62 protein-coding genes and 1 riboswitch (1 of these 63 cut by a window edge) are annotated in these 49,203 nt (G+C 74.9%); of the genes, 27 read left to right on the top strand and 35 right to left on the bottom strand.

Features of this window, described 5'->3' with window-relative positions:
• Together DQ240_RS17745 and DQ240_RS17750 are read left to right on the top strand one after the other, a co-directional pair.
• Positions 1-144, top strand: the 3' end of a protein-coding gene (locus tag DQ240_RS17745) for an aldehyde dehydrogenase (protein WP_158548777.1). 1,317 nt of this gene lie to the left of the window's left edge; the window shows 144 of its 1,461 coding nt (coding positions 1,318-1,461); its start codon lies beyond the left edge, outside the window; its stop codon occupies positions 142-144.
• 68 nt (positions 145-212) lie between these two features.
• Entirely contained in the window at positions 213-2,396 is a 2,184-nt protein-coding gene (locus DQ240_RS17750) for a cytochrome P450 (protein WP_113840953.1), read from the top strand.
• 77 nt (positions 2,397-2,473) lie between these two features.
• Here the strand turns inward: DQ240_RS17750 and DQ240_RS17755 are convergent, their stop codons facing one another.
• Both DQ240_RS17755 and DQ240_RS17760 read right to left on the bottom strand, forming a co-directional pair.
• A complete protein-coding gene (locus DQ240_RS17755) occupies positions 2,474-3,352 on the bottom strand; it encodes a DUF559 domain-containing protein (RefSeq protein ID WP_113840954.1) in 879 nt (292 codons plus the stop codon).
• Positions 3,353-3,487: 135 nt separating this feature from the next.
• Positions 3,488-4,597 (bottom strand): acetamidase/formamidase family protein, encoded by a 1,110-nt coding sequence (locus tag DQ240_RS17760; RefSeq protein ID WP_113841010.1) that lies wholly within the window; start codon positions 4,595-4,597, stop codon positions 3,488-3,490.
• 167 nt (positions 4,598-4,764) lie between these two features.
• Between DQ240_RS17760 and DQ240_RS17765 the strand changes: the two genes are divergently transcribed.
• The 8 genes from DQ240_RS17765 to DQ240_RS17790 all read left to right on the top strand — a co-directional run bounded on the left by DQ240_RS17765 (position 4,765) and on the right by DQ240_RS17790 (position 9,527).
• On the top strand, positions 4,765-5,697 hold the full coding sequence (locus tag DQ240_RS17765; protein ID WP_199589381.1) for a metal ABC transporter solute-binding protein, Zn/Mn family: 933 nt from the start codon (positions 4,765-4,767) through the stop codon (positions 5,695-5,697).
• Positions 5,694-6,482, top strand: a complete 789-nt coding sequence (locus DQ240_RS17770) for a metal ABC transporter ATP-binding protein (RefSeq protein WP_113840956.1) — start codon at positions 5,694-5,696, stop codon at positions 6,480-6,482. The genes DQ240_RS17765 and DQ240_RS17770 overlap by 4 nt, the downstream gene beginning before the upstream one ends.
• Positions 6,479-7,396: a metal ABC transporter permease gene (locus tag DQ240_RS17775; RefSeq protein WP_113840957.1), complete on the top strand. Its 918-nt coding sequence runs from the start codon at positions 6,479-6,481 to the stop codon at positions 7,394-7,396. The genes DQ240_RS17770 and DQ240_RS17775 overlap by 4 nt, the downstream gene beginning before the upstream one ends.
• 79 nt (positions 7,397-7,475) lie before the next feature.
• On the top strand, positions 7,476-7,616 hold the full coding sequence (locus tag DQ240_RS23375) for a hypothetical protein (RefSeq protein ID WP_158548779.1): 141 nt from the start codon (positions 7,476-7,478) through the stop codon (positions 7,614-7,616).
• 154 nt (positions 7,617-7,770) lie between these two features.
• Positions 7,771-8,409 (top strand): TetR/AcrR family transcriptional regulator, encoded by a 639-nt coding sequence (locus DQ240_RS17780; protein WP_113840958.1) that lies wholly within the window; start codon positions 7,771-7,773, stop codon positions 8,407-8,409.
• 54 nt (positions 8,410-8,463) lie between these two features.
• Positions 8,464-8,889 carry a hypothetical protein gene (locus tag DQ240_RS17785; RefSeq protein WP_113840959.1) on the top strand — a complete coding sequence of 142 codons (426 nt, stop codon included), beginning with the start codon at positions 8,464-8,466 and terminating at the stop codon, positions 8,887-8,889.
• 43 nt (positions 8,890-8,932) lie between these two features.
• Positions 8,933-9,103: a hypothetical protein gene (locus tag DQ240_RS23710; protein ID WP_199589382.1), complete on the top strand. Its 171-nt coding sequence runs from the start codon at positions 8,933-8,935 to the stop codon at positions 9,101-9,103.
• 46 nt (positions 9,104-9,149) lie between these two features.
• Positions 9,150-9,527, top strand: coding sequence for a LapA family protein (locus tag DQ240_RS17790; RefSeq protein WP_233498804.1), 378 nt, complete (start codon positions 9,150-9,152; stop codon positions 9,525-9,527).
• 21 nt (positions 9,528-9,548) lie between these two features.
• On the opposite strand, the gene DQ240_RS17795 is transcribed toward DQ240_RS17790, so the two are convergent.
• The gene (locus DQ240_RS17795; RefSeq protein WP_113840961.1) at positions 9,549-9,923 is read right to left on the bottom strand and encodes a hypothetical protein; all 375 of its coding nucleotides are present in this window, start codon (positions 9,921-9,923) and stop codon (positions 9,549-9,551) included.
• Positions 9,924-10,126: 203 nt separating this feature from the next.
• Between DQ240_RS17795 and DQ240_RS17800 the strand changes: the two genes are divergently transcribed.
• The 3 genes from DQ240_RS17800 (at position 10,127) to DQ240_RS17810 (ending at position 12,500) form a co-directional block, all read left to right on the top strand.
• Positions 10,127-11,971 (top strand): acyl-CoA dehydrogenase, encoded by a 1,845-nt coding sequence (locus tag DQ240_RS17800; RefSeq protein ID WP_113840962.1) that lies wholly within the window; start codon positions 10,127-10,129, stop codon positions 11,969-11,971.
• A 93-nt stretch (positions 11,972-12,064) separates the two neighbouring features.
• Positions 12,065-12,280, top strand: coding sequence for a hypothetical protein (locus DQ240_RS17805; protein ID WP_113840963.1), 216 nt, complete (start codon positions 12,065-12,067; stop codon positions 12,278-12,280).
• Positions 12,281-12,311: 31 nt separating this feature from the next.
• Positions 12,312-12,500, top strand: coding sequence for a hypothetical protein (locus DQ240_RS17810; protein WP_113840964.1), 189 nt, complete (start codon positions 12,312-12,314; stop codon positions 12,498-12,500).
• On the opposite strand, the gene DQ240_RS17815 is transcribed toward DQ240_RS17810, so the two are convergent.
• The 4 genes from DQ240_RS17815 to DQ240_RS17830 are packed head-to-tail and all read right to left on the bottom strand — an operon-like array spanning position 12,497 to position 16,139.
• Entirely contained in the window at positions 12,497-13,102 is a 606-nt protein-coding gene (locus tag DQ240_RS17815; protein WP_113840965.1) for a response regulator transcription factor, read from the bottom strand. The genes DQ240_RS17810 and DQ240_RS17815 overlap by 4 nt on opposite strands.
• A complete protein-coding gene (locus DQ240_RS17820) occupies positions 13,099-14,301 on the bottom strand; it encodes a sensor histidine kinase (RefSeq protein ID WP_147262021.1) in 1,203 nt (400 codons plus the stop codon). Before DQ240_RS17820 ends, DQ240_RS17815 begins: the two co-directional genes overlap by 4 nt.
• A 41-nt stretch (positions 14,302-14,342) precedes the next feature.
• On the bottom strand, positions 14,343-15,167 hold the full coding sequence (locus tag DQ240_RS17825; protein WP_113840967.1) for an ABC transporter permease: 825 nt from the start codon (positions 15,165-15,167) through the stop codon (positions 14,343-14,345).
• A 27-nt stretch (positions 15,168-15,194) separates the two neighbouring features.
• Entirely contained in the window at positions 15,195-16,139 is a 945-nt protein-coding gene (locus DQ240_RS17830) for an ABC transporter ATP-binding protein (RefSeq protein WP_233498805.1), read from the bottom strand.
• Positions 16,140-16,323: 184 nt separating this feature from the next.
• Here DQ240_RS17830 and DQ240_RS17835 point away from each other — a divergent pair, with 184 nt between their 5' ends.
• The gene (locus DQ240_RS17835) at positions 16,324-17,262 is read left to right on the top strand and encodes a 3-methyladenine DNA glycosylase (protein ID WP_113840968.1); all 939 of its coding nucleotides are present in this window, start codon (positions 16,324-16,326) and stop codon (positions 17,260-17,262) included.
• A complete protein-coding gene (locus tag DQ240_RS17840) occupies positions 17,259-18,101 on the top strand; it encodes a tyrosine-protein phosphatase (protein ID WP_113840969.1) in 843 nt (280 codons plus the stop codon). Before DQ240_RS17835 ends, DQ240_RS17840 begins: the two co-directional genes overlap by 4 nt.
• On the opposite strand, the gene DQ240_RS17845 is transcribed toward DQ240_RS17840, so the two are convergent.
• Positions 18,102-19,526 (bottom strand): sensor domain-containing diguanylate cyclase, encoded by a 1,425-nt coding sequence (locus DQ240_RS17845; RefSeq protein WP_113840970.1) that lies wholly within the window; start codon positions 19,524-19,526, stop codon positions 18,102-18,104.
• Between the two features lie 184 nt (positions 19,527-19,710).
• Here DQ240_RS17845 and DQ240_RS17850 point away from each other — a divergent pair, with 184 nt between their 5' ends.
• Positions 19,711-20,169, top strand: a complete 459-nt coding sequence (locus DQ240_RS17850) for a DUF4396 domain-containing protein (RefSeq protein WP_113840971.1) — start codon at positions 19,711-19,713, stop codon at positions 20,167-20,169.
• A gap of 72 nt (positions 20,170-20,241) precedes the next feature.
• On the opposite strand, the gene DQ240_RS24295 is transcribed toward DQ240_RS17850, so the two are convergent.
• The 6 genes from DQ240_RS24295 to pdhA form a co-directional block, all read right to left on the bottom strand.
• On the bottom strand, positions 20,242-20,373 hold the full coding sequence (locus DQ240_RS24295; protein ID WP_255410913.1) for a hypothetical protein: 132 nt from the start codon (positions 20,371-20,373) through the stop codon (positions 20,242-20,244).
• 192 nt (positions 20,374-20,565) lie between these two features.
• On the bottom strand, positions 20,566-21,033 hold the full coding sequence (locus DQ240_RS17855; protein WP_113840972.1) for an SRPBCC family protein: 468 nt from the start codon (positions 21,031-21,033) through the stop codon (positions 20,566-20,568).
• A gap of 78 nt (positions 21,034-21,111) precedes the next feature.
• Positions 21,112-22,284, bottom strand: coding sequence for an AGE family epimerase/isomerase (locus DQ240_RS17860; protein WP_113840973.1), 1,173 nt, complete (start codon positions 22,282-22,284; stop codon positions 21,112-21,114).
• A 4-nt stretch (positions 22,285-22,288) separates the two neighbouring features.
• On the bottom strand, positions 22,289-23,614 hold the full coding sequence (locus tag DQ240_RS17865) for a dihydrolipoamide acetyltransferase family protein (protein ID WP_113840974.1): 1,326 nt from the start codon (positions 23,612-23,614) through the stop codon (positions 22,289-22,291).
• A gap of 1 nt (position 23,615) precedes the next feature.
• On the bottom strand, positions 23,616-24,596 hold the full coding sequence (locus DQ240_RS17870; RefSeq protein ID WP_113840975.1) for an alpha-ketoacid dehydrogenase subunit beta: 981 nt from the start codon (positions 24,594-24,596) through the stop codon (positions 23,616-23,618).
• Positions 24,593-25,669 (bottom strand): pyruvate dehydrogenase (acetyl-transferring) E1 component subunit alpha, encoded by a 1,077-nt coding sequence (pdhA, locus tag DQ240_RS17875; protein ID WP_113840976.1) that lies wholly within the window; start codon positions 25,667-25,669, stop codon positions 24,593-24,595. The genes DQ240_RS17870 and pdhA overlap by 4 nt, the downstream gene beginning before the upstream one ends.
• A 219-nt stretch (positions 25,670-25,888) precedes the next feature.
• On the opposite strand from pdhA, the gene DQ240_RS17880 reads away from it, so the two are divergent.
• Together DQ240_RS17880 and DQ240_RS17885 are read left to right on the top strand one after the other, a co-directional pair.
• Positions 25,889-26,386: an Lrp/AsnC family transcriptional regulator gene (locus tag DQ240_RS17880; protein ID WP_113840977.1), complete on the top strand. Its 498-nt coding sequence runs from the start codon at positions 25,889-25,891 to the stop codon at positions 26,384-26,386.
• A gap of 128 nt (positions 26,387-26,514) precedes the next feature.
• A complete protein-coding gene (locus DQ240_RS17885; RefSeq protein ID WP_113840978.1) occupies positions 26,515-27,591 on the top strand; it encodes a M42 family metallopeptidase in 1,077 nt (358 codons plus the stop codon).
• 6 nt (positions 27,592-27,597) lie between these two features.
• On the opposite strand, the gene DQ240_RS17890 is transcribed toward DQ240_RS17885, so the two are convergent.
• The gene (locus DQ240_RS17890) at positions 27,598-27,849 is read right to left on the bottom strand and encodes a DUF3253 domain-containing protein (RefSeq protein ID WP_113840979.1); all 252 of its coding nucleotides are present in this window, start codon (positions 27,847-27,849) and stop codon (positions 27,598-27,600) included.
• 75 nt (positions 27,850-27,924) lie between these two features.
• On the opposite strand from DQ240_RS17890, the gene DQ240_RS17895 reads away from it, so the two are divergent.
• Complete coding sequence (locus DQ240_RS17895; protein WP_113840980.1) at positions 27,925-28,443, top strand: hypothetical protein; 519 nt, start codon at positions 27,925-27,927, stop codon at positions 28,441-28,443.
• Here the strand turns inward: DQ240_RS17895 and DQ240_RS17900 are convergent.
• Both DQ240_RS17900 and DQ240_RS17905 read right to left on the bottom strand, forming a co-directional pair.
• Positions 28,440-29,762, bottom strand: coding sequence for a serine hydrolase (locus DQ240_RS17900; RefSeq protein ID WP_113840981.1), 1,323 nt, complete (start codon positions 29,760-29,762; stop codon positions 28,440-28,442). The two genes, DQ240_RS17895 and DQ240_RS17900, sit on opposite strands and share 4 nt — an antisense overlap.
• A 38-nt stretch (positions 29,763-29,800) precedes the next feature.
• Positions 29,801-30,118 (bottom strand): DUF3817 domain-containing protein, encoded by a 318-nt coding sequence (locus tag DQ240_RS17905; RefSeq protein WP_113840982.1) that lies wholly within the window; start codon positions 30,116-30,118, stop codon positions 29,801-29,803.
• Positions 30,119-30,181: 63 nt separating this feature from the next.
• On the opposite strand from DQ240_RS17905, the gene DQ240_RS17910 reads away from it, so the two are divergent.
• Positions 30,182-30,742 carry a hypothetical protein gene (locus tag DQ240_RS17910; protein WP_147262022.1) on the top strand — a complete coding sequence of 187 codons (561 nt, stop codon included), beginning with the start codon at positions 30,182-30,184 and terminating at the stop codon, positions 30,740-30,742.
• Here the strand turns inward: DQ240_RS17910 and DQ240_RS17915 are convergent.
• The gene (locus DQ240_RS17915; protein WP_113840984.1) at positions 30,712-31,800 is read right to left on the bottom strand and encodes a C40 family peptidase; all 1,089 of its coding nucleotides are present in this window, start codon (positions 31,798-31,800) and stop codon (positions 30,712-30,714) included. The two genes, DQ240_RS17910 and DQ240_RS17915, sit on opposite strands and share 31 nt — an antisense overlap.
• 15 nt (positions 31,801-31,815) lie before the next feature.
• A riboswitch (cyclic di-AMP (ydaO/yuaA leader) is annotated at positions 31,816-31,961 on the bottom strand.
• Positions 31,962-32,260: 299 nt separating this feature from the next.
• Between DQ240_RS17915 and DQ240_RS17920 the strand changes: the two genes are divergently transcribed.
• The 3 genes from DQ240_RS17920 (at position 32,261) to DQ240_RS17930 (ending at position 34,376) form a co-directional block, all read left to right on the top strand.
• Positions 32,261-32,455 carry a hypothetical protein gene (locus DQ240_RS17920; protein ID WP_113840985.1) on the top strand — a complete coding sequence of 65 codons (195 nt, stop codon included), beginning with the start codon at positions 32,261-32,263 and terminating at the stop codon, positions 32,453-32,455.
• Between the two features lie 83 nt (positions 32,456-32,538).
• Positions 32,539-33,336, top strand: a complete 798-nt coding sequence (locus tag DQ240_RS17925) for a YhjD/YihY/BrkB family envelope integrity protein (RefSeq protein WP_113840986.1) — start codon at positions 32,539-32,541, stop codon at positions 33,334-33,336.
• A gap of 29 nt (positions 33,337-33,365) precedes the next feature.
• The gene (locus DQ240_RS17930; RefSeq protein WP_113840987.1) at positions 33,366-34,376 is read left to right on the top strand and encodes a zinc-binding dehydrogenase; all 1,011 of its coding nucleotides are present in this window, start codon (positions 33,366-33,368) and stop codon (positions 34,374-34,376) included.
• A 40-nt stretch (positions 34,377-34,416) separates the two neighbouring features.
• Here the strand turns inward: DQ240_RS17930 and DQ240_RS17935 are convergent, their stop codons facing one another.
• From DQ240_RS17935 to DQ240_RS17955, 6 genes are all read right to left on the bottom strand, one after another.
• The gene (locus DQ240_RS17935) at positions 34,417-35,091 is read right to left on the bottom strand and encodes an acVLRF1 family peptidyl-tRNA hydrolase (RefSeq protein ID WP_113840988.1); all 675 of its coding nucleotides are present in this window, start codon (positions 35,089-35,091) and stop codon (positions 34,417-34,419) included.
• A complete protein-coding gene (locus tag DQ240_RS23380; RefSeq protein ID WP_158548781.1) occupies positions 35,088-35,237 on the bottom strand; it encodes a hypothetical protein in 150 nt (49 codons plus the stop codon). Before DQ240_RS23380 ends, DQ240_RS17935 begins: the two co-directional genes overlap by 4 nt.
• A 93-nt stretch (positions 35,238-35,330) precedes the next feature.
• On the bottom strand, positions 35,331-35,744 hold the full coding sequence (locus tag DQ240_RS17940; protein ID WP_113840989.1) for a rhodanese-like domain-containing protein: 414 nt from the start codon (positions 35,742-35,744) through the stop codon (positions 35,331-35,333).
• Positions 35,741-36,955: an MFS transporter gene (locus tag DQ240_RS17945; RefSeq protein WP_233498806.1), complete on the bottom strand. Its 1,215-nt coding sequence runs from the start codon at positions 36,953-36,955 to the stop codon at positions 35,741-35,743. Before DQ240_RS17945 ends, DQ240_RS17940 begins: the two co-directional genes overlap by 4 nt.
• Before the next feature lie 115 nt (positions 36,956-37,070).
• A complete protein-coding gene (locus DQ240_RS17950; RefSeq protein WP_113840991.1) occupies positions 37,071-37,574 on the bottom strand; it encodes an SRPBCC domain-containing protein in 504 nt (167 codons plus the stop codon).
• Positions 37,571-37,900, bottom strand: a complete 330-nt coding sequence (locus DQ240_RS17955) for a helix-turn-helix transcriptional regulator (RefSeq protein ID WP_113840992.1) — start codon at positions 37,898-37,900, stop codon at positions 37,571-37,573. Before DQ240_RS17955 ends, DQ240_RS17950 begins: the two co-directional genes overlap by 4 nt.
• Positions 37,901-37,972: 72 nt before the next feature.
• On the opposite strand from DQ240_RS17955, the gene DQ240_RS17960 reads away from it, so the two are divergent.
• Positions 37,973-38,245, top strand: a complete 273-nt coding sequence (locus tag DQ240_RS17960) for a hypothetical protein (RefSeq protein ID WP_233498807.1) — start codon at positions 37,973-37,975, stop codon at positions 38,243-38,245.
• 94 nt (positions 38,246-38,339) lie between these two features.
• Positions 38,340-38,582: an acyl carrier protein gene (locus tag DQ240_RS17965; RefSeq protein WP_113840993.1), complete on the top strand. Its 243-nt coding sequence runs from the start codon at positions 38,340-38,342 to the stop codon at positions 38,580-38,582.
• Between the two features lies 1 nt (position 38,583).
• Here DQ240_RS17965 and DQ240_RS17970 read toward each other — a convergent pair whose 3' ends face one another.
• Together DQ240_RS17970 and DQ240_RS17975 are read right to left on the bottom strand one after the other, a co-directional pair.
• Positions 38,584-39,276 carry a DsbA family oxidoreductase gene (locus DQ240_RS17970; RefSeq protein WP_113840994.1) on the bottom strand — a complete coding sequence of 231 codons (693 nt, stop codon included), beginning with the start codon at positions 39,274-39,276 and terminating at the stop codon, positions 38,584-38,586.
• Between the two features lie 28 nt (positions 39,277-39,304).
• Entirely contained in the window at positions 39,305-40,306 is a 1,002-nt protein-coding gene (locus DQ240_RS17975) for a cation diffusion facilitator family transporter (RefSeq protein ID WP_199589383.1), read from the bottom strand.
• 73 nt (positions 40,307-40,379) lie between these two features.
• On the opposite strand from DQ240_RS17975, the gene DQ240_RS17980 reads away from it, so the two are divergent.
• Positions 40,380-40,766, top strand: coding sequence for a GntR family transcriptional regulator (locus DQ240_RS17980; protein ID WP_113840996.1), 387 nt, complete (start codon positions 40,380-40,382; stop codon positions 40,764-40,766).
• Positions 40,767-40,805: 39 nt separating this feature from the next.
• Here the strand turns inward: DQ240_RS17980 and DQ240_RS17985 are convergent, their stop codons facing one another.
• Positions 40,806-41,183, bottom strand: a complete 378-nt coding sequence (locus DQ240_RS17985) for an FKBP-type peptidyl-prolyl cis-trans isomerase (RefSeq protein ID WP_113840997.1) — start codon at positions 41,181-41,183, stop codon at positions 40,806-40,808.
• A complete protein-coding gene (locus DQ240_RS17990) occupies positions 41,171-41,389 on the bottom strand; it encodes a hypothetical protein (RefSeq protein ID WP_147262023.1) in 219 nt (72 codons plus the stop codon). Before DQ240_RS17990 ends, DQ240_RS17985 begins: the two co-directional genes overlap by 13 nt.
• A 187-nt stretch (positions 41,390-41,576) precedes the next feature.
• On the opposite strand from DQ240_RS17990, the gene DQ240_RS17995 reads away from it, so the two are divergent.
• Complete coding sequence (locus tag DQ240_RS17995; RefSeq protein WP_113840999.1) at positions 41,577-43,295, top strand: alpha-glucosidase; 1,719 nt, start codon at positions 41,577-41,579, stop codon at positions 43,293-43,295.
• Between the two features lie 11 nt (positions 43,296-43,306).
• Here DQ240_RS17995 and DQ240_RS18000 read toward each other — a convergent pair whose 3' ends face one another.
• The 7 genes from DQ240_RS18000 to DQ240_RS18030 form a co-directional block, all read right to left on the bottom strand.
• Complete coding sequence (locus DQ240_RS18000) at positions 43,307-44,488, bottom strand: glycosyltransferase family 1 protein (protein ID WP_199589384.1); 1,182 nt, start codon at positions 44,486-44,488, stop codon at positions 43,307-43,309.
• A gap of 69 nt (positions 44,489-44,557) precedes the next feature.
• The gene (locus DQ240_RS18005) at positions 44,558-44,779 is read right to left on the bottom strand and encodes a ferredoxin (protein ID WP_113841000.1); all 222 of its coding nucleotides are present in this window, start codon (positions 44,777-44,779) and stop codon (positions 44,558-44,560) included.
• Positions 44,780-44,799: 20 nt separating this feature from the next.
• Positions 44,800-46,098, bottom strand: coding sequence for an NADH-ubiquinone oxidoreductase-F iron-sulfur binding region domain-containing protein (locus DQ240_RS18010; RefSeq protein ID WP_113841001.1), 1,299 nt, complete (start codon positions 46,096-46,098; stop codon positions 44,800-44,802).
• A gap of 96 nt (positions 46,099-46,194) precedes the next feature.
• The gene (locus tag DQ240_RS18015) at positions 46,195-46,536 is read right to left on the bottom strand and encodes a Rieske 2Fe-2S domain-containing protein (protein ID WP_199589385.1); all 342 of its coding nucleotides are present in this window, start codon (positions 46,534-46,536) and stop codon (positions 46,195-46,197) included.
• Positions 46,537-46,604: 68 nt separating this feature from the next.
• Positions 46,605-47,756 (bottom strand): amidohydrolase family protein, encoded by a 1,152-nt coding sequence (locus DQ240_RS18020; RefSeq protein ID WP_113841003.1) that lies wholly within the window; start codon positions 47,754-47,756, stop codon positions 46,605-46,607.
• Positions 47,757-47,803: 47 nt separating this feature from the next.
• Positions 47,804-48,931: an amidohydrolase family protein gene (locus DQ240_RS18025; RefSeq protein WP_199589386.1), complete on the bottom strand. Its 1,128-nt coding sequence runs from the start codon at positions 48,929-48,931 to the stop codon at positions 47,804-47,806.
• A 146-nt stretch (positions 48,932-49,077) separates the two neighbouring features.
• The coding region (locus DQ240_RS18030; protein WP_147262024.1) for an integrase core domain-containing protein at positions 49,078-49,203 on the bottom strand (126 nt) is incomplete at its 5' end.

Below are 49,203 nucleotides of genomic sequence, written 5' to 3' on the forward strand. Positions count from 1 at the left end.
TTCCACGACGCCGGCGTCATCGGCTTCCCGTTCAACATGCAGAAGGACAGCGGCTTCAGCCGCGGCGGCGGCTACGCCGCGATGCGCGAGTACACGCAGGAGAAGGCCGTGGCCATCCGCCTGCTCCCCCCGCGCGCCGTCTAGTCTCGCTCTCCCCGGTGGCGCGGCCGGGCAACACCGCGCGTTCGCCTCGAGCCCCTCCGGAGCACGAGTTGACCCTCCCGCTGTTCGACCACCACTCCGCCGAGGCCAACGCCGACCCGGTGGCCTACTACCGCCGGTTCCGCGAGCAGCAGCCGGTCGGCTGGACCGAGGCCCACGACGGCTTCTTCTTCACCACCCGGCACGCCGACGTGGTCCGCATCGCCCGTGACGACGCCACCTTCTCCTCGGAGCGGGCGCCGGCCGGCAACCGCGGCATCTCCTTCGTCATCCCCTTCGGGCCGGGCCTGGAGCAGTACCCGATCGAGCTCGACCCGCCCCGGGCCACCCCGTACCGGGAGCTGATCAACCCGCTGCTGACGTTCGACGCGGTGGAGAAGCTGAAGCCGATGATCGCCCGGCACACCACCGCGGCCATCGACGCGTTCGTCGAGACCGGGTCGGTGGACTTCGTCCGCGACCTGACCAATCCGGTGCCGGCCGCGGTCACCCTCGACTGGCTGGGCTTCCCGACCGACGACTGGAAGAAGCTCGCCGGCCCGGTGCACGACATCTTCGCCAGCGTCCCCGGCACCGACCGGGCGATGCGCGGCGTCGAGGGGCTGATGTACCTGGAGAGCCGCATCCGCGAGCTCATCGCCGCCCGGCGCGCCGAGCCGCGCGAGGACGCCGTCTCCGCGCTGGTGCACGCGGTCCACCCCGAGGGCCGGCCATTCACCGAGCAGGAGCTCGTGTCGGTGATGTACCTGCTGGTCGCCGGCGGGGTGGACACCACGACGTCGCTCACCGGCTCCACGCTCGTGTGGCTGTCGGAGCACCCCGAGGAGCGGCAGCGGCTGATCGACGACCCGGACCTGCTCGACGTCGCCGTCGAGGAGTTCCTGCGGGTCTTCGCGCCGTCGCAGTCGATGGCCCGGACGCTGCTGTCCGACACCGAGGTCGGCGGCGTGGCGATGCACGCCGGGCAGCGGGTGCTCATCCCCTGGGTGGCGGCCAACCACGATCCGGAGGTGTTCCCCGACCCCGAGACCGTGGTGCTCGACCGCAACCCGCAGCGGCACCTCTCCTTCGGCATCGGCACCCACCGCTGCGCCGGCGCGCACCTGGCCCGGGCGATGTTCGGCGAGATGATGCGCCAGGTCCTGACCCGGCTGCCCGACTACCGTGTGCTGGGCGAGGCGCTGGTCCCCTACCCGACCCGGGGCAACCAGACCGGCTGGGACGCCATCCCCGCGCTGTTCACCCCCGGTCCGCGGCTGGGCTCGGCCGCGGTGGCGCCGGCGATCGTCACCCGCGAGCTCGAGGTCACCGAGGTGCGACCCGTCGCCACCGACGTCGTCGCGGTGACGTTCGCCGACCCGACCGGCGCCCAGCTGCCCGCCTGGACCCCGGGCGCGCACCTGGAGGTGCGGCTGCCCTCGGGCCGGCTGCGGCAGTACTCCCTGTGCGGGGACCCCGGGGCCGACACCTGGACCGTCGCCGTCCTGCGCGAGCCGGCCGGGCGCGGCGGCTCGGTCGAGCTGCACGAGCTGGCGCGCAGCGGTGCGCGGCTGACCGTGCGCGGCCCGCGCAACCACTTCCCGCTGGTCGACGCCCCGGACCACCTGCTGGTCGCCGGCGGCATCGGCATCACGCCGATCCTGGCCATGACCCGGGCGCTGGTCGCGCGGGGAGCGCCGGTCCGGGTGCTCTACGGCGGGCGGACGGCGGCGTCGATGGCGTTCGCCGACGAGCTGGTGGCACTGGCCGGCGACGGCGTGCAGTTGCTGCCGCAGGACGAGCGCGGCGTCCCGGACCTCGCGGCCGCCCTGGCCACCATCGGGCCCGAGACCGCGGTCTACTGCTGCGGGCCGGCGCCGATGATCGCCGCGATGGAGGCCGCCTGCGCCGCGGCCGGGGTGTCCGACCGGCTGCACGTCGAGCGGTTCACCGCGCCGGCCGAGGAGGTCGCCGTCGACACCTCGCACGACGTGGCCTTCGACGTGCGCCTGGCCCGGACCGGGACGACGGTCACCGTGCCGGCGGACAAGCGGATCGTCGAGGTGCTGCGCGACGTCGTCCCGCTGTCGTCGGACTGCGAGCAGGGCTACTGCGGAGCGTGCGAGACGCGGGTGCTGGCCGGCGAGCCCGAGCACCGCGACTCCGTGCTCACCGACGAGGAGCGCACCGCCGGCCGCTCGATGATGATCTGCGTCGGCCGGGCCAGGACGCCGTCCCTGACCCTCGACCTCTAGCCCCCCGCTCGACGAGATCTGCACAGTCGTCACCATCAGCGCCTGATGCCGACGAGTGTGCAGATCTCGTCGCACCCTCAGCCGACCACCACCGACCCGATCTGGGCCACCACATCCGCCGGCCGGCCCAGGACGTCGGCGGAGGAGTAGCGCAGCACGGTCCAGTCGGTCAGGACGATGCCGTTCTGCCGGCGGAGGTCCCGGACGAAGACATCGCGCTCGCGGTGCACCTCGCCGTCGAACTCGACGACGACGCGGTGCTCGGGCCAGGCCATGTCCACCTCTGCCAGCAGCCGTCCAGCGCCGTCGACGATGCGGTACTGCAGCACCGGCGCGGGCAGTCCGGCCTCGTGCAGCAGCCACCTCAGCACCGACTCCATGGGCGAGCCCGCACGCCGGTCGCCGAGGGGCAGCACGTCCCGCGCCCGCTTCGCGCCCCGCCCGTGGGGACGCCGGTCCAGCGCCGCGGCGAGCTCCTCGGCGGAGCAGAACCGCCGCAGGACCTGATCGGTCACGGCGAGGAGGGGCGGCGGCTCGAGCACCGCGGCCAGGTCGCGCCAGGTGCGCGCCGGCGTCGTGACCGGCAGGCCCCTGGTCTCCGTGAGGTCCGCGGGGACGTGCGCCGTCCGGTGGATGCAACGGTCCCGCCGGCCACGCACGGCGCTCCCCGGGCCGACGGTGAGGTGCACGCGTGCATCCCGAGGCTGGAGCGGGATCTCGAGTCCCCAGAGCTCAGCCGCGGTCCGGTGGCTCGCGACCGCGTCGCCCGGTGCGGTCAAGAGGACGGCGGCGACCCGGGCGTCGACGTCGTCCGCCAACGCCCGGGGCAGGTAGGTGTCACGGGACAGCCGGCGCAGTCCCGGGTGGCGGAGCGCTCGCTCCCCGAACCCCTCGGCGAGGACGGCGGAGCGGGTCGTGGGTCCGTGGATGCGGAGGCGCGGCGGGCGGCTGGGCACCGCGACAGGGTGCCGGGAGGGGTTGATCCGCCGCTGCCGCCGTCCACAGCCCTCGACGAGATCTGCACAGTGGGCGGCATCAGCGCCTGATGCCGACGAGTGTGCAGATCTCGTCGAGGGGAGGGCCGGGTTCCGTCAGAGGAAGATGTCGCGGCGGATGCCGCAGTGGGCGCCCAGCGTGCCGTCGACGACCTGGGTGATCCCCATGTCCATCGCCACCGAGCACAGCGAGTACGCGTCGTCCGCGGAGAGCCCGACCCGCCACCGCAGCAGCGTGATCATCTCCTCGACGGCCATCCGCGCGGCCTCGTCGAGGTCGGCACCGAAGCCGTGGGTGTACCAGTGGGTGTCGGTCTCCAGCATCGGGGCGCGCAGCTCCAGGTCGTCGACGGCGGCCAGCCGGACGGTCGCGTTCGCCGACGCCTCGATGGCGGTGCCGCAGATCTCGCCGTCGCCCTGCGCGAAGTGCGGGTCCCCCCAGTAGACGCCGGCCCCCTCCCGGAACACCGGGTAGAAGACGGTGGCCCCCGGTCCGAAGCGCCAGTTGTCCACGTTCCCGCCGAAGACCCCCGGCGGGATGCTGGAGAGGACGTCGTCGCCGCCGGGCAGCACGCCCATCAGGCCGAAGTGCGGGCGGACCGGCACCCGGACCGGGCGGCTGAACGGCTCCTCGACCCGCGCCGAGGCCGGTGTCCGCCACCCCGGGACGTCGTAGAGGGGGCGCGAGGTGAAGTCGTAGGCGAACAGCGGCTGCGCGACGGTCGGGAAGTCGGTGGCCGGGGTGCCGTCGGAGTGGTCGAGCTCGTAGACGGTGATCCGCTCCTTGCCGTACGTGTCGTACAGCAGTCCCCAGTTGGCGGCGCAGTTCGAGCCGTAGGGCACCCGCGGCGCCATGGTCTCGATGCGGACGGCGACGGCTCCTCCCGGACGCGCACCGGCGACGGCCACCGGCCCGGTGAGCACGTGCACCCCCGGACCCCGCTCGCTCTCCGGGATCGCCGCCCAGATGGCGTCGAGACCGGCGTCGATCATCAGCTCGGGGGCGTCCCCGGCGTGGTGGCTCACCGCCTCGACGGCCAGCGCCGCGCCCGACGGCACCTCGAGGACGGGCTCGGCGGCGGGGTCGATCGCCCCCCAGCGCACGGTGCCGGGTGTCGCCGGGAGGGTGCGCTGCGAGGGCGCCGGGGCGGCGAAGGTGCGCTCGGCCTGGGGGGAGAGCGCCAGGAGGGAGGTGGCGGTCGTCATGCTGGCCATCGCACCGCCGCCGCGTTTCGCCGCCGTTTCCCCCGGGTGACATGTCGTATCGCATGGCGGGACGTCATATGCACGGTGCGGGACAGCGGTGACGCTGCGTCCGCTCCTGCGCCATGCGCCATACTGTTGTGGAACCGATAACCATTCTCGGGAGAACCGTGCCGCACCGCCTCCGCACCACCGCCGCCCTCGCGGTCCTCGCCGGCACGGCCGCCCTGGCCGGCTGCTCGGACGCGGACGGCGGACCGGTCACGGAGGCCGGCGACCCGGCGAACTGCCCCGGCGAGGTGGTCGACGTCGTGGTCTCGGTGGCCCAGTGGGGCGCCGTCGTCGACCAGCTCGGGGGCGACTGCGCGAACGTCACCACCGTGCTCGGCTCCGGCGCGAGCGACCCGCACGACCACGAGGCGAGCACGGGCGACATCGCCGCGTTCGAGGACGCGGACCTGGTCGTCTACAACGGCGCCGGCTACGACGGGTGGGCCGCCGACGCCACCGACGGCGTCTCCCCCCGGCCCGTCGTGCTCGAGGTCGCCGAGGTGGCCGGCGCCGCGACCGGGGACGACCCGCACCTCTGGTACGAGCCCGAGGTGCTCCCCCGGTTCGCCGACGCGGTGACCCGGGAGCTGACCGAGCTCTCCCCCGACGCCGCCCCCTACCTCCAGCAGCAGCGCCAGCTGTTCACCACCGAGCTCCAGTCCTACGTCGCGGCACTGGCCCGGCTGCGCGAGCTGGCTCCCGGCCGCACGTACGCCGCGACCGAGCCGGTCTTCGACCGCACCGCCCGCGCGGTCGGCCTCGCCGACGCCACCCCGGCCGGCTACCGCGACGCCGTCGGCAACGAGGGAGAGCCGGCACCGGGGGACCTCGCGGAGTTCGTCACCGCTCTCGCCGACGGCGGCATCGACGTCCTCGTCTACAACACCCAGACCGCCGGCAGCCTCCCCGAGCAGCTGCGCACGGCGGCGGAGGACTCCGGCGTCCCGGTCGTCGAGGTCACGGAATCGGCGCCGGACGACGACGGTTCCTTCGTCGAGTGGCAGGTGGACCAGCTGGAGCGACTCTCCGACGCGCTCACGGAGAACCCGTGAGCCCGACGCCGACCCCGGCGCTCGTCCTCGACGACGTGAGCGTCGTCCGGGCGGGACGGACCGTCTGGTCACAGGGGACGCTCGCCGTCCCCGCCGGTGCGGTCGTGGGCGTGATCGGCCCCAACGGCGCCGGGAAGACGACGCTGTTCCAGGTGGCCCTCGGCCTGCTGCCCGTCGCGGCCGGCCGGGTCGAGGTGCTCGGCGCGCAGCCGCGCCGCGGGGACCGGCGGATCGGCTACGTGCCGCAGAACTACACCGCCGCGCTGGGCGACGCGATCCGGTGCCGTGACCTCGTCACGCTGGGGCTCACCGGGCACCGCTTCGGGCTGCGCCGCACCAGCGACGCCGACCGCGCCCGCGTCGACGAGGCGCTGCGCCGCGTGGGCGCGCTCGAGTACGCCGACCGCCGCATGTCGCAGCTGTCCGGCGGCCAGCAGCAGCGGGTGGCCATCGCCCAGGCGATCGTCGACGACGCCGAGCTGCTCCTGCTCGACGAGCCGCTGGCCAACCTCGACCTGCGCAACCAGCAGGAGATCGTCACCCTCCTCGGCGAGCTCCGCCGGGAACGCAGCGTGACGATCATGGTGGTCGCCCACGACCTGAACCCGCTCCTGCCGGTGCTCACCGACGCCGTCTACCTGCTCGACGGGCACCCGCACCACGACCCGATCGGCGAGGTCGTCCAGGAGGACCTGCTCACCCACCTCTACGGGACGACGGTGCGCGTGGTCCGCACCGCGCAGGGCGACCTGTTCACCCGCGCCACCGGACCGGACCCGGCATGAGCGCCGTCGCCGCCTCCGTGCAGTTCCAGTCCGACTGGTGGCAGGTGCTGCAGACCGACTTCATGCGCAACGCGCTGCTCGGTGGCTCGCTGGTGGCCATCGCCGCCGGCCTGCTCGGCTACTTCGTCGTCGTCCGCAGCAACGCCTTCGCCGCGCACGCGCTGGCGCACATCGGCTTCCCCGGCGCCACGGGCGCCCTGCTGGTCGGGGCGCCGGTCACCCTGGGGCTGGCCGTGTTCTGCGTCGGCGGCGGCCTGCTGATCGGCCTGCTCGGCCGTCGGGTCGCCGACCGGGAGATCGCCACCGGCACGGTGCTCGCCTTCGCCACCGGTCTCGGCGTGCTGTTCGCGTCGCTGGCCAGCGCGAACGCCAGCACGACGACGTCGGTGCTGTTCGGCAACCTGCTCGCGGTGTCCGACGACGAGCTCGTGGTGTTCGCGCTGTTCACCCTCGCCGTCGCGGTCGTGCTCGCCCTCATCGGCCGGCCGCTGGTGTTCGCCTCGGTCGACCCCGCGGTGGCCGAGGCGCGCGGCGTGCCGGTGCGCGCCCTCGGCGTCGCCTTCGTCGTCCTGCTGGCGCTCACCATCACGATGGCCGTGCAGGTGGTCGGCACGCTGCTGCTCTTCGGCCTGGTCGTCACGCCGGCGGCCGCCGCGCTCCGCCTGACCGCCCGCCCAGGACGCGTGGCCGCGATCGCCGTGGCCATCGCCCTGCTCTCGGTGTGGGTGGGCCTGGTGCTGGCGGCGATGGTGGACCTCCCGCCGAGCTTCTTCGTCGTCACGGTGTCCGTGCTGGTCTGGGTCGCCGTCCTGGTGGTCGTCCGGGCCCGGGGGCGGGCTCCGGCCGCCGCCGGCAGCGGCTGCGCCCACACCGCCGAGGGCGTGCCGACGGCGGGTCGCGCCAGCGTTCTGTGAGCGAAGTCTCACCGCTTCGGCTTCATGTCCTCCGCGTGGGTCTGTTTCCCGCACGTGTCGGGAGGGGACCCTGTGTCCTATGGAGGACACGCAGAGCGACGCCCGGATGACGACCGAGACCGCCGTCGAGCAGCTGGTCGACGAGGCCCAGGGACAGCAGTCCTCGGCCGGCCCCGTCTCCCGGATGCTCGCCAACCCGCGCCGGGTACGCCGGGCCTGAGCCCGTCAGCCGCGGCGCCGGGACCACAGTCGTCCCACCCATCTCCCGCGCCTCGGCCCACCCGCACGCCCCTCGTCACCCAGAGCAACCATCTGGGGTTGCGGACCGGCGTGCCGCGAACTGCTCCGTCACGTGCCGGTGCACGATCCAGAACGTGACCGCAGCCGCTCTCTCCCTCGCCACCGACCACGACCACGGCGCCGACGGGGTCCCCGTCCGCCGCAGCCGTGCCGAGCGGCAGGCCATCGTGCTGGACACCGCCGAGCGGCTGTTCGCCGCGCGCAGCTCGCGCAGCGTGGGCATGGACGAGCTGGTCCGCGAGACCGGCCTGGGCAAGATGACCGTCTACCGGCTCTTCAAGAGCAAGGACGAGCTCGTCGGCGCCTACCTGGCCCGCAAGGCCGCGACCGTGCTCGCCTCGATCGACGCCGACCTGATGCGGCTCGAGGGCGACCCCCGCGCCGCGCTGCTGGCCGTCGTCGACATCGTCGAGCGCGACGTCACCCGCGCCGGCTTCCGCGGCTGCCCCTTCACCAACGTGAGCAGCGAGTACGACGACCCGACGCACCCGGCCCGCAGCGCCGCGGCCGACTACAAGTTCGAGCTGCACGCCCGCCTGGAGCGCCTCGCCGACCAGCTCCTCCCCGGCGCCGGCGAGGACCTCGCCGCCCAGGTGCACCTGGTCATCGACGGCATGTACCTCTCCGGTGGGCTGCTGGGCCCCGACGGCCCCGCGTCGCACGGCCGCCAGCTCGCCGAGCGCCTCGTGGACTCCGCGACCGCCACCGTCTGACCCCGCCCTCGGGCTGGACGAGCGAACGCGCCGGTCAGCCCGCAGGATGCAGGGGTGAGCGAAGACCGCAGCCGCCCCGACCTCGACGACACCACCGTCGAGGGCCTGGGCAAGCTGTCCGAGGCCCTGGAGACCATCGAGCAGGCCCGCGGCCAGCTGTACGGGTTCCACCAGCACTCCGGCAAGGCCGACCTGCTGCTGCAGGACGCCGTGGAGCTGTTCCGGAAGGCCGGCCACACCGAGCTGGCCGACGACCTGGACCGCGACCTCGTCGGCCGCAACGTCATCGCCGACCGCTGGACCTTCCAGATCGTCGAGGACTACGACGCCACCTACTGGTCGACGTTCCGCGCCTTCGACGAGCGCGCCCGCAACGAGCTGTCGAACGGCGACCGGCACGTCTACGAGGCGCGGATGAAGCAGCGCGAGCGGACCCAGGGCCACCCCCACCACGAGGCCGGGCCGTCGCTCAGCGACTGACCGCTCCCGTTTCCCGCCGGACCTCCGAGGGCACCGTCCGGGCATGACCATGCCTGATGGGGACAACGCCGGTTCCGACCGGGAGGCGAAGCCGCTCGGTGCCGAGAAGGCGCCCGGCGAGGACCGGGAGTCGCTCGGCGCCACCGAGGGCCCGGCAGACGGCATCGCCGGTCCCGCCTGGCCGCCGGCCGGCACGGAGCCCGACGCGCACTGACCCCGGCAGCCGTTTGGCCGGCCGTCCGGCGGGCAGACCTGACGGCGTGACCACTCCTGCCTCCCCCGCCGACCCCTATCCGGGCACCACCCCCGGGGTGCCGCGCGCCCCGGGAACGGCGGCACCGGGGGGTCTGACGACCGGCGGGACGACGGCGCCGCCGACCGGCCCCACCGGCGGACCGGTCCGCGAGCGGCACACCGGCAAGACCATCGGGCGGACCGTCGCCCTCGCCCTGCTGCTGTTCGTGACCGTCGTCCTGGTGCTGTTCGTCGTGTTCAACACCCAGAGCGTCGACATCAGCCTGGTCTTCGCCGACGTCAACGCCCCGCTGGTCCTGGCGCTGCTCATCGCCGCCGGCCTCGGCGCGCTGGTGTCCGGCCTCGCCGCCGCCGTCCTGCGGGCCCGCCGCCGCAACCGGTGACGCCGGGACGGACCCGGGAACTCAGCCGAGGGCGAGGACCAGGCACACCACGGTGAGGGCGACGGCGACCGGCGTCATGACCAGGCGCTCGGGCCGGCTGCGCGAGACGGCGTTCATGAGGACGCCGAGGGCGAAGTAGCCCGTCAGGACCCGGATCGAGACGTCCACGAACCCCTCGGGCAGGACGTCGGTGGCCGTCGCGGCGTCCAGGAGCACGAGCGCGACGACCGCGTAGCCGACGATCGAGACCACGCTCCCGACGCGGAACGCCGTCGGGAGGACGACGTGCTGCCCGCCCCACGCGAGCCGCCCCCAGGGTGCACCGGCGACGAGGGCGACCTGGAACACCGCGAGGAAGCCCAGCAGCAGGACCCCGAGGGCAGCGACCGTGACCACGCGCGGACGGTAGCCGGGGCGACCAGGCCGGTGGACGCGGCGTCCCGCGCGTGACGCGCACCTCCTCCCTTCGGGGCAGCACGCCCCCTCCGAGCGTGTCGGACCGCACCTCGCTTGCCGTTGTTACCGACGGGTAATAGCGTTTGTTACTGGCGGGTACGAATCCGACCAGTCACGGCATGGAGCACGGGAGCCACACGCGCATGAGCCACTACACCGCGAACCTGCGGGACCTCGAGTTCAACCTCTTCGAGTTCCTCGACACCAAGGACCGGTTCGGCACCGGACCGTTCGCCCAGATGGACGCGGAGACCGCGCGCGGCGTGCTCGCCGAGATCCGGCGGCTGGCGGAGGGCCCGATCGCGGAGTCCTTCACCGACGCCGACCGGAACCCGCCGGTGTTCGACCCGGCGACGCACTCCGTCGTCCTGCCCGAGGGCTTCAAGAAGTCGGTGCAGGCGCTCAACGAGGGTGAGTGGTTCCGCCTCGACCTGCCCGAGGAGCTCGGCGGCTTCGGCGCGCCCGTGGCCCTGCGCTGGGCCGCCTTCGAGATGATCCTCGGCGCCAACCCCGCCGTCTTCATGTACGGCTCGGGCCCGACGTTCGGCACCGTCCTCTGGGAGCTCGGCACGCCGGAGCAGCGCGAGCTCGCGCAGCTGATGATCGACCGCCAGTGGGGCGCCACCATGGTGCTCACCGAGCCCGACGCCGGTTCCGACGTCGGCGCCGGCCGCACCAAGGCCGTGCAGCAGCCCGACGGCTCCTGGCACATCGAGGGCGTGAAGCGGTTCATCACCTCGGCCGAGCACGACCTGTCCGACAACATCATCCACCTGGTCCTGGCCCGCCCCGAGGGCGCGAAGCCGGGCACCAAGGGCCTGTCGCTGTTCGTCGTCCCCAAGTTCCACGTGGACGTCGAGACCGGCGAGCTGGGCGAGCGCAACGGCGTCTACGTCACCAACGTCGAGAAGAAGATGGGCCTCAAGGTCTCCACGACCTGCGAGGTCACCTTCGGCGACGGCCCGGTGCCGGCCAAGGGCTGGCTGGTCGGCGACGTGCACGACGGCATCGCCCAGATGTTCAAGATCATCGAGTACGCCCGCATGTTCGTCGGCACCAAGGCGATCGCCACCCTGTCGGCCGGCTACCAGGTCGCGCTCGACTACGCGAAGAACCGGGTGCAGGGCGCGGACATGGCCGCCACCGCCAAGGACGCCCCGCGGGTCACCATCACCCACCACCCGGACGTCCGCCGCTCGCTGATGCTGCAGAAGTCCTACACCGAGGGCATGCGCGCGCTGTACCTGTACGCGGCCAGCTTCCGCGACCAGGTCATGGAGGCCCAGGCCGCCGGCCAGGCCGACTCCGAGGAGGCGAAGCTCGCCGCCCGCCTCAACGACCTGCTCCTGCCGGTCGTGAAGGGCTTCGGCTCCGAGCGGGCCACCCAGCTGCTGACCGCGGAGTCGCTGCAGACCCTGGGCGGCTCGGGCTTCCTGCAGGACTACCCGATCGAGCAGTACATCCGGGACTCGAAGATCGACACCCTCTACGAGGGCACCACGGCCATCCAGGGCCAGGACTTCTTCTTCCGGAAGATCGTCAAGGACGGCGGCGTCGCGCTGACGTGGCTGGCGAGCCAGATCCAGGCCACGATCGACGCCGAGGTCGGCAACGGCCGGCTCAAGGAGGAGCGGGCCCACCTGGCCGCCGCCCTGGGCGAGGTCCAGGCGATGCTCACCGCGATGTTCGGCCACCTGACCGCGGCCCAGGAGGACATGGCCAACGTCTACAAGATCGGTCAGAACACCTCCCGCCTGCTGCTGGCCGTCGGCGATCTGATCACCGCGTGGCTGCTGGTCCGCCAGTCCGAGGTGGCGCTGGCCGCCCTGGGCGGCGAGGTCAGCGAGCGCGACCGGCACTTCTACGAGGGCAAGCTGGCCGCCACCCGCTTCTTCACCTCCCAGGTGCTGCCGCGCCTGGCCGGTGAGCGGGCGATCGTCGAGGCGACCGACAACGCGCTCATGGAGGTCGACGAGGCGGCCTTCTGAGCCGTTCCAGCAGGTGAGCGACGGCCGCCTCCCCCTCGCGGGGAGGCGGCCGTCGCCGTGTGTGGGGCCGGTCGAGACGGGCATGCACTCCCCATGACCGACCCCCAGGGCAGCGACCGCATCCAGCAGGACGTCGGAACGGCGTCGGCCACCGGTGACGACGGCGACACCGGGGCCTCCTTCGAGGACGTGCCCCTCACCCGCGAGGACGCCCTCGAGCGCGACGCCGCGCACGGTGACGACCTCCCGGCCCGCGCCGTCGGTGACGTCGCCCTCTCCGAGCGTGCCGATCCGCCCGGCGGGGCATGAGCCAGCCAGCAGCGACCGGAGGAGACGACACATGAGCGAGTCCCAGAGCACCGGCTACGGCGAGTCGCCGGACACCGCCGACAGCAACGAGAACCTGATCGACGGCCGGACCGGCGACAACGCCAGCGACCGCGGCGAGCAGGACACCGCCACGCTCACCACGGACGACGAGGCGCAGCGCGACACCTCGGTCGTCCGCGGCGGCAACGACGCCAGCTAGATCCACCCGTGCCGGCGCGCGGCCTCCACGGCCGCGTGCCGGTTCGCCGCGCCCAGCTTCGCCGCGGCCGCGGACAGGTGGTTGCGGACCGTCCCCGGCGACAGGTGGATGCGCGCGGCGATCTCCTCGACGGGCGCGCCGGTCGAGGCCAGCTCCAGGACGTCGGCCTCCCGGGGCGTCAGCGGGCTGTCCCCCGCACTGATCGCCTCCGCGGCCAGTTCGGGGTCGACGTAGCGGCCGCCGGCGTGCACGGCACGGACGACGTCGGTGAGCACCGACGACTGGACCGTCTTGGGCAGGAAGCCCCGCACCCCCGCCGCCAGCGCCCGCTTGAGGTGCCCGGCCCGGCCGTGGCCGGTGACGATGACGCACGCGCAGCCGGGGACCAGCCCCGTGAGCTCGGCGGCCACGGAGATGCCGTCCCGGTCGGGCATCTGGAGGTCGAGGACGGCGACGTCGGGCACGTGCGCCCGCGCCATCGCCAGGGCCTCCGCGCCGGACGCGGCCTGGGCGACGACCTCGATGTCGTCCTCGAGACCGATCAGCGCCGCGAGCGCCGACCGGATCAGGTTCTCGTCGTCGGCCAGCAGCACGCGGATCACGCGGCGTCCCCCACGGGCAGGGCGGCGGTGAGCAGGAAGTGCCCGCCCTCGGCGGCCGTGGTCAGCGTGCCCGAGGCGGTGCCCAGCCGCTCGGCGAGACCGGTGAGGCCGCTGCCCCACCGGGGGTCGTCGGAGGTCACGCCGTCGTTGGTCACCGTCAGCCGGGCCGTTCCCCCGTCGACGACCAGGGCGATCGAGCACGTTCGTGCCCGGCTGTGCCTCAGCACGTTGGTGACCGCCTCCCGGACCACCCAGGCGAGCGCCGTCTGCACCCGGTCGGGCAGGTCCGCCCCGCCGTCCTCCCCCGCCACGGTGCAGTCCACACCGGCGGCCCGCAGCACGGAGCGGGCCCCGGCCAGCTCGCTGCCGAGATCGGCCGTCCGGTAGCCGCGGACGACCTCACGGACCTCGCGCAGCGACTGCTCCGCGATGCGGCTGATGTCGGCGACCTCGTCGGCGGCCTCCGGCCGCTGCCGACGCACCAGCTCGCCGGCGAGCTGGCTCTTCACCGCGATGGCCGAGAGGTCACGGCCCATGACGTCGTGCAGGTCGCGGGCGAAGCGCAGCCGCTCCTCGGCCACGGCCAGCTGCAGCTGCACCCCGCGGGTGCGGTCCATCTCCACGACGACGTCGAGCACCCACACCGTGAAGCGGAAGGCCAGTGCCAGGAGGACGACCGTGGCGCCGATGACGGCGGCCAGGACCGCCGCGGCGGCCGGCGCGGAGCCCAGCAGGGCGGCCGCGCACCCGACGAGGACCCCCACCGCGACGCCGCAGCGGACCAGCAGCGGAGAGGACCACACGGTGGAGGTCGCGACCAGCGCCATCGCCGGGGGCAGCGCGAGGCCCCAGACCAGGGCGGAGGAGTCCTGCTCGTCGGAGCCGTAGGCCACGGCCGCGAGCGCGGAGGTCCCGGCCGCCGCGACGGCGGTGACCACGAGGGGGACGCTGGGCAGCGGCCGGCCCTCCGAGCGGGCGAGGAACCCCGCCCGTGCCAGCACGACGCAGGTGGTCGCGACGGCGACCGCGCCGACGAGGAACGCCGTCGCGGCCGCGCTCCCCGGCCGCTGCGCGGAGCCGTGGATGCCCACGGCCAGCAGTGGCGTCGTCCCCAGCCAGCCGTAGAACGACCAGCGGGTGTAGAGGTCGATGCGCTGGGGGTCGGTGCGGCTCTCCCACCAGCGCGAGACGGTCGGCACGGCCCGCATGCTGCCGTACCGACCGCCCGGCACCGCTGCGGTCACCGCCGGGGCGCCCAGCGGAACACCCGGGGTGCGACCACGGCGCCGGCCAGCAACCAGGCCCCGAGCACGGCCAGCGGCAGGGGCGCCGCGGCCCAGGCCCCACCGGCGTCCACCTCCGTGCCGTCCCAGGCCCGGCCGGCCAGGCCCAGCCGGGCCAGCTCGACCACCGGGGTCAGCGGCAGGACGCGGGCGACGGAGGCGAGCTGCTCCGGCAGGTCCGACAGCGGGAAGAGCAGGCCGGACAGCGCCGTCGTCGCCATCACGACGGGGAGGGTGGTGATCTGCGCGCTCTCGGGCGTCCGGGTGAAGGACGTGCTGGCGGCGGCGAGCAGCAGCATGAGCGCCACGCCGCCGACCAGTGCGAGCAGCGGCAGCACGACGTCGACCGGCGCCACCCACTCCCCGATGACGACGGTCCCCGCGGCCACGAGCACGACCTGCCCGACCGTCACCACGAGCGTGGGCGCGGCCGTGCCGAGCAGCACCTCGACCTCGGTGAGCTCACCGGTGCGCATGCGCTGGAGCACCAGGTCCTCGCGCCGGGCGACGAACGTCGTCACCAGGTTGTAGTAGGTCAGGAAGACGAGGGTGACGCCGACCGCGGCCACGAGCAGCTGCGGTCCGACCCCGTCCCCGCCGTCCATGCCGAGCCCCGGGACGGCGGCCACGAGCAGCAGCGGCAGCAGGACCGAGTTGACGAGCGCGGTGCGGTTGCGCACGAGCAGTCGGGTCTCGGCGCCGGCGAGGGTCAGGGTGCGCCGCACGCGCGAGGGCGGCGCGGTCCGGGTCGGGGTCGGGGTCGGCTGGTCGATCGCGGTCATGGGTGTCCCTCCTCGGGGATCAGGGGCTCAGGCGGCGGGCGAGACGAGCCGCGGGACGTCGTCGGTCCCGTCGGCGACGGCGAGGAAGGCCTGCTCGAGGGTCGCCGACCGCGCCTGCAGCCCGGTCAGCACCACGCCCTCGGCATCGGCCCAGGTCAGCAGGCGGGTCAGCACCGGCTGCAGTGCCCGGGTGTGCAGCTCGACGCGGGGGCCGGTGGACACCAGCTGCGCGCCCGGCAGCGCCGGCAGGGCGGGCCCGTCCGGCGCGAGCTCGAACCGGATGGTCGCCGGCTGGGTGGCGGCGATCTCCCCGGCGGTCCCGGACAGCACGATCCTCCCGGCCCGCATCACGGCGATCCGGTCCGCCAGCTCCTCGGCCTCCTCGAGGTGGTGGGTGGTCAGCAGGACGGCGGCGCCCTCGCCCACCCGCCGGCGGACCAGCTCCCAGACGGCGCGGCGGCTCTCCGGGTCCAGGCCCGTCGTCGGCTCGTCGAGGACGATCACCCGTGGTCGGCCGAGCAGCGCGAGGGTGAGGTCCAGCCGCCGGCGCTCGCCGCCCGACAGGCTGCGGACCCGGACGTCGGCCCGGTCGGTGAGCCCGACCTGGGCCAGCGCCTCGTCCACCGGCTGGGGCGTGGACAGCGTGCCCGCCCAGGTGCGCACCGTCTCGGCGACGGTGAGGTCACCGGGCAGCCCGCTGGCCTGCAGGAGCACGCCGAGGAACGGCCGCACGGCCGCCCGGTCGGCGACCGGGTCCCGGCCGAGCACGCGGACGGTGCCGGCCGCGGGACGGGCCAGACCCTCCAGCACCTCCAGGGCGGAGGTCTTGCCCGCGCCGTTCACGCCCAGCAGCGCGAACACCTCACCCGGGGCGACCTCGAACGAGATGCCGCGGACGGCCGCGAAGGTGCCGTACCGCCGCTCCAGGTCCACCACCTCGACGGCCGGGACGGGGTCCTCCACGATCCGCACGGTGCCTCCTCGTGTGCCGCCCCCGGCCTCGGTCGGCCGGTTCCTCGGGCACCTCCGAGGCTGCCGCCGGAGGGGCTCCGGCACAGGTGCCGTCGCGCACGTCCTCGCCGGGCGGGAGCACGGACCACCCCTGACACGTGTCACGGGTCCGATCGGCGCCGGGTGCCCCTCCTACGCTGGGAGGGTGCCCGCCGCCGTCCCGCCCGCCGTCCCGGGGGTGGACGCGACCGAGTGGCGCGCACGGGCCGCGGCGCACGCCGTGCGGGCCGACGCGCTGACCGCCGCCCACCGGGCCCGCCGGGCGCGCGGCGAGAAGCACGCCGTCGAGGACTTCCTCTTCACCTTCTACGACACCCGCCCCGCGCTGCTGCGGCGCTGGCACCCCGGTGCGGGCGTCCGCCTGCTGCCCGACGGCGGGACGCCGGCCCCGCAGGGCGGCACCCGCTGGTACGCCACCGACGCCGACGGCACCGTGACCCTCGACGCCGACGCCTTCCTGGCCGACCGCGGCGACACCGTGCGCTTCGTCGCCCGCCTGCTCGCCGCCACCGCCAGCCGGCCCGCCTTCACCGGCTGCTTCGGCCTGCACGAGTGGGCGATGGTTTACCGCGCCGACGACCGCCGGCACGCGCTGCCGCTGCGCCTGGGGCGGCAGGGCACCGACGCCGTCGTCGAGGCCAACCCGATCCGGTGCACGCACTACGACGCGTTCCGCTTCTTCACCCCCGAGGCGACCGGCCGCAACGCGCTCCAGCCGACCCGCGCCACGCAGGTGGAGCTCGAGCAGCCGGGCTGCCTGCACGCCGGCATGGACCTGCACAAGTGGTCGCTGAAGCTGGGCCCGGCCGTCCCCGGTGAGCTCGCGCTCGACTGCTTCGCGCTCGCCGCCGACGTCCGGCTGCTCGACATGCAGGCCTCGCCGTACGACCTCGGCTCCTACGGCCACGCCGCCGTCGCCGTGGAGACCCCGGAGGGGCGGGCGGAGTACGCCCGCCGGCAGCGGGCGCTCGCCGACCGGGCCGCCGGCCTGCGCGCGCGTCTGCTGGACGTCTGCGACACGCTGCTCGGGAGCCTCCCGCCCGTGTCCGGCCCGTCAGCCGGCCGCCGTACCGTCAGGGCGTGACCCCGCGCTCCGACGACGCCGTCCGCACCGGCCGCTGGCTGACCCTCGACGGGACCACCAACACCCGTGACCTCGGCGGGCTGCCGACCGTCGACGGCGGGCAGACCCGCCCCGGTCGCATCCTGCGCAGCGACAACCTGCAGACCCTGAGCGAGGACGACGTCCGCCGCCTGGTGGACGAGATCGGCCTGCGCGAGGTCATCGACCTGCGCAGCATCGCCGAGGTGCTGATGGAGGGCCGCGGTCCGCTCCGGGCGGTGCCCGAGGTGACCCACCGGCACTTCAGCCTGCTGCCCGAGCGCGGCCACCACACCGACGTCTTCGCCGTCGAGGAGGCCCAGGCCCCCGAGCTGCCCGGTGGCTGGGTGGAGTCGCTGCTGCCACGGCAGGTCTCCGAGGAGCACGACGCCGAGCCCCCGGCGGTGCGGTCCTACCTCGGCTATCTGGAGCACCGCCCGGAGAACGTGGTCGGCGCGCTGCGGGCCCTGGCGGCCGCCGAGGGCGCCTCGGTGGTGCACTGCGCGGCCGGCAAGGACCGCACCGGCGTCATCGTGGCCTTCGCCCTGGCGGTGGCCGGTGTGCCGGACGAGGAGATCGTCGCCGACTACGCGCTGACCGCCGAGATCATCGACGCCCTGGTCGCCAAGCTCGCGCTCTCCCCCACCTACGGCCAGGACATGGACCGCAGCGACCTGGCGCGGCACACGCCGCGGGCGGAGACGATGGAGCGCGTCCTCGCGGTGCTCGCCGAGCGCCACGGCGGCCCGGCCGGCTGGCTGGCCGCGCAGGGCTTCGGCCCGGACGAGCAGGCCGCGCTGCGGGCCCGCCTGCGCGACTGACTACGCGCGGCGGTCGGCGAGGGCGGCGCCCAGCAAGTCGTCGGCCACCCCCCACTCGCCGGAGTGCACGGCGACGCCGACGGTGGTCGCCACCTGCACCGGCCGGCGGGCGAGCCGGAAGGGCTCGGTGAAGCAGGCGCGGACCCGGCCGAGGACGGCCTCGACGTCCCCGGGGGTGTTCAGCCCGGGCAGGACGACGACGAACTCGTCGGCGCCCAGGCGGGCCACGGTGTCGGCCGGCCGGATGGCGGCGCGCAGCCGGGCGGCCACCTGCCGGAGCAGTTCGTCGCCCGCGGGCGCCCCGTGCTCGGCGTTGAGCGCGGCGAACCCGTCGAGGTCGCAGCAGAGCACGCCGACGTGCTGGTCGTGCCGGACGGCGGTCAGGGCCGCCTCCAGGCGCTGCCGCAGCAGGTCGCGGTTGGGCAGCCCGGTGAGCGGGTCGTGGGTCGCCTGGTGGCGCAGGGTCTCGGCCAGGCGGGCCCGGTCGAGCGCGACGGCGACCTGGTCGGCGGCGGCGCGGAGACGGTCGAGGTGCTCGGTCTCCAGCCCGGCGGGAGTCGCGCCGGCCGGCCAGCTGGCGGTGGCCACGCCGAGGAAGACGCCGCCGGAGACGAGCGGCACCGCGAGCGCGTCGGTGATCCCACCCGCGCCGAGCAGGTCGCGGACGGCGGGGCTGCAGCTCTCCCAGCGCAGCACCCGAGGGGTGCGGTCGGTGAGCATCGCGACGAGCTCCGGCGTCTCCTCGGCGTACAGCTCGACGGGGAGCGGGTCCGTGGGGCCGCCACCGGCGACGACGCGTAGCCGGCCCGCACCGGTCTCCCAGAGCAGCAGGACCGAGCGGTCGCAGCCGACGACCGCGGGCAGGGCGGCGGCGGCCTGGGTGCAGACGGCGGTCGCGTCGGCCGCCGCGGCGAGCGCGGCTCCCAGCGACGACAGGGCGGCCGCGCGGGCGGCCTCGCGGCGGGCCTCGTCGCCGGCGGCGCCACGCTCGAGGACGGCGGCGGCGAGCCCGGCGTAGGCGGCGAGCACCGCCGCGGCACCGGCCGGCAGGTGCGCCACCGCGCCGTCGGCGGCGTCGGCGGAGGGCAGGGCGGCGAGGCGTCCGTGCCACCGGCGTCCGGACACCACGTCGACGACGAGGGCGCCCGGTGCGGGCGTGCTGCCGGCCACGAGGACGGCGGCGAGCGCGGAGACGTCGGAGGGGGCGAGGCCGATCGCCCGGGAGAGGACCCCGTCCCCACCGGACGGCGTCACCGCGAGCAGGAGACCGGCCTGTGGCAGCGCCTCGGACGCGCGGGCGAGCAGGTCCTCCAGCGCCTCGGACACGGGAGCCCCCGAGGCGAGACCGGCGGCGGCCGCCTCCAGCGCGGTGAGCCGGGCCGCCGTGCTGCCGGGGTCGGCCGGGGGAGCCTCGGTCGCCGGCACGGCCCGGGATCGGCGCCGCAGGCGACCGCCACGCTCAGGAGTCCTCACCCGCTCCGGATCGGCATCCCGGTGCCCGCGGTTGAGCCGGACCGCCCCGAGAGGGGGAGGTTGACCGCACGCCTCCGGCGGCGTATCACTAACCCATACCCCCCAGGGGTATCAACCGCGAGCGAGGAGGAACGTCATGGACCACCAGCACGCACACGGCCGGGTCGGGTGGCCGGCAGCGGCCCAGGCCACGCTGCACTGCCTCACCGGCTGCGCGATCGGCGAGGTGCTCGGGATGGTCATCGGGACGGCACTGGGCTGGTCCGCCCTCGCGACCGTCGTCCTGGCCGTCGGGCTCGCGTTCGTCTTCGGCTACGCGCTGACGGTGCGCGGGGTGCTGCGGGCCGGCCTGCCGTTCCGGGCGGCCGTGCGGGTGGCACTGGCCGCCGACACGTTCTCCATCGCCGTGATGGAGCTCGTCGACAACGGCGTCATGGTGGCGGTCCCGGGGGCGATGGACGCCGGCGTCACGAGCGGCTTCTTCTGGGGCTCGCTGGCCGTCGCGCTCGCCGTGGCCTTCGTCGTGGCCCTGCCGGTCAACCGCTGGCTGATGAGCCGGGGGCGTGGCCACGCCGTCGTGCACGCGGCGCACTGACCCCCGGAACGACGACGACCGGCGTCCTCCGTGCGGGAGGGCGCCGGTCGGGGGCGTGCGACGGGGCGGCTCTCAGCGGCCGTTCGCGATGGTCAGCAGCTCGTCGCGCAGGGCGGGGCTGGGGGCACGGAACAGCGCGCGCTCCAGGGCCCGACGGGTACGCGAGGCCTGTCGGCGCGAACGCCAGGTGGACACGGTGCTCATGGTGCTCTCCGAAGGTCGAAGTGTGGGTACACCGGTAGTAAAGCAGGCTGGTCGCTGGTTATGCCTACGGATCGCAGGCGTGTCCTGTGATCTGCCTCCGAATCCCACTCGGCCGGGTGAGATCCCACCCCGGGGACGACGATGGCGCCCGCCCCCGGGAGGGGACGGGCGCCATCGAGGACCCGAGAACGACTAGGGCTGGTCGGGCCGGGAGACGTCGCCCCGCCAGGCGCCGGTCTCGGTGCCGCGGCTCTCGATGAACTCCTTGAACCTCTTGGCGTCGGCCTTGACCTGGCGGTCGTCGAAGCCCAGCGCCGCGCCCGCCTTCTCGACGAGGCCCTCGGGCTCCCAGTCGATCTGGATCATCACGCGGGTCTTGTCGTCGGCGAGGCGGTGGAAGGTCACCACGCCGGCGTGCTTGGCCTCGCCGCCGGTGCTGGCCCAGGCGATCCGCTCCTCGGGGTGCTGCTCGGTGATCTCGGTGTCGAACTCCCGCTTCACCCCGTCGATGTTGGTGACCCAGTGGGTGTGGGTGTCGTCGGTCTGGGTGATCCGCTCGACGCCACCCATGAACTGCGGGAACGACTCGAACTGCGTCCACTGGTCGTAGGCGACCCGGATCGGGACGTCGACGTCGACGGACTCCTGCACGCTGGCCACGGACGGCCTCCTCTGTCTCGGGATGTCGGTCGTGCGCCACGTACCCGCTCGGGCCGCGCCGACACACACATCCGCAGGTCAGCGCAGCGCCGCCGCCAGGCTGCCGCGCACCGGGAGGCCGTCCAGCAGCAGCATCTGCGCCAGGTGGTAGGCGTCGGGCTGGCCGGTCCAGACCGTCGAGCCGACCTCCCCGCGGGGGGTCAGCTCGTGGTGCCAGCTCCCCGTGGCGGGGTCGGCGAAGCGCTCCTCCCCGTGCGCCCGCCACGTCCGGGCGAGCTCGCCGTACCGCGGCTCCCCGGTGACGGCGCGCAGCACCGTGGCGGCCGCGATCGCCTCGCACAGCGCCCAGTGCATGCGGGCGACCACGACGGGGCGGTCGTCCCAGCCGAGCGTGTACGGGAACCCGAGCTCCCCGTCCGCCGCCCAGCCCCGCTCGGCCGCCGCCCCGAACAGCCCGATGGCGTCGTCCAGCAGCCACCCCGGGGCGTCCCCGCCCAGGGCCGCGCGCACGTGCAGGCACAGCCGCGCCCACTCGAACTGGTGGCCCACGGTGACGCCGTACGGGCGGAACGGGTCGTCCGGCCGGTCGCGGTTCAACTCGGGCAGCGGCTCCCACGCGGCGGTGAAGTGCTCGGGCAGCCGCCACTGCCGCTCGCGCGCCCAGCCGTGCACCACGCGCTCGGTGCTGCGCAGCGCCCGGTGCCGCAGCGCCGCTGCGGTCGCCGGCTCCTCGGCGGCCAGCGCGTCGGCGGCGGCCAGGGTCGCCTCGACGCCGTGCATGGTGGCGTTGGCGCCCCGGTAGTCGCTGCACGCCGACCAGGTCCGTTCCCACTCCTCGACCACGAGTCCCTCGGCGTCGTCCCAGAAGCGGCCGTCCCACACCGCGAGCGCCTGACCGAGGAGCTGCCGGCCGCCCTCGACGCCCGCCGCGGTGGCGGTCGCCCCGGCGAGGACGACGAACGCATGCGCGTAGGCCGCCTTCGTGTCGTCGTCCCCGGCCGACCGCCAGCCACCGTGCTCGGCGTCGTGCAGCGGCCCGTCGAGCAACGCGGCGACCCCGTGCCGGGCCAGCGCTGCGGGGCCCGGCCGGCCGAGCAGGGCGGCCAGCCCGAAGACGTGGGTCATCCGCGCGACGATGTAGGTCTCCTGCGGCCGGTCCTCGAGCGAACCGTCGGCTCGCAGGTACCCGAAGCCGCCCTCGGGCACGCGGGAGCGGGCGGCGAAGGCGAGCAGCCGGTCGAGGTCGGTCACCGCGTCAGCCGGCCAGCGCCGCCGCCGGGTCGTGCAGCACCGCCCCGACCTCCGCCAGGAACCGGCTGCCGAGCTCGCCGTCGATCACCCGGTGGTCGAACGACAGGGCCAGCGTGGTGACCTGCCGCGGCTTCACCTTGCCCTTGTGCACCCACGGCTGCGGCCGCACGGCGCCGAAGGCGAGGATCGCCGACTCCCCCGGGTTGAGGATCGGGGTGCCGGTGTCGACGCCGAAGACCCCGACGTTGGTGATCGTGATCGTCCCGCCGCTCATGTCGGCCGGTGCCGTGCGACCGGCGCGGGCGGTCCCGGTGAGCTCGGTCAGCGCCCGGGCGAGCTCGGGGAGGGAGAGCCGGTCGGCGCCCTTGACGTTGGGCACCAGCAGGCCGCGCGGGGTGGCCGCCGCGATCCCGAGGTTCACGTGCGCGGGGACGACGATCTCCCGCGTCGCCTCCTCCCACCGGCTGTTCACCATCGGGTACCGCGCCACCGCGTGCAGCAGCGCCTTCGCCACGAGGAGCAGGGGGCTGACCTTGACCCCGGCGTACTCGGGACGGGCGGCGAGGCGGTCGCGCAGCTTCATCGTGCGCGTCACGTCGACGGTCAGGAACTCGGTGACGTGCGGCGCGGTGAACGCGCTGGCCACCATCGCCGCGGCGGTGTGCTTGCGGACCCCCGTGACCGGGATGCGCTGCTCCCCCGCGGTCGCCGGTGCGGCTCCCGCGGGCGCGCTCGCCGCCGCCTCGACGTCGGCCCGGGTGATGACTCCGCCGGGGCCGCTGCCGCTCAGCGCGGCCAGGTCCACGCCCAGGGTCCGGGCCAGCTTGCGGACCGGCGGCTTGGCCAGCGGCCGGAGCCGCACCGGGTGGTCGGGCGCCGCGGCGGGGCGGGTGGGGGTGTCGAAGCCGGGGCGGGCGGAGGTGTCGACGGCGGGGCGGGCCGGGGTCTCCCCGACCGGCGCGGCGGTCCGGCGGGGCCGGCGGCGGGCCTCCGTGGTGCGCGGCCCGTAGCCGACGAGGACGGCGGTGCGCTCGGGCGCGCCCGCGGTCTCCGCGGTCCCCGCAGGGGCCCCGGCGCCGTCGTCCCCCCCGGTGTCGATCGTGACGATCGGCGCGCCGACCTCGACGGTGCTGCCGACCTCGTGCAGCAGCGCGGTCACGGTGCCGGCGAACGGCGAGGGCAGCTCGACGGCGGCCTTGGCGGTCTCCACCTCGCACAGCGGCTGGTTCACCGTGACCTCGTCGCCCACGGCGACCAGCCACTGCAGGATCTCGCCGTCGGTGAGGCCCTCGCCGATGTCGGGGAGGCGGAAGGAGCGCAGCGTCCCCATGTCAGAACCCCATCGCGCGGTCGACGGCGTCGAGCACCCGGTCCAGGTCGGGCAGGTACTCCTCCTCGTTTCGGGCCGGCGGATAGGGCACGTCGTAGCCCCCGGCGCGCAGCACCGGCGCCTCCAGGGAGTGGAAGCACTGCTCGGTGAGCCGGGCGGCGATCTCGGCGCCCAGGCCGTGCGACACCTGCGCCTCGTGGACGACCACGCAGCGCCCGGTCCGCCGGACGGAGTCGACCACCGGGTCGAGGTCCAGCGGCGAGAGGGTGCGCAGGTCGACCACCTCCAGCGACCGGCCCTCCTCGGCGGCGGCCGCGGCGGCCTGCAGCGCCGTGGCGACCATCGGGCCGTAGGCGAGGACGGTGACGTCGTCGCCGCGGCGGACCACCCGCGACCGGAACAGCGGCTCGGGGATCGCGTCGAGGTCGACCTCGGCCTTCTCCCAGTAGCGCCGCTTGGGCTCGAGGAAGACGACCGGGTCGGGCGCGGCGATGGCCTGCTGGATGCCCCAGTAGGCGTCGACCGGGTTGCTGACCGAGACGACCTTCAGCCCGGGCGTGTGCGCGAAGTACGCCTCGGGGCTCTCGCTGTGGTGCTCGACCGCGCCGATGCCGCCGCCGAAGGGGATGCGGATGACGACCGGCATCCGCATCCGGCCCTGCGACCGCGCCGAGATCTTGGCGACCTGCGTGACGATCTGGTTGACCGCCGGGAAGACGAAGCCGTCGAACTGGATCTCGCAGACCGGCCGGTAGCCGCGCAGCGCCAGGCCGACCGCGGTGCCGACGATGCCGGCCTCGGCCAGCGGGGTGTCGACGACCCGCGCCTCGCCGAAGTCCTTCTGCAGCCCGTCGGTGACGCGGAAGACGCCGCCGAGGCGGCCGATGTCCTCGCCCATGAGCACGACCTTCGGGTCGTCATCCATCGCCCGGCGCAGGCCCAGGTTGAGCGCCTTCCCCATGGTGAGCGTCTCGGTGGTCATCGCCCGGCCTCCTCGAACGAGGCCTGGTAGGCGAGGAACTCGTCGCGCTGGGCCGCCAGCGGTGGCGGCTGCTCGGCGTAGACGGCGTCGAACATGGTGACCGCCGGCCGGGGCTGCATCGCGATGGTGCCGCGCCGGATGCGGGCCGCCAGCTCCTCCCCCTCGGCCTCGACAGCGGCCAGGAAGTCGGCGTCGGCGATGCCCTCCTGCTCGAGGTGGGTCCGCAGCCGCGCGATCGGGTCCCGCCGCCGCCACTCCTCCACCTCGTGGGCCAGCCGGTAGCGGGTCGGGTCGTCGGAGGTGGTGTGCGCACCCATCCGGTAGGTGAACGCCTCGATGAACGTCGGTCCCTGGCCCTCACGGGCGGCGGTGAGCGCCGCCCGCGTCACCGCCAGGACGGCGAGGACGTCGTTGCCGTCGACCCGCACCCCGGGGAAGCCGAAGCCGGCGGCCCGATGCGCCAGCGGCACCCGGGACTGCCGCTCGATCGGGGCGCTGATCGCGTACTGGTTGTTCTGGCAGAAGAAGACCACCGGCGCCGAGAAGGACGCCGCCCAGATCATCGCCTCGCTCAGCTCGCCCTGGCTGGTGGCGCCGTCGCCGAGGAAGGCGAGGACGGCGGTCTCCGCGCCGTCGCGCTGGACGCCCATCGCGTAGCCGGTGGCGTGCAGCGTCTGCGCCGGGATGACGATCGTGTACAGGTTCAGGCCGGTCTCCGCCGGGTCCCAGCCCCCGTTGTCGACCCCGCGGTAGAGGCTCATGACGTGCAGCGGGTCGACGCCGCGCACCCAGGCGACGCCGTGCTCGCGGTAGGTGGGGAAGGCCATGTCGCCGGGCTGCAGCGCGTGGCCGGCGCCGACCTGGGCGGCCTCCTGGCCGAGCAGCGGGGGCCAGAGGCCGAGCTCGCCCTGGCGCTGCAGGGCTGTGGCCTCGACGTCCCAGCGGCGGACGAGGACCAGGTCGCGGTAGAGGCCGCGGAGCTCGTCGGCGGAGAGGTCGATCGCGTGGGTGGGGTCCTCGACGCGCTGCCCCTCGGGGGTCAGCAGCTGTACGAGCTCGGGCACCGTGGACATGGGGCAACTCCTCGTCGTCTCCCGCGGTCCCGGGGTCGCCGGGCGGCTGCGGTCGGTGGACGTGCGGTGACGCCGGGGTGTGGCGTCACTCACATCATCGTGGCACGACCCGCCCCGTTCCGGAGCACATCACCCACCCGGACGGGTGCGCAACGATGCTCGGACGTCAAAAGCAGATCGCGCAGTGCTTGGACATCAAGGCATGTCAGACTGCGCAGCGTGGCGGCCCTGGACGACACCGACGCCCGCCTGCTGCAGGCACTGGACGAGGACCCCCGCGCCTCGGTGACGGTGCTGGCCCAGCGACTGGGGCTGGCCCGCAACACCGTCCAGGCCCGCCTGGCCCGCCTGGAGTCCGGGAACGCCCTGGCCCCGGCCAGCACGCGGGTGCGGCCGGAGGCCCTGGGTTACCGGCTCGAGGCCTACGTGACTCTGCACGTGGCCCAGCGGAGCCTGACCGACGTCGGCGCGGCGCTGGCGGCGCTGCCGGAGGTCGTCGAGGTGACCGCGCTGACCGGAGCGGCCGACCTCCTCGTGCGCGTGGTGGCCGTCGACGCCGACGACCTGTGGCGGCTCACCGAGCAGGTGCTCGCCCTGCCCGGGGTGGAGCGGACCGACACCGCCCTCGCGCTGCGCCGGTTGGTCGAGCGCCGGGTGACCGGACTGCTCGACCGCGCCGCCGGGCCGGGGGAGGAGCCAGGCCCCTCCCCCGTTTGAGCCCGTGGCGCGGGGGCACCGGCGGCACACGGCACCGGTGGTTGCCGGCGACGACCGGTGCCCAGGCTCGGCGGTCGAGCACCCGGCCGCCGAGTCGCCCGTCCCTGACCGCGAACCCGAGGGGTGCCGTGCCGACCGATCCGTCCGAGCTGCTCGGGGAACTGCTCCGCACCTACGGTCCGGTCGGGCAGGAGGACGCGGTCCGCGACGTCGTCCGCCGGGAGCTCGAGCCGCTCGCCGACGAGACCCGGGTCGACCCCGCCGGGAACCTCGTCGCGCTGCTGCGCGGCTCGGGCGGCCCGGAGGCCGGTCCCGTCCTGCGGGTCATGGCGCACCTCGACGAGCTGACGATGCTGGTCAAGCGGGTGGAGCCCGACGGCACGCTGCGGGTCACCTCGCTCGGGGTGATGTACCCGGGCAACTTCGGGCTCGGCCCGGTCGCCGTCCTCGGGGACGCCGAGATCCTGACCGCCGTCCTCACCCTCGGGTCGGAGCACACGACGACCGACAGCATGCGGATCTGGGAGACCAAGCCCGACCAGGGGGACAAGGCGCTGGACTGGTCGCACGTCTACGTCTTCACCGGTCGTACCCCCGAGGAGCTGGCGGCCGCCGGGGTCCACGCCGGCACCCGCGTCTGCGTGCACACCGACCGGCGGGGGCTGACCCGGTTCGGCGACTTCCACGGCTCCTGGTTCCTCGACGACCGGGCCGCGCTGACGGCGGTCGTGCGCGCCGCCGAGCTGCTGCGGGCCGACGGCGGGCGGCCGGCCGCCGACGTGTACCTGGTCGCCTCCACCAGCGAGGAGATGGGCGGCATCGGCGCCACGTACGCCGGCCGCACGCTGCCCGGGGAGGTCACCCTCGCCGTGGAGGTCGGCCCGGCCGAGGCCGAGTACCAGGTGACCGTCGACGGCGGCCCGGTCATCGCCTACGCCGACGACTCCGTCGCCTACGACAAGCGGATCTGCGACCACCTCCTCGCGCTCGGTCGCGAGCTGGGCCTCGACCCGCAGACGGCGGTCTGGCAGTCCTTCGACTCCGATGCCTCCCAGTCCAAGGCGGCCGGCCAGACGGCGCAGGCGGCGCTGCTGTCACTGCCCACGCTCTCCACCCACGGCTACGAGGTCATGCACACCGGGACGGTGGAGCGCGCCGCCCGGCTGCTCGCGGAGTACCTGCGCCGTCCCGACCCCGGCAGGTGAGCTCCCTCAGGCGGGGCGGCGGATGCGCACCGGCCCCCGGGCGGTGGCGACGTCGACCACCTCGCCGCGCTGCGTGACCTCGACCTCGCCGGCCGCGGCCAGCCGGCCCGCGGCCTCCCGCGCCGCCGGCATCAGCTCGCGCCAGCCATCCGGATCGACGGCCCGGGCCGCCTCCGACGGGCAGATGGACACTCCCGCCGCCCGCGTGTCCAGCAGCGCGGCGATCCGCTGCTCGAGCGCCCGGTCGACGTCCTCCACCCCGTCAGCGTCGGCCGTTCCGCACGTGACCGCCAGGCGGGTGTGCCGGTCGACCGCAGGGGTACCGGCGCGGCCATGGCGAGGGAGACCCCGATCGGGACCATCGGCAAGGGCCGGCGCGGCATCAGCCCGCTCGGCTGGGCGCTGCGCGGCGCGGCGGCCGGAGCGGCGGCGAGCACCGCACTGAACGCCGTCACCTACGTCGACATGGCCGTGCGCGGCCGGGGCAGCAGCTCGACGCCGGAGCAGACCGTGGAGGCGCTGGCGGAGAAGGCGCACGTGACCGTCCCCGGCGACGAGGAGACCCGGTCGAACCGCCTGCAGGGGCTCGGGCCGCTGACCGGCCTGGTCGCCGGGGTCGGGGTCGGTGTCCTCACGGGGGTCGCCCGCGCCGCCGGGTTCCGGTCGCAGTGGCTGGTCGGCACGCTGCTCACCACGGCCGGCGTCATGGTCGCCGCCGACGGGCCGATGACCGCGCTCGGCGTCACCGACCCGCGCACGTGGTCGCGCACCGACTGGGTCAGCGACGTGGTGCCGCACCTGGTCTACGGAGCGGTGCTCAAGTCGACGATGGACGCCTTCGACCTGCCCTAGTGCCAGCCGCGCTCGTCGACGCCGCCGGGCACCGGCGCCTCGGGGTCGTAGGGCGTGCGGGTGAACACGAACGTGCCCAGGTCGAGGTGGTCCGGCGCGATTCGCAGCGTCTCCCCCGCGTGGTACCCGTCGAGCCCCAGCCAGGTGCCGTCCGCGCGGGCGACGAACCGGCTGGCCCGGCCGGCCCGGCCGGGCAGCGGGTCCAGCTGCAGCAGACCGCCGGCGACGACGCGCAGCACGTAGGGCGCCGGCCCCCAGTACCAGACGCCGAGGGAGTCCAGCTCCACCGGCGATGGCGAGGGCCGCCACTCCTCGACAACCCGGGGCTCGGCCGTCCGCAGGTCGGCGAGCAGACCGGGCCACAGCTGCTCCATGCCGCTGGTGGTGTTGGCCAGCGTCACGGCGCCGGCGCCCTCCTCCCGGTCGACGAAGACGCCGGCGAGGAACCCGGGCATCGACCCGCCGTGGCCGGTGAGCACCCGCCCGTCGACCCGCATCACCTGCAGGCCCAGCCCGTAGGCCGACCAGCCGGGCGCGGAGGAGTCGACGCCGGCCGGCACCGCCATCTCCTCGAGCGTCGAGGCGCGCAGCACGTCGCCGGTGTCGCCGAGCAGGAAGGCGGCGAAGCGGGCGAGGTCGGCCAGCGGCGCCCAGAGCTGGCCCGCAGCCGCCATCACCCCGGCGTCGTGCTCGGGCTCGGGGAGGACGACGTCGGCCCACGGGTGGACCGCGGTGCCCTCGGCGGCGGGCTGCTCCGGACGGGTCGTCGTGCGCGCCATGCCGAGCGGGCGGAGCACCTCGTCGCGCACCACCTCGGCCCAGGACCGCTCCCGGTGCCGGGCGACCAGCTCGCCGAGCAGGCCGAAGCCCAGGTTGGAGTAGTGGAACCGGCGGGCGGCCCCGAGCACCACGTGCTCCTCGCGCAGCCGCAGGTCCGCCAGCGACCCGCCCGGCACGCGCTCCCACCAGCCGCCGGGGCTCTCCGCCGAGGCGCCGGCCAGGTGGGAGAGCAGCTGACCGACGGTGCGGTCGCCCAGCGGTGTACCCGGGACGTGCCGGTCCAACGGGTCGTCGAGGCCCAGGCGGCCCTCGTCCCGCAGCCGCATCACGGCGACGGCGGTCACCGTCTTGCTGATCGAGCCCAGCCGGTACTGGACGTCGAGCACCGGCCCGGGCACCTCGCCGCGCCCGGCCGACCACACCAGGCCGCCGTCGCGGACGACGCCCGCGACCAGACCGGGCACGCGCCCGTCGCGCTGGACGCGCGCCGTCCGCGCCAGCAGCGTGCGGGCGGTCGAGGGCAGCACGGGCTCGGGCATGACGGCGACCGTAGGACAGCGCCGCCGGACGAGCGGGGTCAGGCCGCCCTGACCGCCTCCAGCCGGCCGGTGCGGCGGGCCCAGATCTCGAAGACCACGGTGGCGAACGGCGGGATCGAGGCCACGAGCGCCAGCAGCGTCGTCCCCGGCGACCAGCGCAGCCGGCGCGCCGTCAGCAGGGCCACCGCGACGTAGAGGACGAAGACCGCCCCGTGGATCGGCCCGAAGACCTTCACGCCGATCTCGGAGGTCTCCGGCACGTACTTCACGTACATCCCGGCCAGCAGCCCGACCCAGGTGATCGCCTCGGCGACGGCGACGGCGCGGAACAGCTGGACGGCGGTACGCGGGTTCATGCTCCCCATTCTCGGCGGTGGCCCCGCCGATCCGACTGTGAGGTCCGTGGCATGGTCGGCGGCGTGCGGGGGCTGGCTCGGCGGGAGTTCTGCCTCGTGCTGCTGCGCCGCATGGCCGACGTCCGCCCCGACCTGGTCGCCGAGGCGCTGCCGAGGCTGTCGGCCACCCGGGCCCAGGCGCACGCGGCGCACACCCGGTGGCAGGCGCTGCACCACAGCCCGCGGGCGCCGCGCGGCCTCGCCCTGCGGACGGCGGTGCTGGGCCCGCCCGACACCTGCGTGGCCCGGCCGGAGGGCGACCTCGTGCTGGAGCTGCGGCAGTGGCCGCTCCCGCTGTGGCCGCAGCTGCGCTGGCGGGTGGTGACCGGTCCAGGCGGGGAGGTGCTGGACGAGCAGCTGGTCCGCGGCCCGGGGTCCGGGATCCCCCGGGCCGGGCTCGACCGCCTGCTGACGTGGCAGCACGTGGTGGACGACGTCGCCGCGGTCCCGGGAGCCCGGCACGCGGGCGCCGACATGCCCGCCCACTGGGCGGTCGACCTGCCCGACGGTCGGCGGGCCCGCTTCGTCTGGGGGCTGCTGCAGGAGGTGCGGGATCAGCCGGCGATGCGCCGGGCCCCGGCGTAGCCGCCCACCGCGTCCACCGGCGCGACCTTGACGACGTCGCCCGAGGTCGGGGCGTGCACCATCTGGCCGTTGCCGATGTAGATGCCCACGTGGCTCACCGGGCTGTAGAAGAACACCAGGTCACCGGGCTGGAGGTCGGCCCGTGACACGGCCTGGCCCATGCGGGACTGCAGCCGGCTCGAGTGCGGCAGGCTGATCCCGGCGGCGCGGAAGGCGTACTGCGTCAGGCCGGAGCAGTCGAAGGACCCCGGCCCGCCGGCGGCCCACACGTAGGGCTTGCCCCGCTGCGCCATGGCCGTGGCGATGGCGGTCTGCGCCGCACCGCTGCCGCCGGCGACGGGAGCGGACGGCGCCGGCTCCTCCTCCGCCACGGGCTCCGCGCGCTCGGCGCGGCTGGCCGTGGGCTCGGCGTGCGCCGCGGCCGAGGCGGCCAGCGCGGCCTGCTGCTCGGCGGCGGTGAGCCGGTCGAAGTCCGCCCGGTACTCGGCGATCTCGGCCTCGAGCGCGGCCTGCTGCGCGGCCACGGCGTCGTAGGTCTGCTGGGCCTGGGCGGCGGCCTCGTCGGCCGCGGTCCGGGCCGCGGCCGCGGCGTCGCTGGCGCCCACGGCACCGGCGAGGACGCCGTTCTGGTGGTCGGCCACCATGTCGAGCACGCTCACCCGGTCGATGAACTCCTCGGCCGAGTCGCTGGTCAGCATCGCCTGCAGCGACCCGCCGGCCTGGCCGGTCCACGCGCTGCGGGCCACGCCGCGCACCTGCTCCTGGGCCGTGACGACCTGGGCCTGCGCGGCATCGGCGGCGGCCGCGGCCTCGGCGGCCTGCGCCTGCAGCGCCGCGAGCTGCTCGCGGGCCTCGTTGAACTGCTCGGTGACCGTCTCCAGCTCGTGCCCGCGGGCCGCCATGAGCTCGGCGGCCTCGGCGGCGGTGCCCGGCTCCTCGGCGCCGGCCGGCGCGGGGGTCAGGGCCACGCCGAGGGCGACGGCCACCGAGGAGGCGAGGAGCACCGCGCGGCGGAGGCGGTGCGGGCGCGCGGGGAAGGCGCGGGCGGGGGACGCCATGGTTCGGCGGCTCTCTCTTTCTCCGACGGCCGCCTACCGGGTTAGCTGACGGGTTCGGGCGGGAGATCACCCGGCGCCTGCGGCGGACCGCGGGCACTGCACCCCGGGACTTCGGTGGGTCCCCGGCCCGGCGTCCCCCGGAGGGTCGGCCGGCTCGACGGCGTCCACGGGGTGTCACCCAGGTCGGTGACGCTGCGCCCCATCGGACACACAGACCGTAAGGTCCGTTATGGCCGCGTGACAATCACCAGCGTGTAATTCGTTCGCTCACAGTGAGCAACCGACGCCGCGGTGCGACCGACGGTGACCGGACGGAGCGGTCCTGACCAGCGGAGACGATCTCGCTCCCCCGGCCCGTCCTCGCCGGGGACGCAGCCCGGCGGACCGTGACGCTCACCACGTCCCGACCACCCGGCACGCCGGGGTTTGCCGGGGTCCGCTCCCGCGCACCCACGGGGGCATGCGCATCACCCGGCGGGCACTGGCCCGCCCGCTCGTCGTCCTCGCGATCGCCGGTTCGCTCACCGCGTGCAGCAACAGTGGCGGGAACACCGACGTGAACCGCAACGAGCAGGAGTGCGGCACCGCCGAGGACAGCGGGAACTGCGCCGAGACGGAGGGTCCGCCCACCCAGACCACCGAGTCCGAGGGCTGAGCGCACCACCGGTCCCGCCGTCGCGGGGCACTCCGTGGTCGGCCGCCCGGGTCGCCGCGGAGGTCCGGTTCCTCGCCTCGGCCGTGCGGCGCCGGCTGCAGGGCCGCGACCTCGCGCTCATCGGGGCGGGGCTGACGTTCTACGCCGGCATCGCCGTGGTCCCGCTCCTGCTGGTCGCCGTCCGCCTCACCGGCTGGCTCGTGGGCACCGACGAGGTGTCCCGGCTGACCGACGGGCTGACCGCGATCCTGCCCGAGCAGCTCGGTGCCCCCGGGGTCGTCCGCGACCTGGTGGACGCCGGGCTGGGCATGGACGTCGTCGGTCTGCTGCTCGCCCTGCTGCCGATCTCCCTCTACGGCGAGGGGCTGCGCCGGGCGCTGCTGCGGTTCAGCCGGCGCGAGGACACGCTCACCGGCTGGCGCGGCCGGCTGCTCGGGATGCCGCTGGTCCTGGTCACCCCGTTGCTGCTGTACCCCCTGCTGCTCGCCGCCGACGGCATGGCCACCCTCGACGCCGAGCCCGGCGCCGGCGCCGCCCTCGGCCAGTTCGCGCTGGGCTACTACTCGGTCCTGTTCGTCCTGACCGTGCCGCTCGCCTGGGGCTTCCGCGTCGTCGCCGCCGGGCGCCCCGGCTGGCCGGCGCTGGTCTCGGGGGCGCTGTTCACCGCCGCCTGCCTCTCGGGCTTCCTCCAGGGCTTCGTGCTGTTCCTGGCCCTGCCGCTCGACCTCGGCGCCCCCTTCGCCGGGCTCACCGCCGTCGGTGCCGCCGTCGCCGTCGCCCTCTGGCTGTTCCTGCTGCACCTGGTGATGCTGGGCGGCTGGCTGCTCACCCAGGCGCTCGACGCGCGGCTCTCCCGAGGTCGGCGGGACCCGGGGGTGTGACCGCGCGCCCGTCCGGGGAGGGTGGGGGCATGACCGACACGATGCTGGCCGGCCGGCTGAACGTGCGCACGCGGGAGTTCGCCGTCCGGGAGGTGCCACGCCCGACGCCGGGGCCCGGTGAGGTGCTGATCCGGGTCCGGGCGGCGGGGATCTGCCTGTCCGACGTCCACCTGATCGACGGCACGCTCTCCCCCCTGTTCCTGGCCGGCGACGAGGTGACGCTGGGCCACGAGGTCGCCGGGGAGGTGGCCGAGCTCGGGGAGGGCGTCGGCGGGACCACCGTCGGCCAGCGGGTGACGCTGCAGGCCGGCGAGGAGATCGGCGGCTGGATCCACACCCGCGGCGTCGACTACGACGGCGGGTGGGCCGAGTACGCCCTCGCGACCGTCCCCACCCTCGTGCCGATCCCCGACGACATGCCCTTCGAGCAGGCCTGCATCGTCCCGGACGCCGTCTCCACCCCGTGGGCGTCGATCGTGCGCACCGCCGGCGTCCGCGCCGGTCAGCCCGTCGGCGTGTGGGGCATCGGCGGGCTCGGCGCGCACGCCGTCCAGCTGCTGCGGCTCGCCGGTGCGGCGCCGATCGTCGCCGTCGACCCGGTGGAGGCCGCCCGCGAGCGGGCCCTGGCCTTCGGCGCCGACCTGGCCCTCGACCCGTCCGAGGACGTCGCCGCGCGGGTGCGCGAGCTGACCGGCGGGCCGGGGCTGGCCTACGCCTTCGACTTCGCCGGCGTGGCCGCCGTGCGGGAGCAGGCCGTGCGCTGCCTGGAGCGGGACGGCGGCCTCGTGCTCGTCGGGCTCACCGACCAGCCGCTGACCATCCGCAACGGCACCCAGTTCAGCTACTTCGGCCAGCGGATCCTCGGCCACTACGGCTCCGAGCCCGACCACGTGGAGCAGCTGGTGCGGCTGGTCCGGCACGGCCGGCTGGACCTCTCCCGCTCGATCTCCGGCACCCTGCCGCTCGCCGATGCCGCCCGCGGCGTCGAGCAGCTGGAGCGCAAGGAGGGCAACCCGATCCGCCTGGTCATCCAGCCCTGATCCCGGGCAATGGTGCGGTTCCGCCCCGTGCAGAACCGCACTATTGCCCACCGGGGGACTCGTCCGGCTCCCTGATCAGGACGTCGACGGCGCGGAAGAGCCTCGGGGTCTCCAGGAGCACCGCCTTGGTGGGCTCGCCGACCTCCACCGGCGCGGTCCGGGGCAGGGCGGCCAGGGCGCGCAGGCGGGGGTCGGCGAGCACGTCGTCGACCAGGCCGCGGTCGCCGCCGGGGACCAGCGCCACCACGTCGCCGGCGTGCGGGAGCAGCACGCGGGCGGCGGTGTCGGCGGCGGCGGTGACGACGGCGGCGGTCTGGTTGTCCCGGCGGCGGGCGAAACGCTGCTGCGACCAGCCCCCGGCCGCCGTCCGGCCCTGCACCAGCCGGGTGTCGACCTTGGAGACGACGAGGTCGCCGCCGTCGAAGACGCCGACCGCCCACCGGCCGCGGCGGACGAGCAGCACCGCGACCCGGCGCGGGGCGCCCGCCGCCGCGGTGAACGACGCCACCAGCGGTGGTCCCGGCTCCCAGCCGAACGGCGCCCGCAGCGTCACGGTGGTGCCGTCGGCGCAGGTGACCGCCAGCGCCCCGCCGTCGGCCCGCACCTCGGCGAAGGAGCCGTGACGCGCGGCGACGCCGTCGAGCCACCGGCCCAGCCGCTCCGGCGCGACCCCCAGCCGGCGCCCACCGCCGGCGGCGGGACGCGGCCGGCTCACGGCCGGGCTCCGAGCCGCCGGGTGCCGGCGGGCAGGTCGAGCAGCGCGGCCACCGGGGCGGGGAGCTCGACGGCGACCGTCACCGCGGCGGCCACCAGCGGCAGCCCCGGCGCGGTCCCGCGCAACGCGGTCGGGGGCAGCTCCACCCCGGGGTCCTGCCCGGGGCGGCGCCCGCGGCGAGCAGCAGTCGGCGGCGCCGGGCGGTCCCGGCGTGCGGTGCGGACACGGCGATCGGCCGGTCAGCCGGGGTCGAGCACCGGCAGGCCGGCGGCCTTCCACGCCTGGAACCCGCCGACGACGTCCGTGGCGCGGTGCAGCCCCAGGGCCCGCAGCGAGTCGGCGGCGAGGCTGGAGGAGTAGCCCTCGTCGCAGAAGACGACGACCTCCACGTCGTAGCCGGTCGCCTCCGGGACCCTCGCGTCACTGGCCGGGTCGAAGCGCCACTCGAGGTGGTTGCGCTCGATCACCAGGGCACCGGGGATGGCGCCGTCGCGATCGCGCTGGGACGCCGGACGGGTGTCGACGAGCACCGCACCGGCCTGCGCGCGGGCGGCGGCCTCCTCCGGCTCCACCCGGCGCAACCGGCTCCGGGCCTCGGCGAGCAGCTCGTCGACGGTGCGGGCCCCGACCGGCCGCTCGGCGGGCGCGCTCATCCGGCCATCACCTCCGCGGCCTCGGCGTTCTCGGCGGGCACGACCAGCAGCCGCTGGAAGGCCGCCACCACGAGGGCCGCGAGCCCGGCCGGGATGATCGCGACGAGGAACGAGGCGTTCGCGCCGTACTCGTCGACCACCAGCCCGGCCAGCGAGGCGCCGACCGCGACGCCCAGGCCCAGCGCCGTCCCGATCCAGGTGAACGCCTCGGTGGTCGCCGACCGCGGCACGAGCAGCTCGGCCAGCGTGAAGGAGCTGATCAGCGAGGGCGAGAGCGAGATCCCGGCGACGACGACGAACGGCAGCATCAGCCAGACGCTCTCGATCAGCAGCAGCGGGACGATGAGGACGGTGAGCGCCACCAGGACGACGGCCAGCCGCCGGTTGAGCGGCGCCTGCCAGTGCACGGTCCCCCAGCCGATGCCGCTGGCCATCGAGCCGACGGCGAGGCCGGCGATCAGCACGCCCGAGAGCGACATCGCGTCGACCTCGTCGGCGAAGGCCACCAGCGCGATCTCCAGCGTGCCGAGGATGGCGCCGACCGCCGCGCCGACGACGAACAGCACCCGGATGCCGGGCGTGCGGATCGCCGAGGGGCCGTTGCGGCTCTCGTGCCCGTGCGGCGGCGGTTCGGTGCGGTGCTGGGCGGCGAACAGCACGCTGCCGACGACGGCGAGGACGAACGCCGTGACCACGCCCGACGTGCTGTGCCCGGTGGTGGAGAGGAATGTGACCAGCACCGGGCCGACGATGAAGACGAACTCGTCGACCACCGACTCCATCGCCAGCGCCGCCGGCAGCCGGCTGGTCCCGCGCAGCAGGTGCGTCCAGCGGACCCGGATCATCGAGGACACCGGCGGTATGCACGCCCCGGCCAGGCCGGCGAAGAGGAAGACGGTCCAGACCGGCCAGTCCTGCTTCACCGCGGCGAGGAAGGCCACGCCCGACGCGGCGAAGACCACCGTGACCGGGAGCAGTGTGCGGCGCTGACCGATGCTGTCGGCCAGCCGGCCCAGCAGGGGGCCGGCCGCCGCGGTGGTCACCGCCCCGGCCGCCGCCACCGCGCCGCCGAAGCCGTAGGAACCGGTCTCGTCGGCCACCAGGAGCACGCAGCCGAGACCCACCATCGACAGGGGGAGTCGGCCGATGAAGGCGGCCAGCACCATCGGCACCGCGTGCGGTGTCCGCAGGACGTGCAGGTAGGGAGACACCAGCGCAGGAGCCCGTCGTCTTCGGGGAAGGGACCGGCGTTCACGCTAACCCACACCGGGCGGCGGGGCGGCCGGACGCGGGCGTGCCGGACGGAACCGACCCGGAACTCCGGGCTCAGTCCACGGCCGCGGTGTACCCCGGGCCGACGGCGGCCTGGAACTCGTCCCAGCCGGGGGGCAGCGGGGCCCCGGCGAGGACGGCGTCGAGCCGGTCGAGGTACCAGTGCCAGCCGGTGGCGATGTCGGACAGCCCGGTGTCGTCGGCCAGCACCTGGGTGAAGGTCAGCGTCGTCGTCCCGTCGGCCTCGACCAGGTCGAGTTCGAGCCGCCAGGCCATCTCGTCGAGGAACCGGAGCACCAGCCGGTGCGGCGGCGCGCACTCCTCGATGCGCACCCGCCCGACCGGTGCGCCCTCCTCGGCGGTCATGGTGAACGGGCCCTCGGCGCCGGGGGCCCGCTCGCCGCCGTACCGGCCGATCCAGCGCTCCGAGCGCTCGGGCTCGGTCAGCGCCGCCCACACGTCGGCGGCCGGGTCGGGCCACGAGCGGCGGAAGACCAGCCGCCGCCGGCCGTCGGGGTCGGTGCTGATCTCGCCGCGCCGGTCGCTGGTGGCGGTCATCGGGTCTCCTCCGTGGTCGCCGCCCGCCGTCCGCGGGCGATCTCGGTGTCCAGTGCGTCCAGCCGCTGGGCCCACAGGTCGCGGTAGGGCTCCAGCCAGGCGTCGAGCTCGCGCAGCGGCGCCGGGTCCAGCGCGTACAGGTGGCGCCGTCCCTCGACGCGGGCGCGGACCAGGCCCGCCTCGCGCAGCACCCGCAGGTGCCGGCTGACCGCCGGGCGGCTCACCGGGAAGCGCCGGGCCACCTCGCCGGCGGCCACCTCACCCCCCGCGAGGAGGGCCACGATCGCTCGCCGGGTGGGATCGGCGAGGGCGGCCAGGGCTTCCACGGCAGATGTGTAACACAACGCTGACACATTCGGGCGGGATTGCGCCGCGGGACGAGCGGGAACGGGTCGGCCATGACCGTCACCGATCCCGACGTGCCCGACCCGCTCAACGACCCGCGCACGCTGCAGGCCGACCCCGGCGCCAACGGCCAGGGGGACGACCTCGCGTCGGCCGCCGACGACCCGTCGGCCACCGGCGAGGAGGAGCTCGCGGCCGGCCAGACCCTCGCCGACGACGCGGGCGGCGGGGACGTCACCGGCGGGCTCGTCGAGGGCGAGACCGACGAGGACGTCGTCGGCGGCCCGCTGACCGGACAGGGGAACACCGCGGGCGGCGTGTCCTAGGTCGTGACGGAGCGGTCCGTTTCGGGCCGCTCCGCACGGGAACTCCTCCGGGGCCTCAGCCCCGGGCGCGACGACGTGCGCACAGGAGGACCCGATGGCCACCGGTGAGACCGGCTTCGAGGACGTCACCTTCGACCTGATCTCGGTCCAGTACCACTCGCTCAAGGCCGGGCACGACTACGGCCAGTACGTCCGCGACGCGGAGAACGCGGGCCTGGACGACATCGCGGGCTTCTTCCGCGAGGTCATGGAGCAGGACTCCGCCCGGGCACGGCGCTGCCACGAGTTCCTGCGGCAGCTGTCCGGCACCGACCAGGGCGGGCCGGCGACGCAGTAGCTCAGACCGCGCAGGTCCCGTCCTCGCAGCCCTCGGCTGCGGGGACGGTCTGCAGCGGCTGCGCGTCGGCCCAGGCCCTCTCCAGCACCTGCAGGAGGAGCTCCGCGGGCTGCGCGCCCGACGCCCCGTAGCGCCGGTCGACGACGAAGAACGGCACGCCGGTCGCCCCGAGGGCACGGGCCGTCGCGATGTCCTCCTGGACGGCCGGCCGGAACCGGTGCTCGCCGAGCGCCTGCCGGACCTCGGCCTCCTCGAGGCCGACCTCGACCGCCAGCGCGACGAGCGAGTCGACGTCGAAGACCGAGCGCCCCTGCTCGAAGTAGGCGTGGAGCAGCCGCTCCTTCATCTCCCCCTGCAGCCCGCGCTCGGCGGCGAGGTGCAGCACCTCGTGGGCCAGCAGCGTGTTGCCGCTGACGCCGCTCGCGAGGTCGTAGCGCAGCCCCTCGCCGGCGGCGGTCTCCTCGACGTGCCGCATCATGTCGCGCATCTCGTCGACGCTGCGGCCGTACTTGGCGGCCAGCGCGGGGAGGGTCGGGTGCGTCTCGCCCTCGGGCACCGACGGGTCCAGCTCGAAGGACCGCCAGACCACCTCGACGTCGTCCCGGTGGCCGAACCGCTCCAGCGCGGTCTCCAGCCGGCGCTTGCCGATGTAGCACCACGGACAGACGACGTCGCTCCAGACCTCTACGCGCACACCGCCGGCAACGACGGCCGCCGCGCCGTCATTCCGGCTCGTGCACCTGCGCCCGGGCCCGCCCGTCGCCGGGGGTGGGGTCGAGGAAGACGTAGCGGACCCCGCCGTGCCGGGCCACCAGCCGGCGCTCGGCCTCGTCGGAGGCGCGCTCGACGTCGGCCACGGTCGCGGTGTCCTCGAAGTCCACCTTGGCGGACACGATGAGCTGCCCCGGGCCGATCACCGACGTCAGCAGCACCGGGACGGCGCTCACCTGGGGCAGCGCCTCGATCTCCGCGCGCAGCTCCTCGCGCATCCGCTCGGAGACCGACTGCCCGATGAGCAGCGACACGTTCGCCCGCGCCAGCACGGTGGCGACGAGCAGCAGCAGGACCCCGATCAGGATCGCGGCGACGCCGTCCCACACCGGGTCGCCGGTGATCTGCTCGAGGAACAGGCCGAGCGCGGCGAGCACCAGCCCGACGAGGGCGGCGCTGTCCTCGAACGTCACCGCCTTGACCGTGGTGTCGCTGGTCCGGGCCAGGTAGCGGCGCGGCGTCGTCCCCCACCTCCGCGCCTCGCCGCGGACCTGCCGGACCGCCTTGAGCAGCGAGCTGCCCTCCAGCACGAAGGAGATCCCGAGGACGACGTAGGCGATGAGCGGATCGCCCTGCTCCTCGCCCTCCAGGATGGTCTCGACGCCCTGGTAGAAGGAGAAGCCGGCGCCGAGGGTGAAGGTGGCCAGGCAGGCCAGCAGCGCCCAGAAGTAGGTCTCCCGGCCGTAGCCGACCGGGTGCCGCTCGTCGGGGGCGCGGTTGCCGCGCTTGAGCGCGACGAACAGCAGCACCTCGGTGATGGTGTCGGCCAGCGAGTGCGCCGCCTCCGACAGCATCGCCGAGGAGTGGCTGATCAGGCCGCCGACCAGCTTGGCGATCGCGATGCCCAGGTTGGCCAGGCCCGCGACGACGACGGTGGCCGTGGACTCCCCGCCCGAGTCCCCCTGTCCCGCGGAGGCCAGGGCGTGCTCGGGGCCGGGCGCCGGTTCTGTCACGGCGCGGGCAGTGCCCGGGCGGAGCGCCGACCAAGCGTCCGCCGGGCGTGGCGGATGCGGCAGGCTCTCTGGCATGACGGAGGCCCGGGTCCTGGAGATCGTCGTCGCCGTCGACGGGCCGGTGCCGCCGTACGAGCAGATCCGGAGCCAGATCGCCGAGCTCGTGCACAACGGCGCCCTGGCCGAGGGCGACCGGCTGCCGACCGTGCGCGCGCTGGCCGCCGACCTCGGGGTCGCCGCCGGGACGGTCGCCCGCGCCTACACCGAGCTGGAGACCGACGGCCTGGTCGAGGGGCGGCGCCGGTTCGGCACCGTCGTCACCGGGGGCTCCGGTGACCCGGCGCGCGCCCGGCTCCGGGCGGCCGCCAACCGGCTCATCAGCGCCGCCCGCGCGGACGGCCTCGACGACGACGCCGTCCTCACCGCCGTGCAGGGCGCGCTGGAGGACCGGCGCGGCTGAGCGGGCCGGGCCGGGCGCGTCCCCGGCCCGGCCGACCCGTCAGCGGACGCCGACGAGGTCCACCACGAAGACGAGCGTCGCGCCGGGCTTGATCACGCCGCCGGCGCCCCGGTCGCCGTAGGCCTTGTGCGCGGGGATGGTCAGCCGGCGGCGGCCGCCGACGCGCATGCCCTGCATGCCCTCGTCCCAGCCCTGGATGACCATGCCGACGCCGAGGCGGAACTCCAGCGGGTCGCCGCGGTCCCAGGACGCGTCGAAGGTCTCGCCGCCGTCGTGGGTCACGCCCACGTAGTGCGCGCTGATCAGGTCGCCGGCCTTGGCCTCGGGACCGTCGCCGACCACGATGTCCTCGATCACCAGGTCGGCCGGGGCCGGGCCCGTGGGCGGGTCGACGTCCGGGCGGGTCAGCTCGGCCATGGTTCTCCCTCCTGCACCGGGGAGGTCCCGGCACCGCGGTCCATCCAAGCAGCGCCGGCCGGGGCCGGCTCCTCGGCCGGCGCCACCCGGGGCCCGGTCCCCACGTCGAGCGGGTGCGCCAGCTCGTCGGCCGGCAGGCGGGCGGCGAGGACGAGCACCCAGGCGTGCCGGGCCGGACCGCCGCCGTCGGCCACGACGGAGGGCACCAGCACCTCGAACGGCCCCCGTCGAGACCCGGCACCATGCCCGCGGCCAGCAGCAGGATGGCCATGGGCCGCCGTCCTCCTCGTCCCGTGCCCGTTCCTGGCGCATCGTCTCCCGCGGGTGCGGGACCGGTCGCGCGGTTGTGCGGCAGGGGGTGCGCCTCCGGTGTGCGCGTGCTGGGCTGGGCGCATGACCGGAGCCGGGGGAGACGGGGACGCGCCGTGGTGGACCAGGGCGGTCGTCTACCAGGTGTACCCGCGCTCGTTCATGGACTCCGACGGCGACGGGATCGGTGACCTGGGCGGCGTCCTGCAGCGGCTGGACCACCTGGCCGACCTCGGCGTCGACGTCCTCTGGCTCTCCCCGGTGTACCCCTCGCCGCAGGCCGACAACGGCTACGACATCAGCGACTACCGGGACATCGACCCGCTGTTCGGCGACCTCGCCACGTTCGACCGGCTGGTCACCGAGCTGCACGACCGCGGCATCAGACTGCTGATGGACCTGGTCGTCAACCACACCAGCGACCAGCACCCCTGGTTCCTGGAGAGCCGCTCGTCGCCGGACAACCCGAAGCGGGACTGGTACTGGTGGCGCCCGCCCCGGGCGGGGATGGCGGCCGGCGCCCCGGGTGCGGAGCCGACCAACTGGCAGTCGTTCTTCTCCGGCCCGACCTGGGAGCTCGACGAGCCGAGCGGCGAGTACTTCCTGCACCTGTTCGACCGCCGGCAGCCCGACCTGAACTGGGAGAACCCGGAGGTCAGGCAGGCGGTGTACGAGATGATGCGGTGGTGGCTCGACCGCGGGGTCGACGGCTTCCGCATGGACGTCATCAACATGATCAGCAAGGACGTCGCCCCGGACGGCTCGCTGCGGGACGGGCCGCCGCTGCCGGGCTCCGCGTGGGGGGACGGGTCGGCGTCCTACCTCTGCGGGCCGCGGATCCACGAGTTCCTGCAGGAGATGCACCGCGAGGTGTTCGCCGGTCGCCAGGGCGCGTTCCTCACCGTCGGCGAGATGCCGGGGGTGACCGTCGAGCAGGCGCGGCTGTTCACCGACCCGGCCCGCGCCGAGGTGGACATGGTGTTCCAGTTCGAGCACGTCGGCCTGGACCACGGGACGTCGAAGTGGGACGTGCGCCCGCTGCGGATGCGCGACCTCAAGGCCTCGTTCGGTCGCTGGCAGGCGGGGCTGGCCGAGGTCGGGTGGAACTCCCTCTACTGGGACAACCACGACCAGCCGCGCGCGGTCTCCCGGTTCGGCGACGACTCACCCCGGTACCGCCGTGACTCCGCCACCTGCCTGGCCACGCTGCTGCACCTGCACCGCGGGACGCCGTACGTCTACCAGGGCGAGGAGCTGGGGATGGCGAACGCCCCCTTCACCTCGCTCGAGCAGTTCCGCGACGTCGAGTCGCTCAACCACCACGTGCACGCGGTGTCCGCCGGTGCCGACGCGGCCGCGGTGCTGGCGTCGCTGCGCACGATGAGCCGGGACAACGCGCGCACGCCGGTGCAGTGGGACGCCTCGCCGAACGCGGGGTTCACCACCGGGACGCCGTGGATCGCGGTGAACCCGGATCACGTCGAGTGGAACGCCGCCGCCCAGCGCGAGGACCCGCACTCGGTGCTCGCGCACCACCGGCGGCTGATCGCGCTGCGGCACGCCTCCGACGTCGTCGCCGTCGGCGACTTCTCGATGCTGCTGCCGGAGCACGACGAGGTGTACGCGTTCACCCGCTCGCTGCCCGGCGAGACGCTGCTCGTCGTCTGCAACCTGTCGGCGACGACGTACGGGGTCGCCGAGCTGCTGCCCGAGGCCGTCGGTGCCGAGCTGGTGCTGGGCAACCTCCCCGACGCGGGTCCGCAGCTGCGGCCCTGGGAGGCGCGGGTGCTGCGCCTCCCCTGAGCGACGAGGGATCAGGCGGCCGCGGCGCGCTCCGCGGCACCGGCGAGCACCGCGGCGTAGTGCCCGATCAGCTCGTCGCCGACCCGTGCCCATGTTCGCTGGACGACCGACCGGCGGGCCCGCGCCGCCGCCGCCCGCAGCGCCAGCCGGTCGTCGCGCAGCCCGGCGACCATGGCGGCCAGCACCCGCGGGTCGTCCCCGCTCCACAGCCAGCCGTTGCGCCCGTGCCGGACCAGGTCCAGCGGCCCTCCGGCGGCGGCCACCAGCGCCGGCACTCCCGCGGCCAGCGCCTCCTGCACCGCCTGGCAGAACGTCTCGTCCCGGCCGGGGTGCACGAACAGGTCCATCGAGGCCACCAGCCGGCCGAGGTCGGTCCCCGTCCGCTGACCGGCGAACACCGCGTTCGGCAGCGCCCGCTGCAGGTGGCGCCGGCGGGGTCCGTCCCCGACCACCAGGAGCCGCACCCCGGGCAGGCGGTCCACCTCGGCCAGCAGGTGCAGCCGCTTCTCCACCGCCAGCCGGGCGACCACGCCGACCAGCAGCTCGCCGTCCGGGGCCAGTTGCGACCGCAGCGCGAGGTCCCGACGGCGCGGGTCGAACTGGCGCGCGTCGACGCCCCGGGCCCACAGCGCGAGGTCCCGGACGCCCCGGCTGCGCAGGACCGCGGCCGTCGCCGACGACGGCACGAGCGTGAGGTCCGCCGTCCCGTGGACCTGCCGGACGAGGCGGTCGGCGAGCGCCGGTCCCCCGGGCAGCCGGTAGCGACGGGCGAAGGCGGCGAGGTCGGTCTGGAAGACCGCGACGACCGGGATGCCGAGGTCCCGGGCCGCCCGGCCGGCCGCCGCGCCGAGCAGCGCGGGCGAGGCCAGGTGGACGACGTCGGGGCGCAGCGCGCGCAGCGTGCCGGTCAGGTCGAGGCCGGGCCGGGCGACGGCCAGCCCCCGGTACCCGGGCAACCGGACCGCCGGCACGCGGACCACCTCGACGGGAGCACCGCACGCGCTCGTGTAGGAGGAGCCGCTCGGAGCGACCACGACGACGTCGTGGCCGCGCACGGACAGGTGGTCGGCGGCCCGGACGACCGAGTTCACCACCCCGTTGACGGCGGGCCGGAACGTCTCGGCGACGACGGCGACCCGCAGGCCGGCCACCGGGGATGCGGCGGCCGCAGCCGCACGCAGCTCACTGGTCACCCCCGCAGGGTCGACGCGCCACGTGTCCGCCCGGTGACCGACAGCGGGCCGCGCCGCGACGGCTCGGCGTCAGCGTGCGGCGGTCTCCTCCGCGTGGGTGTGCAGCTCGGTGATGGCGTGCACGGGGCAGTCGAGCAGCGCCCGCCGCACGCCGTCCTCGTGCTCCGGCGCGACGTTGCCGGCGCCGATCAGGGAGACGTAGCCCCACTCGTCGAGGTCGAAGGTCTCCGGGGCGTACTTGGCGCAGAACCCGAAGCCGTCGCACTTGGTCCGGTCGAGCTTGATCTTCACGGCGGGCTCCTCGTCGGGCGTCAGGCGGCCGGCAGCGCGACGGCGAAGGGCGCGCGGGACAGCGGCTGCCCCTCGTTCCCGGCGCAGGTGGCGCAGGTGCCGTCCAGGTGGGTGGTGACCGCGTCGGGGAACTCGCGGAGGACGGCGGCCGCGACGTTGGTGGCGCCGTCGAGCGTGCCGCAGGCGCCCCGGCCGCGCAGGCGCACCGACCAGTCGGTCAGCCGCTCCACGTCGGCCGCCTCGGCCCGGTGGTCGCGCAGCGCCTCGAGGACCGCGCTCATCGCCGCGGTGCCGTTGAAGCACGAGCCGCACTGGCCGGCGTTCTCGCGGGCGAAGTAGGCCATGACCGCGGCCGACACCTCGACGGCGCAGGTCCCGGACGACAGGACGCCGACCGCTCCGCACCCGAGACCGCTGTGCAGCGCCTTGATCGCGTCGTACTCCAGCGACGCGTCGAGGACCTGGCGGCCGAGGACACCGGCGAAGTAGCCGCCCATCAGCACGCCGTCGACCTGCGCGGGGTCCTCGCCGAGCCAGCTGAGCACCTCGGTGAGCGTCACGCCGAACGGCACCTCGTACAGGCCGGTCGCGGCGCAGCCGGACAGCGTCAGCAGGAACGTGCCCGTCGAGGCGACGGTGCCCAGCTCCCGGTAGCCGGTGGCGCCGAGGCGCTGCACCAGCGGGAGGTTGGCCAGGGTCTCGACGTTGTTGACCAGCGTCGGCCGGCCCTTGACGCCCTCCTCGAAGGGCCGCGGCGGCTTGTCCGTCGGCAGCGCGGGGCCGCCGTTCAGGGCCTGGACCGCGGCGGTCTCCTCGCCGGCCACGTAGGTCGGCTCGACGACGGTGACCTCGACCTGCGCGTCCCAGACGCCGGCGCCGCCGAGCTCCTGCACCGCGGCGCGGACGCTCTCGGCGGACCCGGGGTCGGACACGTACACGTGCACCTCGTCGGCGCCGACCATGAGCGAGGCCAGCCGCAGCCCGTCGAGCACCAGGTGGGGGCGGGTGCGCAGCAGCCAGCGGTCCTTGACGGAGGCCGGCTCGCCCTCCTCGCCGTTGGCGACCGCGACCGGCACGCCCCGGCCGTCGCGGACGGTGCGGATCTTGCGGGCGATGGGGAACGCCGCGCCGCCGCGGCCGCGGACCCCGGCCTCGTCGACCTGGTCGAGCAGCCGCTCGACGTCCTCGACGACCGCGTAGCCACCGGTGGCCCGGTAGGCGGCGAGGTCCTCCCGGCCGCCCGCGCGGAACAGCCGCCCCTCGACCCCGGGGTACGCGGCGACGGCCGGGAGAACGGGCACCTCTGTCGCCAGGCTCATGGTGCGGGGACCTCCAGGGTCGTCCGGGCACGCCGGAACGGGTCGTGGACAGGGGCCGACGGCCGGCGGGAGCGTGGGCTCCCGCCGGCCGTCGGGTCAGGCCGTGACGATGACGTCGGAGCCCTGCACCCGCACCGGGTAGGTGCGGATGCTCCACTCCGGCTTCACCGCGGTGGTGCCGGTGGCGAGCTCGAAGCCCCACTGGTGCCAGGGGCAGTAGATGAACTCGCCGGCGCGCGACTCCGCCGCGCCACCGGGCACCTCCGGGTCGACGACGGTCACCCCGTGCGTGCGCCCGGAGCAGAGCGGACCGCCCTCGTGCGGGCAGTAGTTGGCGATCGCGTAGAAGCGCCCGTCGACGTTGTAGACGCCGACGCCCCACCGCCCGATGGGCACGACCTTGTGCTCGCCGGGCGCGATCTCGTCGACCGTCGCCACCACGTGTTCCCGCCCCCGCGCGAGCGGGGTCCGTACGGTCGAGCGCTCCCGCGTGGAACGGTCCGGCACTACAGGGCCCGCTTCTGGCCGGGCAGCGCCGGCACGGTCTCGGGCAGGTTCTTGAAGACCTGCAGCGCGTTCTGGTACATGATCTTCTCCCGCATGTGGGCCGGCAGGTGCTTGGCCACCCACTGCGGGTCGTCGAAGGTCCAGTGCGGGTAGTCCGACGAGAAGAGCAGGATCTTGTCGGCCTCCATCCACTCCAGCGAGCGGGTGAACTCGAGCTTGTCCTCCGGCATGTCCAGCGGCTGCGTCGTGCACCAGATGTGGTCCTTGACGTAGTCGGAGGGCTTCCGCTTGAGGCCGTTCTCCGGACCGCGCTTGGCGTGGATGGCGTCCATCCGCCACATCAGCGGCAGCAGCCAGTTGAAGGCGTGCTCGATGAAGACGATCTGCAGGTCCGGGAACCGGTCGAAGACGCCGTCGAAGACCAGGCTCATGACCTGGTTCGCGGCCAGCATCGAGTAGCTGACCATCAGGTCGTGGTTGTAGGTCATGAAGCCCACGGGCGACATGGGCAGCTCGTTGTGCTGGCCGCGGCCGAGGTGGCAGGCGACCGGCAGGCCGTTGCGGGTCGCGGCCTCCCAGACCGGGTCGTACCGCGGGTCGCCCCACGCCGGGCGCAGCTCGGCACCGATCAGGACCTGCGACATCATCGGGTGGCCGGCCCAGTGCTCGATCTCGCGGGCGGCGGCCTCCGGGTGCTCCATCGCGGCGACGATCGAGCCGCGGAAGCGCTGGTGCCAGTTGTGCTCGCTGTCCAGCCAGCAGGCGTCCTGCCAGGCGTTGGTCGCCTGGGCGACCGCGTGGTGCTCCTCCTCGGTCTGACCGCCGCCGTTGAGCGGGCCGAGGATGAGCAGGTCGCAGCCGGCCTCCATGATCACCTGACGGAACATCAGGTCGGGGTCGGACCCGGCGAAGTTGCCGTCGGACGGGAACGAGTCGGTGCGCATCGCGAACGAGTGCGCGAAGTCCGGGGCGTCGTAGTACACCGGGCTGCCCGCGCCGGTGGAGCGGTTCTCAAACAGGCTCCGGAACTTCGCCGGCAGGAACGGGGTGAGTTCACCCCGCTTCGGCGAGGGGTGGATGTCGCTGTCGACGACCCGCACCTCGGTCATCTCCTGCGAGACTTCCTTCGGACGCTGCATCTCGATGGTCATGCCGGTTCCTCTCGTCGCGTGCCGGACGGGTCGGGGGAGCGAGCGCCTCAGGCGGACGCCGGGACGGGGATGTCGATGCCGTAGAGCCGGGCGGCGGTCCGCCACAGCACCTTCTCCCGCTGCTCGGGCGTCCAGGCCCGCGGGAGGTCGTCGGGGGAGTGCATCTGCCAGTCCGGGTAGCTGGACCCGAACATGGAGGAGTCCTCCTTGCCGGTCATGCGCAGCCAGTCGTCGGCGAACTCGGCGTCGGCGCCGGGCCCGTCGAGCGCGCCGTGCACGAAGTACACGTGGTCGGCGAGGTAGGCGCTGGGGATCTTCGGCGCCCAGGGGGTCTGCTCCAGGTGCGGCCGGCCGAAGGAGTCCATCCGCCAGATGAACGGCGTCAGCATGTCCGCGGCGCCGTCGGCCCAGACGATCTTCAGCTCGGGGAACTCCTCGAAGACACCCTCGGCGATCATGTTGAGCAGGTGCCAGACGAAGGTCATCGGCTGGTAGGCGGCCAGGTGCGAGAAGGTCCGCGTGATGCCCGACGGCGTCGGCGGGTGGGTGATCCCCACGCCCATCTCGATGTGGACGGCGACCGGGAGGCCGGCCTCGACCGCGGCGCGCCACAGCGGGCGGAAGTACGGCCGGCCGTAGGGGTGCTGGGTCTGCATCGGCAGGCCGATCTGCACCACGCGCGGGTGGTCCTTGTAGCGGTTGATCTCGCGGACCGCGCCGTCGATGTCGTTGGGGTTCACGCGGATCGTGCCGCGGAAGCGGTCGGCGTAGGTGCCGGAGTCCAGCCAGCGCTCGACCAGCATCCGGTTGTAACCCGCGAAGATCGCGGTGCCCAGGTGCCAGTCGGGCAGGATCCCCGCGTTCGACATCGGGTGCAGGACGGCGACGTCGACGCCGCGCTCCTCGAACAGCTGCCGGCCGACGAGCTCGGGGTCGGAGCCGGGGTGCCCGGGCACCCGCTGGACCGGCTGGCCGAACGCCTGCTGCTCGATCACCACGTCGGTCTGCGTCCCCGGGGCGTAGCGGACGCCGTCCGGCGGGGCGAACCACGCCACGTCGACGTCCGGGTAGCCGCGGCTCTTGAACGGCTCGTTCAGGTAGCCGCGCAGGTCACGGTCGGACGCGAAGAAGACGTGCACGCTCGCGTCGATGACGGGCCGGCCCTCGGGATCCACCGCGTTCCCTCCACTCGGTCCGGACCCGTGCGCCGGACCAAACAATTGCTCCGCAGCACCCTACCGCTGCCGTGAGCGCCCTCACAAGGGCGGCGCCGGATCGACGTGCCCGGGGACGACGGCGTCCCCGGGCACGTACCCGGCGGCTAGCTGTACTGCCCGGAGACGTTGGTGCAGCGGGTGATGGGCGGGAGGTTGCGCAGGGCGGTGTGGGGCCGGTGGTGGTTGTACTGGTGCAGCCAGCCTGACAGGGCCGCCCGCCGCGCTTTCTC

This window comes from Blastococcus sp. TF02A-26 (genome assembly GCF_003319125.1).
Lineage (GTDB): Bacteria > Actinomycetota > Actinomycetes > Mycobacteriales > Geodermatophilaceae > Trujillonella.

Bases quoted from the DNA above. Each gene is read 5' to 3' on its own strand.
- DQ240_RS17865 (WP_113840974.1), bottom strand. From the start codon at position 23,614: ATGGGGACGCTGCGCTCCTTCCGCCTCCCCGACATCGGCGAGGGCCTC.
- DQ240_RS17965 (WP_113840993.1), top strand. From the start codon at position 38,340: ATGGCCACCGGTGAGACCGGCTTCGAGGACGTCACCTTCGACCTGATC.
- DQ240_RS23710 (WP_199589382.1), top strand. From the start codon at position 8,933: ATGACCATGCCTGATGGGGACAACGCCGGTTCCGACCGGGAGGCGAAG.
- DQ240_RS17980 (WP_113840996.1), top strand. From the start codon at position 40,380: ATGACGGAGGCCCGGGTCCTGGAGATCGTCGTCGCCGTCGACGGGCCG.
- DQ240_RS17825 (WP_113840967.1), bottom strand. From the start codon at position 15,167: ATGACCGCGATCGACCAGCCGACCCCGACCCCGACCCGGACCGCGCCG.
- DQ240_RS23375 (WP_158548779.1), top strand. From the start codon at position 7,476: ATGGAGGACACGCAGAGCGACGCCCGGATGACGACCGAGACCGCCGTC.
- DQ240_RS17760 (WP_113841010.1), bottom strand. From the start codon at position 4,597: ATGACGACCGCCACCTCCCTCCTGGCGCTCTCCCCCCAGGCCGAGCGC.
- DQ240_RS17995 (WP_113840999.1), top strand. From the start codon at position 41,577: ATGACCGGAGCCGGGGGAGACGGGGACGCGCCGTGGTGGACCAGGGCG.
- DQ240_RS17960 (WP_233498807.1), top strand. From the start codon at position 37,973: ATGACCGTCACCGATCCCGACGTGCCCGACCCGCTCAACGACCCGCGC.
- DQ240_RS17985 (WP_113840997.1), bottom strand. From the start codon at position 41,183: ATGGCCGAGCTGACCCGCCCGGACGTCGACCCGCCCACGGGCCCGGCC.
- DQ240_RS17930 (WP_113840987.1), top strand. From the start codon at position 33,366: ATGACCGACACGATGCTGGCCGGCCGGCTGAACGTGCGCACGCGGGAG.
- DQ240_RS17810 (WP_113840964.1), top strand. From the start codon at position 12,312: ATGAGCGAGTCCCAGAGCACCGGCTACGGCGAGTCGCCGGACACCGCC.
- DQ240_RS17850 (WP_113840971.1), top strand. From the start codon at position 19,711: ATGGACCACCAGCACGCACACGGCCGGGTCGGGTGGCCGGCAGCGGCC.
- DQ240_RS17800 (WP_113840962.1), top strand. From the start codon at position 10,127: ATGAGCCACTACACCGCGAACCTGCGGGACCTCGAGTTCAACCTCTTC.
- DQ240_RS17920 (WP_113840985.1), top strand. From the start codon at position 32,261: ATGCGCATCACCCGGCGGGCACTGGCCCGCCCGCTCGTCGTCCTCGCG.
- DQ240_RS17805 (WP_113840963.1), top strand. From the start codon at position 12,065: ATGACCGACCCCCAGGGCAGCGACCGCATCCAGCAGGACGTCGGAACG.
- pdhA (WP_113840976.1), bottom strand. From the start codon at position 25,669: ATGTCCACGGTGCCCGAGCTCGTACAGCTGCTGACCCCCGAGGGGCAG.
- DQ240_RS17905 (WP_113840982.1), bottom strand. From the start codon at position 30,118: ATGAACCCGCGTACCGCCGTCCAGCTGTTCCGCGCCGTCGCCGTCGCC.
- DQ240_RS24295 (WP_255410913.1), bottom strand. From the start codon at position 20,373: ATGAGCACCGTGTCCACCTGGCGTTCGCGCCGACAGGCCTCGCGTACC.
- DQ240_RS17775 (WP_113840957.1), top strand. From the start codon at position 6,479: ATGAGCGCCGTCGCCGCCTCCGTGCAGTTCCAGTCCGACTGGTGGCAG.
- DQ240_RS17915 (WP_113840984.1), bottom strand. From the start codon at position 31,800: ATGGCGTCCCCCGCCCGCGCCTTCCCCGCGCGCCCGCACCGCCTCCGC.
- DQ240_RS18020 (WP_113841003.1), bottom strand. From the start codon at position 47,756: ATGACCATCGAGATGCAGCGTCCGAAGGAAGTCTCGCAGGAGATGACC.
- DQ240_RS17950 (WP_113840991.1), bottom strand. From the start codon at position 37,574: ATGACCGCCACCAGCGACCGGCGCGGCGAGATCAGCACCGACCCCGAC.
- DQ240_RS18010 (WP_113841001.1), bottom strand. From the start codon at position 46,098: ATGAGCCTGGCGACAGAGGTGCCCGTTCTCCCGGCCGTCGCCGCGTAC.
- DQ240_RS17940 (WP_113840989.1), bottom strand. From the start codon at position 35,744: ATGAGCGCGCCCGCCGAGCGGCCGGTCGGGGCCCGCACCGTCGACGAG.
- DQ240_RS17895 (WP_113840980.1), top strand. From the start codon at position 27,925: ATGGCGAGGGAGACCCCGATCGGGACCATCGGCAAGGGCCGGCGCGGC.
- DQ240_RS17900 (WP_113840981.1), bottom strand. From the start codon at position 29,762: ATGCCCGAGCCCGTGCTGCCCTCGACCGCCCGCACGCTGCTGGCGCGG.
- DQ240_RS17870 (WP_113840975.1), bottom strand. From the start codon at position 24,596: ATGACCACCGAGACGCTCACCATGGGGAAGGCGCTCAACCTGGGCCTG.